A 57,142-nucleotide genomic window follows, 5' to 3' on the forward strand; every position below is an offset into this window, starting at 1 on the left:
GCGGGTGTCGGGTTTATCGCGTTGTCCGGGGTTGCGGTGTTGAACGGGTTGGTGATGATTGCGTTTATTCGTAATTTGCGTGAGGAGGGACGGTCGCTGTCCGATGCCATTAACGAAGGTGCGTTGACGCGTTTGCGGCCGGTGTTGATGACGGCGTTGGTGGCGTCGCTGGGGTTTATTCCGATGGCGCTTGCAACCGGCACCGGTGCGGAGGTGCAGCGACCACTGGCGACCGTGGTGATCGGCGGAATACTGTCCTCCACGATCCTCACACTGCTGATCTTGCCGGCGCTTTATCAACTCGCCCATCGCCGGGATGAGGACACTGTTCCATCTAAATAGGTAATCCCCTTGTGGGAGCGAGCTTGCTCGCGAAGGCGGTGTGTCATTCAACAAATCAGTCGACTGATCCGGCCTCTTCGCGAGCAAGCTCGCTCCCACAGGGGTTACGTGCACTGATCCGGCAGATAACGGATATGTAATGTCCCCGCCACCGTCACGATAGGTTCGGATTGTTACCTTGATCCCGTCAGTTACTTAAACGAGGAATCAAAGATGAAAATCGTACAGATGGGTGCTCTTGTTGTGGCGTTGGCGATCTCTTCCGTGGCTCTGGCCGAAGGCGGCGGCGACCGCACATTCGAGCGGATGATGACCAGCAACGACCGCTCCATGGAACTGTTCGTCGCCAAGGAACAAGCCGCCGGCAACCCGGTGGTCGTCACTGACAAGAAAGACGACAAAACCCGCGATCTGTAAGCCTGCTGCACCTGAACAAGCCCGTTATCGCGCATCGATGCCGGGCTTTTTTTACGCCCGGACGGGAAGGAAATGGTATGAAAGTACTCAAGTTGATCGCATTCGCGGCTGTCATGGCGATGTCGGTGAATGTGCTGGCTGAAGGTGGCGGTGACCGCACTTTCGAACGCGCGCTCAGCGCCAACAGCAAAGCCATGGAACAGTACGCCGCCAACCAGGGCAAAGCGCCGCCGGTGGTGAAGGATTACGAATATGGGATGAAGCTGGACGTGGTCAAAGTGGTGAGCGTGGTCAAGCCACAGCCTGCGTGCAAAGTGGTGCCCACCGCGATGACCTACGAGGACTCCAAAGGTCAGATCAATACCATCAAGTACAACGTGATGGGCGTGTGTCGCAACGGCGGGAGCTGAATCCTTTACGGCGAAACGCGGCCCGAGCCTTCGGCAGCTCCTACAGGGGCCGAATTGCAATATCACGCTGCGTATTTCAATTCGTGATGTTTAAAGGTTGTGTGTGAAGTGCAGAACCTTCCCACAATGTTTTCAGGTTGTCCGTCGGACGTCAGCTCTCTAGCCTGTGGGGGTCGCTGCCAATTCAGCGATCGGGATTGGAACCCCGCGGATCAACTGAAGCAAGACGCACTGTTCATGACGTATGCTTGCGCACTTTCATGTGTGCACTCCGTTATGGCGGCTGTGCGCGGGAGACTTCGAGTCTGTCGGGTTTGCTCAGTTGCCCGGGTTCCAACCTGCGTACAGCTGCCACCCTTTCGCGTGGAACCGAAAGGGCCAGCTCCACCTTCAAGCTGAGTAAAACATTATGAAAAAGCCAACCCCGAATCCCCCCGAAACAGACGCCATCCCCGACGCCAACTCAACATCGCCTTACGCCTCCGTCGACACCCGAAAACTCCACGAAGCCGCCGACCGCGCCCTCGATTTCTACCTCAAACCCTCAGCCGCCATCATGTCCGCGCCGTACATCCCCAACCAGATGTTCCTGGCCAATCCCAAAGCCGACACCGAATCATTACTGGCCAACGCCAGCGAATCCCTGGCCTCGGCCACGGTGATGCTCGGTGACTTCGCTGCGCTGCTGAACGGCACCCATCGCAAGACTCTGCTCGGCATCGCGCAGGTCGTCATGCTTGGTGAATTAGCGGTGAACAAAGCTCTGGATAACGTGGAGGTCACGACGTAGGCGAAGGTCCTTTGGCGAGGATCTTTTTCTCGCCAGGCCTAAATAAATGACCGTGTATCTGAAAGCTATACGCGTATATGCATTAGCTACACGGTCGGTATAGAATCGACTCCGAAGCCGCTCTCATGGCTTCGTACCTCAAACGTTAGATCTCACGTTAAGAGCATGGCCTAAACCTCTCCGGGCCACTCAAGGAGTCAGAAAATGAAAAGTAAGCAAAAGCTGATGTGCTAACGCCATAAGGAGGCTCCAGTTCCAACATCACCTACCCAGATGGGAAACAGAACAAATGTCCACAACTGAAAGCGTTGAAAAATCCAAACCCGTTCCAATCAACATGAGAGCGGACGAAAAGAAACGTAATCTGATCGATTTGGCAGCCGCCATGTCTGGTCGTGATCGCACAAGTTTTATCCTGGAAGCTGCCTGCCAAAAAGCTGAAGAGGTGATTCTGGATAAACGACTGTTCCTTCTCGACGACAGCGCATTTGACGCATTCGAACAAGCTATTGAAGCCAATCCGGCTCGAGGTAACGAATGCCTGCACCAACTGCTCGCACGTCCAAAACGTTGGAGTTGACCGCCCCCGAGAAGCTCAACGACCTACACGAACTCGATGCTTTCGATTCTGGTGAGGTGACCATTGACCATTACCTGCAGAGGAAGGCGCGAAAAGCCCAATCCACCAAGCAGGCTGTTGTGTACGTCAGTTGCCTCAAAGGCACGTCGAATGTGATGGCCTACTACACGCTCTCCAGCGGATCAGTCGCCCGTGCCAGCGTCATGCCGAAAAGCCGTCAACGCAATTCGCCCAGTGTCCATCCGGTCACTCTATTGGGGCGTATGGGGGTAACGCGCGAAGCTCAGGGCCAAGGTTTCGCTGTCGATTTACTGCAAGATGCGATTGAAAGAGCCCTCAACGCGTCTCAGTCGATCGGATCCAGCGCGATAATTGTTCATCCCTTGAATGATCGGCTGTCGAGCTTTTATATCAAGTACGCAGGTTTCATTCCGTGCCCCGGCATTTCCCCCATTACCCTGATGCTGCCTTTACGCTAAAGCTCGGCTTAATCAGCTACCCGCTAGGTTGTCTTGATAGCGGGTTGATTATGTCGCGACCGCAAAGCAAAAAAAGGCGCCCCGAAGGACGCCAAAAGATTCACCTCTTACCAAAGGAGCAAGGAGCTTCTAAAGGTGAATTTGCATCAGCCGCGCAATCAAAGAATCGCCAGCGGATACTCGACAATCACCCGCACTTCATCCAGATCCGACTCGAACGCCGTGGCGCGGGTTGTGGCTTGGCGCAAGCGCAGTGACAGATCTTTCATCGAACCGCTTTGCACCACGTATTTGACTTCGATATCACGCTCCCAACGTTTCTGATCGGTCAGCGGATTGCCCTCGGCATCGCGGCGCATATACACGGCGTTAGCGTTTGAATAATCAGCGTTGGTGCCGCGCGCGTAACGGGTCATGAACGACAGACCGGGTACGCCATAGGTGCTCATGTCGAGGTCATAGCGCACCATCCACGAACGCTCTTTCGGCGAGTTGAAGTCGCTGTACTGGATCGAGTTGTCGAGGAAGATCGAATCGGACTGGCGCAGGTAGTCGAAGTCGTCATTACCGTTGTTGCGCTGGTGGGAGAGGGCGACAGAGTGGGCACCAAGCTTGACGCCAACGCGGCCGCTCCAGATGTTGTTGTCGAACTCGCCGAGCAGTTGTTTGCCCTCGTCGACGGCCTTGTAATAGTTCAGGCCACCGAACAGCGATAGGTCATCCGAGAGCGGATAGGTCCAGGCGGTGCCGGCGTAGTACTGATTCCACGCATCCTTGAGACGGCTGGAATACAGACTGAAACTGAGATTTTTGTTCAGCGCATAATCGCCGCCACCATAAGCGATCCACGGCGAATTGACCGGACCTGCATAGAAGGTCGCGAAGTTCTCACGCATGTCGCTGGACGCCGGCTGGCTCATCGCATGCAACCGGCCACCCTGCACCGACAGACCTTCAATGCTGGTGTTGGTCGCCGTCACCCCGCGAAAGCTCTCCGGCAGCAAGCGCGAGTCACCGGCCGCGACCATCGGGTTGGCCGGGAACACATCCCCCACCCTGACCACCGTATCGAACGCCCGGATTTTCGCGGCGCCGCCGACCTTGGTGTATTCGTCCCGCGCCTCGCCGTCGCTGTTGACCGGCAACACATCAAACGAACTGCGCCCACCGTTGCGTCCGTCACCGGTATCGAGTTTCAGATCAATCATCGCAAATGCATCGACACCGACCCCGACGGTGCCTTGGGTGAAACCGGACTCGAACTTGCTGATCACCGCATGCGACCAGGCCTCGGAATAACCGTTGCCGGTGGGGCTGGACTGGCCGTTGCGATGATCACGATTGAAGTAGAAGTTGCGGTTGAGCACCGTCAGGCTGCTGCCTTCGACAAAACCTTCAGGCTTGTCTTCTGCAAACACCATGGACGGCCCGGCGCCGACCACCACCGCTAAAGCGGCCATCGATATTTTTGTAGGGTTAACCATCAAACACTCCTTGGGTTTGGCAGAACGGGAACGTGCTTCGGCGTGGGTTTTATTGTTCGACGGGGCAGGGCCCGCCGGCATTGGTCGCCGGGTCACATCGTTGCAAGCTGCGGATAACACCAAGGTGATGAGGGAATTACAATTTGGTCATGTGGCTGGAATTAAAACCTTGTGTCAGGTCAGGGCTGCGAGTTGTTCGATTGTCTGTGGAAAACGCTCGACCAGACGGATCAGGGTTGTGGCCTGAGCATTGGGCGTTGCTCGTCCTTGCTCCCAGTTTTCGAGCGTTCGCGTGTTGGTGCGTAGATACATCGCGAATACTGACCGGGAAAGATTAAGTTGCTGACGGATGGCTATCACTTCTTCAGCAGTGATCGGCATCAGTTTTGGCAGTTGAACTTTGTGGGTACGCAAGGTGATTTTGCCTTGGCGTTCATCGGCCAGTGCTTCCAGTCCATCCATCAGTTCGGAAAAAATGTCACGTTTCATAGTGGGTTCTCGCGTTGAGTTCTCTATCCAGCGTTTTTCTGAAAAGTTTTTTCTGGGCAGGCGTCAAATCGTCCTGCTCGTTTTTGTTGTAGACGGTAAAGAGCCAGAACTGATCGAAGCCTGACCACCAGTAATAAATCACTCGTAATCCGCTGCGCTTACCTTTCCCTCTTCGTTGGTCGCCAAAGCGAATTTTACGAAGCCCGCCTGTGTCCTCGATGAGATCGCCCGCTTCCGGATTTTTCAGCAACTCCAGTTGAAAGCTGCGAAACAGATCGTCATCCAGATAGTCGTCTCGGTGCTTCTGAAATACAGGCAATTCGATAAATAGAGCATCCATGTTCTGTACGCTACCTACGTATAGTGTTGTCTCGATAATCGAATCGGTCAAGGCCTCCTGGCCTTGCTTTTCGTCCCTTTTTCAACGGTAGACGCCGCTCGTAAAAACACCTGTAGGACGAATCGCCGCGTTTGGTGAGAACGTTCGATTGATCTATGAAGACGCTTCGCAGTTGCTGTGTCGGAACAGTCCCGCAAGCAGTGCCCAACGCCGAATGGTGATAGCGGTGGGGTGTCGGGCGAAGAAGAGGTTGAATGTGCCGACGCCTTCGCGAGCAGGCTCGCTCCCAAAGTGATCCAGGGTGGTTACAGACTTTGTGAACACCATCGAAACCTGTGGGAGCCGGGCTTGCCCGCGATGAGGCCAGCGCAAGCGCTCGAGATGTTAAATCCCACAAAAACAAAAACGGCACCCGAAGGTGCCGTTTTCATTTCTAGCCAGCCGAACTATCAGCCCGCCAGACCCGCCTGCTGAACCAGAGTCAGCAATGGCTGCGGGTACACACCCAGGAAGAACGCGACCAGGGCGATGGCCAGCAGCATCACGCCGCCTGCCTTCTGTTCCCAGTGCAGCTGGGCGTCGTGGCGACGCAGGTTTGGCTCGATCAGGTACAGGGTGACCATCACGCGCAGGTAGTAGAAGACGCCGATGGCGCTGCCCAGCACCAGCGAACCGACCAGCCACCATTGGTGCGACTCGACACCGGTAGCGATGATGTAGAACTTGCCGATGAAGCCAGCAGTCAGCGGGATGCCTGCCAGCGACAGCATCATCACGGTCAGAACAGCAGTCAGGTACGGACGGCGCCAGAACAGGCCGCGATACTCGTACAGGGCATCCGCGTCACGGCCGTTGTACGGCGAGGACATCAGGGTGATTACGCCGAACGCGCCGAGGCTGGTGATCACGTAGGTGACCAGGTACACGCCGATGGCTTCCACCGCCAGACCCTTGCTTGCCACCAGTGCGATCAGCAGGTAGCCGAAGTGCGCGATGGACGAGTAACCGAGCAGACGCTTGAGGTTGCTCTGGGTCAGGGCCAGCAGGTTACCGAACAGGATCGAGGCGATCGCGATGACGGTCAGCACGTCGCTCAGTACGCCACTGCTGGCAGCAGGGGAGATCTGGAATAGACGCACCATCACCGCAAACACCGCAACCTTCGACGCAGTCGCGAGGAACGCGGCGACCGGTGCCGGAGCACCTTCGTAGACGTCCGGCGTCCACAGGTGGAACGGCACCAGCGACAGCTTGAACGCCAGGCCGATCAGCATCATGCCCAGGCCTAGTTGTGCCAGCGAGCTAGGCAGGCCAGTCGCAGCCAGAGCCTGACCGATACCGACGAAGCTCAGCGAACCCGAGTCTGCGTACAGCAGCGCCATACCGAACAAGAGGAACGCGGAACCGGCAGCCGACAGCACCATGTATTTGATGCCGGCTTCCAGCGAACGCTTGTTGAAGAAGGCGTAGGCCACCAGACCGTAAACCGGTACCGACAACAGTTCCAGACCGATGAACAAACCGGCCAGGTGCTGCGCGCTGACCAGAACCAGACCACCGGCGGCGGCCATCAGGATCAGCAGGTACAGTTCTTCACGGTTGCCCGGGTAACCCGAACCGCCATCACCCAAGTAGGCGTGGGCGAGGGTCACACAGGCGAGGGTGGCGACCAGGATCAGCGCCATGTACAGGCAAGCGAAGGTGTCGATTTGCAGCAATGGGGTCACGGCCAGAGGCGCGACTTTCAGGGCTGGCAGAATCGACAGCAAGGCCAGGTTCAGACCGGCGACCGAGATCAGGAAGGTCTGCGAGTGGTTGCGGCGCCAGGCGATTGCCAGCATCACCACGATAATGGTGAGGCTGGTGATCAACAGTGGCGCAAGCGCAATAAAGTGTTGAATCGTGAATTCCATAGCGCTCTTACCGGGCCGAAGCGAGTTGAGTGAAGGCGGTGCCGAGCCACTGCTGCACGCCATGCATCGTGGCGGCAGAGGTGTCGAGGAACGGTTGCGGGTAGACGCCGAGGTAAACCAGCAGCACCGCAAGGCCCAGCACCATGATCAGTTCGCGAGCGTCCATACCGTGCAGGATCGAATCCGATTTCGACGGACCGAAGTAGGCACGGTGGATCATGATCAGCGAGTAGACCGAACCGAACACCAGACCGGAGGTGGCAATTGCAGTGATCCACGGCCAGCTTGCGAAGGAGCCGATCAGGATCAGGAACTCACCGACAAAGTTACCGGTACCCGGCAAGCCCAGGGATGCGGCTGCGAAGAACAGGCTGATCGCCGGCAGGTAAGCGATACGCGACCACAGACCGCCCATCTCACGCATGTCACGAGTGTGCAGACGCTCGTACAACTGACCGCTGAGGATAAACAGTGCCGCCGCCGACACACCGTGCGCGAGCATCTGGATCACTGCACCTTGCAGGGCCAGTTGGCTGCCGGAGTAGATGCCGATCAACACGAAGCCCATGTGGGAAACGGACGAGAAGGCAATCAGACGCTTGATGTCGGTTTGTGCGAAAGCGAGGAACGCACCGTAGAAGATCCCGATCAGACCGAGGGTCATGGCGATCGGCGCAAACTCGGCCGAAGCATTCGGGAACAGCGGCAGGGCGAAACGCAGCAGACCGTAGGCAGCGGTTTTCAGCAAGATACCGGCGAGGTCGACGGAACCGGCAGTCGGCGCCTGGGCGTGGGCATCAGGCAACCACGAGTGGAACGGTACGACCGGCAGCTTGACCGCGAAGGCGATGAAGAAGCCGAGCATCAGGATGTACTCGGTGGTCATCGACATCTTGGTTTTCAACAGGTCGGCGTAGTTGAAAGTAATCACGCCGGTGTTGTTGAAGTTGACCAGCACCAGACCGAGGATCGCCACCAGCATGATCAGGCCGGACGCCTGAGTGAAGATGAAGAACTTGGTCGCTGCGTAGATCCGGGTTTTCTTGCCGTCCGAAGAGCTGTGACCCCAGAGCGCGATGAGGAAGTACATCGGCACCAGCATCATTTCCCAGAAGAAGAAGAACATGAACAGGTCGAGGGCGAGGAACACGCCGACAACGCCGCCCAGGATCCACATCAGGTTCAGGTGGAAGAAGCCAACGTGACGTTGAATCTCTTTCCACGAGCAGAGTACCGAGAGGATACCCAGCAGACCGGTCAGCAGGATCATCAACAGCGACAGGCCGTCGAGGGCCAGGTGCACGTTGATGCCGAAACGCTGGATCCAGACATGCTTGAACTCAAGCGCCCAGGTCGGATCGGCGCCAGGCGCCGGCGCAAATGAATAGTCACCGTGGGCCCACAGCCAGAGGCCGAGGGCGAGTTCCAGGGTCATGGTCAACAGCGCAATCCAGCGGGGCAGGGTAGCGCCGAAGCGCTCACCCATCCAGCACAGCAGGCCGCCGATGAAGGGGATCAGGATTAGCCAAGGCAGAATCATGACGGGCTCGTTTCCTTTCGCAAATTCGCAAGGTTCATATCAGACCGCTACCAGCACGATGGCGCCAATCACCAGCACGGCACCAGCAGCCATCGAAGCAGCGTACCAACGCAGTTGACCGGTCTCGGTGCGGCTCAGGGCAGTGTGACCACCCTTGGCCATACGCGGGATCAGACCGATGGTCTGGTCGAGCGGGTCTTTGCGCAGTACGTGGCTGATCGCCAGGTAAGGCTTGACGAACAGTTTGTCGTAGATCCAGTCGAAGCCCCAGGCAGCGAACCACCAGGCCGAAAGGAAACGGCCGATGCCGCTATTGGCGATGGCCGTGACGAAGCGACGCTTGCCGAGGAACAGCAGCGCTGCCAGCAGGATACCGGCCAGGGCAATGGCGCCCGAAGCGATTTCCAGACTGTGCTTGGCTTCGCCACCGGCATGGCCAACGCTTTCCGGCAGTACGCCGTGCAGCGGTGGCACGATCATGGCGCCGACGAAAGTCGACAGCACGATCAGCACCGACAGTGGCAGCCAGTGCGAGATGCCGTGACCGGCGTGGGCTTCGGTCTTGGCTTCACCGTGGAACGTGATGAAGATCAGGCGGAAGGTGTACAGCGACGTCATGAACGCGCCGACCAGACCTGCGTAAAGCAGACCGTGGTTGCCGCTGGCGAACGCTTCCCAAAGGATTTCGTCCTTGGAGTAGAAGCCTGCGGTAACCAGTGGCAGAGCGGCCAGGGCGGCACCACCAACGATGAAGCTGGCGTAGGCCAGTGGCAGTTTCTTCCACAGACCGCCCATTTTGAAGATGTTCTGCTCGTGGTGGCAGGCAACGATCACCGCACCGGAAGCAAGGAACAGCAGGGCCTTGAAGAAGGCGTGGGTCATCAGGTGGAAAATCGCGCCATCCCATGCACCAACGCCCAGCGCCAGGAACATGTAGCCGATCTGGCTCATGGTCGAGTAGGCGAGGATACGTTTGATGTCGGTCTGTACCAGTGCGGCGAAACCGGCCAGAACCAGGGTCACGCCACCAACGATGCCGACCAGGTGGAGGATTTCCGGCGCCAGGGTGAACAGACCGTGGGTACGGGCGATCAGGTAGACACCGGCGGTCACCATGGTCGCGGCGTGGATCAGTGCCGAAACCGGAGTAGGACCGGCCATTGCGTCCGCGAGCCAGGTTTGCAACGGCAGTTGTGCCGATTTACCGACCGCGCCACCCAGCAGCATCAGGGTCGCCAGGGTGATCCAGAAGTCGCCGACCTGGAATTTCTGCGGTGCCAGCACCAGCAGTTCCTGGATGTTCAGCGTGCCCACTTGCTGGAACAGGATGAACAGGCCGATGGCCATGAACACGTCGCCGATCCGGGTCACGATGAACGCCTTGAGTGCGGCGTTACCGTTGTTGCGGTTGCTGTAGTAGAAACCGATCAACAGGTACGAGCACAGGCCCACGCCTTCCCAGCCGAAGTACAGGAACAACAGGTTATCGCCGAGTACCAGGAACAGCATGCTGGCGATAAACAGGTTGGTGTACGAGAAGAAGCGCGAGTAACCCGCTTCACCGCGCATGTACCAGGATGCGAACAGGTGGATCAGGAAACCTACACCGACAACCACGCCGAGCATGGTGATCGACAGGCCGTCGACGTAGAGGGCGAAGTCAGGCTTGAAGCCTTCGACCGCCATCCACTTCCACAGTACCAGCGTGTAGTGACCGCCTTCGGGTGGTGCGACGTTGAATTGCCAGATGACGTAGGCGGCGACAATCGCCGACAAGCCAATGGAACCCACGCCGATCAGCGCCGAGAGGTTTTCCGACCAGCGTCCACGGGAGAACGACAGCAGCAGGAAACCGATCAGAGGGAATACGAAAGTCAGAAAGATAAGATTCATCCGCGCATCTCACTGGCAGCGTCGATATCGAGCGTGTGGAAGCGGCGATACAGTTGCAGCAGGATCGCCAGACCAATACTGGCCTCGGCGGCTGCAAGGCTGATCACCAGGATGAACATGATCTGTCCATCCGGCTGGCCCCAACGGGCGCCTGCAACGATGAACGCCAGTGCAGAGGCGTTCATCATTACTTCCAGACTCATCAACACGAACAAAATGTTGCGGCGGACCATCAGGCCGACCAGACCAAGGCAGAACAGGATGCCGGCAACTGCCAGACCATGTTCGAGAGGGATAGCAGGCATGTCTTACTCCTTCGCCTCGTTACGGCCCAAATGGAACGCCGTGACGGCTGCGGCAAGCAGCAGCATCGAGGCGAGTTCGACCACCAGCAGGTACGGGCCGAACAGGCTGATGCCCACGGCTTTCGCGTCTACGGTGGTGTGGCCGATGGCCTGGCCGCTCTGGTGAGCGAACAGCACATACAGCAGTTCGGCCAGCAGCAAGGCGGCGAGAATCACCGGACCGGCCCAGATGCCGGGCTTGAGCCAGACGCGTTCTTGCTGAACCGAGGCCGGGCCGAGGTTCAGCATCATCACCACGAACACGAACAGCACCATGATGGCGCCGGCGTAGGCGATCACTTCCAGCACGCCGGCGAACGGTGCGCCGAGTGCGAAGAAGGTCATGGCCACGGCGATCAACGAGATGATCAGGTAGAGCAGGGCGTGCACAGGGTTGGTGTTGGTGACTACGCGAAGCGTGGACACAACAGCGATACCCGATGCGAAATAGAAAGCGAATTCCATCGTTCTTCCTTAAGGCAGCAAGCTCTTCACGTTGATCGGTTCGGCTTCGTTCTGCGCGGAGCCTTTCGGCTTGCCAGCGATTGCCATACCTGCAACACGATAGAAGTTGTAATCAGGGTTTTTGCCGGGGCCGGAGATCAACAGATCTTCTTTCTCGTACACCAGGTCCTGACGTTTGAACTCGGCCATCTCGAAATCCGGCGTCAGCTGGATCGCGGTGGTCGGACAGGCTTCCTCGCAGAGACCGCAGAAAATGCAGCGCGAGAAGTTGATACGGAAGAAGTCCGGGTACCAGCGACCGTCTTCGGTTTCCGCTTTCTGCAGCGAGATGCAACCCACCGGGCAAGCCACAGCGCAGAGGTTGCAGGCAACGCAACGCTCTTCGCCATCGGGGTCGCGGGTCAGGACGATGCGACCACGGTAGCGTGGTGGCAGGTAGACCGCTTCTTCCGGGTATTGCAGGGTGTCGCGTTTGCGAAAGCCATGGCCGAAGACCATGACCAGGCTGCGCAACTGGGTACCAGTACCCTTAACGATGTCGCCAATATATTTGAACATGGGTCAAATCCTCACTGAACCGCGACTGCAGGCGTGTTCCACAACACGACCGCAGCGGTCACCAGCAAATTGATCAGGGTCAGTGGCAGGCAGAATTTCCAGCTGAAATCCATCACCTGGTCATAACGCGGACGCGGAATGGAAGCGCGCAGCAGGATGAACAGCATGATGAAGAACGCGGTCTTCAGTGCGAACCAGACGAACGCCAGTTGCGGCAAGATGCCGAACGGACCGTGCCAGCCACCGAAGAACAGGGTGACCAGCAGCGCCGAGATCAGGATGATGCCGATGTATTCACCGACGAAGAACATGCCCCATTTCATACCGGCGTATTCAATGTGGTAACCGTCGGCCAGTTCCTGTTCCGCTTCCGGCTGGTCGAACGGGTGACGGTGAGTCACGGCGACGCCAGCGATGAAGAAGGTACAGAAGCCGAAGAACTGCGGAATGATGAACCACAGGTTCTGCGCCTGGTACTCGACGATGTCGCGCATGTTGAACGAGCCGACCTGGACCACGATGCCCATCAGGGCCAGGCCCATGAACACTTCGTAGGACACGGTCTGCGCCGATGCACGCAAGCTGCCGAGCAGGGCGAACTTGTTGTTACTCGACCAGCCGGCGAACAACACCGCGTAGACCGACAGACCGGCCATGGCGAAGAAGAACAGCAGGCCGATGTTCAGATCCGCGACGCCCCAGGTCGGGGTGATCGGGATGATCGCGAAGGCGATCAGCAGGGCCGACATGGCCACCACCGGTGCCAGGGTGAAAATCACCTTGTCGGCAAACGGCGGGGTCCAGTCTTCCTTGAAGAACATCTTCAGCATGTCGGCGGCGATCTGGAACATACCGAAGGGGCCAACGCGGTTCGGACCGTAACGGTCCTGCCACCAGCCCAACAGGCGACGTTCGACAAAGCTGAGCAACGCGCCTGCGACCACCACGGCCAGCAGAATCACGATGGCTTTGACGACCGAGAGGATCACATCGATCACTTCAGGGGTGAACCAGGTCATTGCGCTGCCTCCTGCAGACCGTCGACGGATACGCCGGCGAATGCCGGTGGAATGCCGGCGATACCCGCAGGCAATGCCACCAGACCGGCGCCCAGTTCTTCATTGATGCGCAGCGGCAGACGCAGGGTCTGGCCGGCCACGTTCAGGCTCAGCAGCGCACCGTCGTTGACGCCCAGACGATCCGCTTCCGACTTGGCCAGAGCAACGTACGGAGCCGGAATGCGCTCTTGCACCGGGGCGGCTTTCGAAGAGTTCTCTTCGCTGCCGAACAGGTGGAAGAACGGCACGGCTTGCCAGGTGCCCGGAGCCGGGTTGAACGCACGTGGCGCTGCAGCGAACCAGTTCAGCGAATCACCGGTGCTTTCGATCAGGCGAGTGCCCGGGTCACCAGCGCGGATATGACCACCGACTTCGTCCTGGAACTTGTTCCACGCTTGTGGCGAGTTCCAGCCCGGCGACCAGGCAAACGGCACCTGCTGACGCGGTTCGGCAGAGCCCGAGTAACCTTCCATGGAGAAGGCAAACGCGGTGTCTTTGTCTTGCGGGGTGCGCGGTTCGTGAACGCTGATGTCGGCGCGCATCGCGGTGCGACCGGAGTAACGCAGCGGCTCACGCGCCAGTTTCAGACCCTTGATGCGGAACGCGGCGGACGGTGCAGCGTCGACGATACGCGCCAGTTGCTCGGTGCTTGAAGCAACGGCAGCGGTGACGTGGTCGAGTTGCGTCCAGTCGATCGGCTGGTTCAGCAGGGTCGCGCGCAGGGCGTGCAGCCAGCGCCAGCCTTCGTGAACCAGGATGCTCGCGTCCATGTATTGCGGGTCGAAAACCTGGAAGAAGCGCTGGGCGCGACCTTCCTGGCTGACCAAAGTACCGTCGCCTTCAGCGAAGCTTGCGGCTGGCAGAACCAGGTGCGCGCGGTCGCTGGTAGCCGTTTTCTGATGGTCAGCAACGATCACCACTTGCGCAGCGTTCAGTGCAGCATCGACTTTTTCTTTGGCAGTGCGGGTGTATAGATCGTTTTCCAGCACAACGATCGCGTCAGCCTTACCGTCGATGACGGCTTGCAGCGCCGCGTCGACCGATTCGCCACCGAGCATGGCCAGACCGAGGCTGTTGGCTTCCGGGACGATCAGGCTGATCGAACCGTTTTTCTCACGCAGCTTCAGGGCCTTGGCGATGTTCGCGGCGGCTTCGATCAAGGCTTTGGAGCCCAGCGAAGTACCGGCGATGATCAGCGGACGTTTTGCAGCGAGCAGGGCGTCGGCGATGCGCTTGGCCAGTTCCAGTGCTTCGGCGTCCAGACCTTCAACGGCCGGGGCGCTGGCATCCAGAGCATGAGCAACGGCGAAGCCGATGCGTGCCAGATCATCCGGAGCGGCGTGTACGCATTCTTCAGCAACGTCGTCGAGCTTGGTTTCCGCCAGGCTGGCGATGAACAGCGGGTTCAGCGCGTGCTGACCGATGTTCTTCACCGCCGCGTCGAGCCAAGGCTGAACGCGCATGGCTTCGGCCATGTCTTCAGCTTTGCCTTTGACCGATTGACGCAGCGACAACGCCACACGGGCGGCGGTCTGGGTCAGGTCTTCACCGAGCACGAAAATGGCGTCGTGGTCTTCGATGTCACGCATGTTCGGCACAGGCAGCGGGCTGTCTTTCAGCACTTGCAGGACCAGACGGATGCGCTCCAGTTCGGACGCTTCGATACCCGAGTAGAAGTGCTCGGCGCCGACCAGTTCGCGCAACGCATAGTTGCTTTCAAGGCTGGCACGCGGCGAACCGATACCGACGATGTTGCGTCCGCGCAGCAGGTCAGCGGCTTTATCCAGTGCAGCATCCAGACCGAGCTTGGTGCCGTCGGCCAGCAGTGGCTGACGTGGACGGTCGGTGCGGTTGACGTAGCCATAACCGAAACGGCCACGGTCGCACAGGAAGTACTGGTTCACCGAACCGTTGAAACGGTTTTCGATGCGACGCAGTTCGCCGTAACGCTCGCCCGGGGAGATGTTGCAACCGCTCGAGCAGCCATGGCAGATGCTCGGTGCGAACTGCATGTCCCACTTACGGTTGTAGCGCTCGGAGTGAGTCTTGTCGGTGAACACACCGGTCGGGCAGACCTCGGTGAGGTTGCCGGAGAACTCGCTTTCGAGGGTGCCGTCTTCAACGCGACCGAAGTACACGTTGTCATGGGCGCCGAACACACCGAGGTCGGTGCCGCCAGCGTAATCCTTGTAGAAACGCACGCAGCGGTAGCAAGCGATGCAGCGGTTCATTTCGTGGGAAATGAACGGGCCCAGTTGCTGGTTCTGGTGGGTGCGTTTGGTGAAGCGATAACGGCGCTCGTTGTGGCCGGTCATCACTGTCATGTCTTGCAGGTGGCAATGACCGCCTTCTTCGCACACAGGGCAGTCGTGCGGGTGGTTGGTCATCAGCCATTCGACAACACTGGCGCGGAACGCCTTGGATTCTTCATCTTCGATGGAGATCCAGGTGTTGTCGGTGGCCGGGGTCATGCAGGACATGACGATGCGACCACGGGTGTCGTTCTCGTCGGTGTACTGCTTGACCGCGCACTGGCGGCAGGCCCCGACGCTACCAAGCGCGGGGTGCCAGCAGAAATAAGGGATGTCGAGGCCCAGCGACAGACATGCCTGTAACAGGTTGTCTGCCCCGTCGACTTCGAGCGCTTTGCCGTCTACGTGGATAGTGGCCATGGTTCAAAGGTCTTCGTTGGCCCGGTGTCAGCGGGCGTGGCTAATGGAATCTTGTTATTCGTCCGAATCCAGTCAGCCCCGAAAGGCGTCATCGGACGAAAGGCGAAGGGCACGGACCCTTCGCCTTTTTAAGCGTTTACGCGCCGATTACGATCGGCCTTGCCAGAGGCGGGACGGCGGCGCTGACTGGCGCGATACCGGCTTCGAACTCTGGACGGAAGTATTTGATGGCACTGCCCAACGGTTCCACGGCACCCGGTGCGTGAGCACAGAAGGTCTTGCCCGGGCCGAGGAAGTTGACCAGACCCAGCAGGGTCTCGATGTCGCCTGGCTGACCACGACCTTGTTCGATGGCCATCAAGAGCTTGACGCTCCATGGCAGACCATCGCGGCACGGGGTGCAGAAACCGCACGACTCGCGAGCGAAGAACTGCTCCATGTTGCGCAGCAAAGAGACCATGTTGACGCTGTCGTCCACCGCCATGGCCAGGCCGGTACCCATACGGGTGCCCACTTTGGCGATGCCGCCGGCGTACATCTGTGCGTCGAGGTGTTCTGGCAGGAGGAAACCGGTACCGGCGCCACCTGGCTGCCAGGCCTTGAGCTTGAAGCCGTCGCGCATGCCGCCGGCGTAGTCTTCGAACAACTCGCGACCGGTGACGCCGAATGGCAGCTCCCACAGGCCCGGGTTTTTCACTTTGCCGGAGAAGCCCATGAGCTTGGTGCCCATGTCTTCGCTGCCTTCGCGCGCCAACGATTTGTACCAGTCAACGCCGTCGGCAATGATCGCCGGCACGTTGCACAGGGTTTCGACGTTGTTCACGCAAGTCGGCTTGCCCCACACGCCGACGGCGGCAGGGAAGGGCGGCTTGGAGCGCGGGTTGGCGCGGCGGCCTTCGAGGGAGTTGATCAGTGCGGTTTCTTCACCGCAGATGTAACGCCCGGCGCCGGTGTGGACGAACAGCTCGAAATCGAAGCCGCTGCCGAGAATGTTTTTACCCAGCAGGCCCGCAGCCTTGGCTTCTTCCACGGCACGGTTGAGGTGCTTGGCGGCGGTGGTGTATTCGCCGCGCAGGAAGATGTAGCCACGGTAGGTTTTCAGTGCGCGGGCACTGATCAGCATGCCTTCGATCAGCAGATGGGGCAGTTGCTCCATCAGCATGCGGTCTTTCCAGGTGTTCGGCTCCATTTCATCCGCGTTGCACAGCAGGTAGCGGATGTTGATGGATTCGTCTTTGGGCATCAGGCCCCACTTCACGCCCGTGGGGAAGCCTGCACCGCCGCGACCTTTGAGGCCGGCGTCTTTCACGGTCTGGACAATGGCGTCCTGATCCATGTCGGCGAAGGCTTTGCGCGCCGCGGCGTAACCGTTCTTGGCCTGGTATTCGTCGAGCCACACGGCTTCGCCGTCGTCACGCAGACGCCAGGTCAGCGGGTGAGTCTCGGCCGAACGCTGAATGCGGTTGGCAGGACCGAAAGATGTCAGGGTCATACGTAGCCCTCGAGCAGTTTGGCGACGCCAGCAGGCTGCACATCACCAAAGGTGTCGTCGTCGATCATCAGCGCCGGTGCCTTGTCGCAGTTGCCGAGGCAGCAGACAGGCAGCAGGGTGAAACGACCGTCGGTGGTGGTCTGACCCAGGCCGATGCCCAGATTGTTCTGGATTTCGCTGACCACCGACTCGTGGCCACCGATGTAGCAGACCATGCTGTCGCAGACGCGAATGATGTGACGGCCAACCGGCTGACGGAAAATCTGGCTATAGAACGTCGCCACACCCTCAACGTCGCTGGCCGGGATGCCGAGGATCTCGCCGATCGCGTACAAGGCGCCATCCGGCACCCAGCCGCGTTCTTTCTGAACGATCTTCAGGGCTTCGATCGACGCCGCGCGCGGGTCTTCGTAGTGATGCAGCTCGTGCTCGATGGCCGAGCGCTCGGTTTCACTGAGGGTGAAACGGTCTGTCTGGATAAGCGTGCTGTTCATGCTTAGCGGTCCACGTCGGCCATAACGAAATCGATACTACCCAGGTACGCAATCATGTCCGCGACCATGCTGCCTTTGATCACCGAAGGGATCTGTTGCAGATGCGGGAAGCTTGGAGTGCGGATCCGGGTACGGTAGCTCATGGTGCCGCCGTCGCTCGTCAGGTAATAACTGTTGATGCCCTTGGTCGCTTCGATCATCTGGAAGGATTCGTTGGCCGGCATGACCGGGCCCCACGAAACTTGCAGGAAGTGCGTGATCAGGGTTTCGATGTGCTGCAGCGTGCGCTCTTTCGGCGGCGGCGTGGTCAGCGGGTGATCCGCCTTGTACGGGCCTTCCGGCATGTTGCGCATGCACTGGTCGATGATCTTGATGCTCTGGCGCATTTCTTCAACGCGAACCATGCAGCGGTCGTAGGCATCGCCGTTGGCAGCCAGCGGTACTTCGAACTCGAAGTTCTCGTAGCCGGAGTACGGACGCGCCTTACGCAGGTCGAAATCGCAACCGGTCGAACGCAGGCCAGCACCGGTGACACCCCATTCCAGGGCTTCTTTGGTGTTGTACTGGGCGACGCCGATGGTACGACCCTTGAGGATGCTGTTCTGCAGGGCAGCCTTGGTGTATTCGTCGAGGCGTTTTGGCAGCCATTCAACGAAGTCTTTCACCAGTTTTTCCCAGCCGCGCGGCAGGTCGTGCGCGACGCCACCGATGCGGTACCAGGCCGGGTGCAGACGGAAACCGGTGATGGCTTCAATCACCGTGTACGCCTTCTGGCGGTCGGTAAAGGTGAAGAACACCGGAGTCATGGCGCCGACGTCCTGGATGTAAGTCCCGAGGAACAGCAGGTGGCTGGTGATCCGGAAGAACTCGGCCATCATGATGCGGATGACGTCGACCTTCTCAGGCACCTTGATGCCGGCCAGCTTCTCGACCGAGAGCACGTACGGCAGGTTGTTCATCACGCCGCCGAGGTAGTCGATACGGTCGGTGTACGGGATGAAACTGTGCCACGACTGACGCTCGGCCATCTTCTCGGCACCACGGTGGTGGTAACCGATGTCCGGCACGCAGTCGACGATCTCTTCACCGTCCAGTTGCAGAATGATGCGAAACGCACCGTGCGCAGAAGGGTGGTTCGGGCCGAGGTTGAGGAACATGTAGTCCTCGTTCGGGCCGGAACGCTTCATGCCCCAGTCTTCCGGACGGAAGCGCGCGGCTTCTTCCTCAAGCTGTTGCTTGGCGAGGTTGAGGCTGTACGGATCGAATTCGGTGGCGCGCGCCGGGAAGTCCTTGCGCAGCGGGTGACCTTCCCAGGTCGGCGGCATCATGATGCGCGACAGGTGCGGGTGACCTTTGAAGTCGATGCCGAACATGTCCCAGACTTCACGCTCGTACCAGTTGGCGTTCGGCCAGATGCTGGTGACGGTCGGCAAGCTGAGGTCGCTCTCGGACAAGGCAACCTTGATCATCACGTCACTATTACGCTCGAGCGACATGAGGTGATAGAACACGGTGAACTCGGCGTCCGATGGCAGCCCTTGACGCTTGGTGCGCAGACGCTCGTCCACGCCGTGCAGGTCATAGAGCATGACGTACGGCTTGGGCAGGTTACGCAGGAAAGTCAGGACTTCGACGAGTCTGGCACGCGCCACCCACAGCACCGGCATGCCGGTGCGGGTCGGCTGGGCGGTGAACGCCTCCGGGCCAAAACGGTTGTTCAATTCGACGACCACATCCTGGTCGTCTGCCTTATAAGGCGGGATGTACAGAGCGCTGCCTGTAGTCATGGTTATTTTTTCGCTTTCGGTCAACGTAAAGAATGAAGCCAGCTTCTCGTTTCTATTTCAGAACAGATCTGGATCAGACTTCGTCAGGGCTGCGCAGGTTGGTGACTGCGATTCGCTGTTCGCGGCGCTGTTCCTTCTGCGAAGGCATGTCGGCGCGATACACGCCTTGATCACCAACGACCCAGGAAAGCGGACGACGCTCCTGTCCAATCGATTCCTGCAACAGCATCAAGCCTTGCAGAAATGCTTCCGGACGGGGCGGGCAGCCAGGTACGTAGACGTCCACGGGCAGGAACTTGTCCACCCCTTGAACCACAGAGTAGATGTCGTACATGCCGCCGGAGTTGGCGCACGAACCCATGGAGATAACCCACTTTGGTTCGAGCATTTGCTCGTAGAGACGCTGAATGATCGGCGCCATCTTGATGAAGCAGGTACCGGCGATAACCATGAAGTCGGCCTGACGCGGCGATGCCCGGATCACTTCGGCGCCAAAGCGCGCAATGTCGTGGGGCGCCGTGAAGGCGGTGGTCATTTCCACGTAGCAGCACGACAGGCCGAAGTTGTACGGCCACAGGGAGTTCTTACGTCCCCAGTTGACCGCGCCACTCAGCACGTCTTCCAGCTTGCCCATGAAAATGTTTTTGTGAACTTGATCTTCTAACGGATCGGAAACGGTTTCCCGTTCGCCAATCGGATATTGCTCGTTAGGAGCATCGGGGTCGATCCTGGTGAGATTGTATTGCATTGCCAAAGCCTCATTGTTTCAGCTTCGCCTGCCGCTTGCGACGAGCTTCCGGAGCCCAGTCAAGGGCGCCCACTCGGAACAGGTAGACAAGACCTGCCAACAGAATTGCTATGAAAACGAGAGCTTCGACGAATCCGGTCCAGCCGCTTTCGCGGACGGACACAGACCATGCAAAGAGAAAGAGGGCTTCGATATCGAAGATCACGAAGAGCATCGCGACCAGATAGAATTTGGCTGAGAGCCGCAAGCGGGCGCCACCGGTAGGTAGCATGCCCGACTCGAACGGTTCGTTTTTGCTGCGGCCCCAGGCTTTTGACCCGAGGAGGCTGGAGACGCCAAGCATGAAGGCACACAGGCCGACGACACCCAGAAGGAAAATGGCAAAGCCCCAGTTGTGGGCCATGAGTCCTGTCGCTTCGGGCATGCTGGTAATCCTTAACAGAGAGCAAAGGTCTCTGAGCTTGATAAAGAAATAGGCAGTGACGATATGTCGCAGCAATCAATCGCGCTGATTTTATGGCTAAACACCCTGCAAGTAAAATTCCTATAGCGAAATTATTTATTGGAATAAGGACATAGCGCATCTCCAATGCCCTGCAGCCCATGCGTTGCGGGCATTAGGCGGGTTTATGCAAATAATGTTTTGTAGGGAATGTAACGAACATAGCTGCGGCTAAATGATAATTGATATCGTTTGTGGGCGTTTTGTAACTGTTTAACGGGATGTCAGTTGGGAAGTTGTCTTACTTGCACGTTACTGCAATTAGCGACGGCGCCCGTTTTAGCGGATTTTTCTGACGGTTGTACCGCTCTGGATCAATGTTTTGATTCGCGGCTGACGCTTTTCCTGTGGGAGCGAGCTTGCTCGCGAATGCGGTTCATCATTCGACATGGATAGTGACTGACATGACGCCTTCGCGAGCAAGCTCGCTCCCACAGGGGGGTTGTGGCGTATGGGAGATTGTCTCGGGCAAAAAAACGCCCCGAACCAGTCGGGGCGTCAGTTTTGCGGCTCTGCGGTTAGCTTTCTATACGATCCGCAAAGGCCGTTTGCTCAGCGAAGCAGAATCAGTGGAACTGTTCTTCTTCGGTCGAACCGGTCAGTGCGGTTACCGAGGACGAGCCACCCTGGATCACAGTGGTCATGTCGTCGAAGTAGCCGGTGCCCACTTCCTGCTGGTGAGCCACGAAGGTGTAACCCTTGGCGGCGTCAGCGAATTCCTGCTCTTGCAGCTTCACGTAGGCAGTCATGTCGTTGCGGGCGTAGTCGTGCGCCAGGTTGAACATGCTGTGCCACATGTTGTGAATGCCGGCCAGGGTGATGAACTGGTGCTTGTAACCCATGGCGGACAGTTCGCGCTGGAACTTGGCGATGGTCGCGTCGTCGAGGTTTTTCTTCCAGTTGAAGGAAGGCGAGCAGTTGTACGACAGCAGTTGGTCCGGGTATTCCTTTTTGATCGCTTCGGCGAAGCGACGAGCTTCGTCCAGATCCGGCTTGGCGGTTTCGCACCAGATCAGGTCGGCGTACGGCGCGTAGGCCAGGCCGCGAGCGATGGCTTGATCGAGGCCGGCACGGACCTTGTAGAAACCTTCCTGAGTGCGCTCGCCAGTCACGAACGGCTGGTCGTACGGGTCGCAATCGGAAGTCAGCAGGTCAGCAGCGTTAGCGTCGGTACGGGCCAGAATGATGGTCGGGGTACCGGCAACGTCAGCAGCCAGACGAGCAGCGGTCAGCTTCTGTACGGCTTCTTGAGTTGGAACCAGTACTTTGCCGCCCATGTGGCCGCATTTTTTCACGGAAGCCAGTTGGTCTTCGAAGTGAACGCCGGCGGCGCCTGCTTCGATCATGCTCTTCATCAGCTCATAGGCGTTCAGTACGCCGCCGAAACCGGCTTCAGCGTCAGCCACGATCGGCGCGAAGTAGTCGATGTAGCCATCGTCGCCCGGGTTCTTGCCGGCTTTCCATTGGATCTGGTCAGCACGACGGAACGAGTTGTTGATGCGCTTGACCACGGTTGGCACCGAGTCCACCGGGTACAGCGACTGGTCCGGGTACATGGATTCTGCGGAGTTGTTGTCCGCAGCAACCTGCCAGCCCGACAGGTAGATCGCCTGGATGCCGGCTTTAACCTGCTGAACAGCCTGGCCGCCGGTCAGGGCGCCCATGCAGTTGACGAAATCTTTCTCAGGACGGAAGGAAGGCTTGGCACCCTGGGTGACCAGGTTCCACAGCTTCTCGGCGCCCATTTTTGCAAAGGTGTGCTCAGGTTGAACCGAGCCACGCAGACGGACGACGTCAGCAGCGGAGTAAGTGCGTGTCACGCCTTTCCAGCGCGGGTTTTCAGCCCAGTCTTTTTCGAGGGCTGCAATTTGCTGTTCGCGTGTCAGTGCCATGGAGATAAACCTCGTCGCGTCTTTATGAAAAGTTGTTCTGCGGTGGAAAATTCCTGCGCTCGCTGACCAGAAGCTTAGGTGGTCAAGTCGGATTCGGCGGGGTAGGCGACGGGATGAACGATAGGCTCGAGGGGAAGTGAGCAGGTAGTGGCGGACTGCGGGCGCATTCGGGCGTCGTGGGCCTTTATACGGTCTACAGTGTGAAGCCGGGTTACCTAATTACGCTTCCGTCCCTCGGGACAACTTCGTTCCAGTCGGCAACCTCGTCAAACACACCTTGTGGGCGGTACAGACACGAAGCGGTTCGCGGGGTAGGTGCGAACATCGCTTCGAAGGCCCTTGCCAGGGCCTCTGATTAGCGGGAGCGAGGCCATCATGCCTTCGCTTTTTTACCCCGTCAAACGTTTTGTAGTGCTTTTTTTCAAGCACTACATCTTTCGTCTAATACGACTAATCAGTCAGTTTTCGGTGCTTTAGTCCAGGGCGTCGACTTTGACCCGCAAGGTCATGTCATCCCGGCCTTGAGTCGAGTAGCTGCGGGTCAGGCCCTGTTTGTCGGCCTGAGTCTGGCGATTCACGCCGGCGAGGGTGATCCACTCACCAAGGCGCCCGCTGACCGTTGTGTCGGTGCTTTGCACGTTCACTACATCGGGACGTTCCTGGCTCATGCGGTCACGGTTGGTACTGATCGCCAGGTGAACGATGTCGCCAGTGACGCTGGCGGTGACATAGAAACCCTGGGTGACATTGCGGTATTGGGTCTGGCTGCTGTAATCGCCATAGGAATTGGTCTGGCTGCTGGTGATGGGCACACTTTGACCGACTTGAATCAGCGCCGGCATGCCGTCGGTGGCCTGCACCTGCTGCACGCCGCCGTCGCGACTGGCGGTGCTGCGGCTGATGATGCGGGTCTGGTTCGGCTGGGCGCCGTTGACCGAATAACCTTCGTCGCCACGGCCATTGTTTTCATTGGTGTCGACGGTGATCAGCAGACGCTTGGGCGCCGTGTCCAGTTGGGTGATCAGCGCCTTGAGCTCCTGGATCTTGTCCGGCTCAGCCTTGATGATCAGTTGGTTGCCATAGGCACTGACCTGACCGTCCTTGCCGAGGAAGTCTTGCGCCATCGGCAGCATGTCAGCGCTGGTGCGGTAATTGAGGGGCACGATTTCTGTGGCTGCCATCACCGAAAAACTGCAACCGAGCAGCAGGGTGGTGAGCAGGGTGCGTAGGGACATGTCCGTTATCTCCGCTTTCGAAAGGCTTGATATTGCCAGTTTGTCGGCCTTGGGTGGGGCAAGTTGAATCGTAGACAGCAAAACGCCCCGGCATCGGTTGATGTCGGGGCGTGATCGTTCCCACGCTCTGCGTGGGAATGCAGCCAGTGACGCTCTGCGTCACATGCCGCAAGGGACGCGGAGCGTCCCGAGAGGCATTCCCACGCAGAGCGTGGGAACGATCAGGGCAGAACTCAGGCCGAATGGCGAACCATGTCGACATGCGGAATCCCGGCTTCGAGGAATTCCTCGCTGATCAGGCTGAAGCCGAGGCGCTCATAGAACGCCGTGGCCTGCACCTGAGCGCTGAGCATTTGCTGCTTCAAGCCACGCGCTTCAGCTTCAGCGATGACTGCTTGCATCAGCGCATCACCCACCTTCATCCCGCGCCAGTCTTTCAGTACCGAAACGCGGCCAATGTGCCCGTCAGGCAGCAGGCGCGCAGTACCAATCGGAAAGTCGCCTTCAAACGCCAGAAAATGCACGGCGGTCGCATCGTCCGCGTCCCATTCCAGCTCAGGTGGCACCGATTGCTCGGCGATGAACACCGTTTCACGAATGCGCCGGATCTCGGCGATGTCCTTCTGCCAGTCTGCGACACGTACGCGAATCTTATTCATCGGCGAACCCCAGGCTCCCTTGCTTGACCAGCTGGCACAGCAGGCCGCAAGCGTCTTCGTCGTTCAGCCACTCACCGAGGTTGTCGGTGTGCAGGGCGTCGGCGGCGCAGATCAGCTTCAGCAGTTCGCGCAGCTTGCCCGGCAGGTAACGGCTCTGGCCGCTGGCAAACAGCAGCAGGTCGTCATCGACTTCCGACCAGGCCAGGCGTGCGCTCGGATTGCGGATCAGAATGGCGCCATCCTGCAGGGCAGCGAGGAAATCTTCTTCTTCGATTTCTTCCGGGCCGGCCACCAGTTCCGGGTAGCGCGGCTCGGTCATGTACTGGCCGAACCAGGTCAGCAGCAGGCGCTCGTCGCTCATGTGTTCGGCAAGCAGGGCTTTCAGGCGATCCAGTGCATCGTGCTGAATCTGGTGTGGATCGGCTGCAGGCTGTGCGTCGGCGTCGGTGTAGCGCTCTTCATCAGTCAGGAACTGGCTGAGGAAGTCGGTGAAGTGAGTCAGCACTTCGGAAGCGCTTGGTGCGCGGAAGCCGACCGAGTAGGTCATGCAGTTATCGACCGCGACACCGCAGTGCGCCAAGCGCGGCGGCAGGTAGAGCATGTCGCCCGGTTCCAGGACCCATTCTTCGGTCTCGTGGAATTCAGCGAGGATGCGCAGGTCCGCGTGTTGCAGCAGCGGGCTCTCGGAATCGCACATCTGGCCGATTTTCCAGTTGCGCTTGCCGTGGCCTTGCAGCAGGAACACGTCGTAGTTGTCGAAGTGCGGACCAACGCTGCCACCCGGAGCGGCGAAGCTGATCATCACGTCGTCCACGCGCCAGCTCGGCAGGAAACGGAAGTTTTCCAGCAGTTCGCTGACTTCCGGCACGAATTGGTCGACCGCTTGAACCAGCAGGGTCCACTCTTTTTCCGGCAGTTTGCTGAATTCGTCTTCTGCGAACGGGCCGCGACGCAGTTCCCATGGACGCTCGCCGTGCTCGATCACCAGGCGCGATTCGACTTCTTCTTCCAGGGCCAGGCCGGCCAGTTCGTCGGCGTCGATCGGGCTTTCGAAGTCAGGAATCGCCTGACGGATCAGCAGTGGCTTTTTCTGCCAGTAGTCGCGCAGGAATTCGCGTGCTGTGAGGCCGCCCAGAAGTTGAAGAGGAATATCGGAATTCATATGTAACCTATTGAAAAAAAGCACTTTTCAGACGGGAATAAAAACGCCCGGCGCGGCCGGGCGTCTCAAACGGATCAAGCGGTCGATCAGATGCGTTTGGCTTGCGCTACAGCGTTGCCGATGTAGTTGGCCGGGGTCAGTTGCTTGAGCTCGGCTTTCGCTTCGGCAGGCATGTCCAGGCCATCGATGAAAGTCTGCAACGCTTCAGGGCTGATGCCCTTGCCGCGGGTCAGTTCTTTCAGCTTCTCGTACGGGTTTTCGATGTTGTAGCGGCGCATCACGGTCTGGATCGGCTCAGCCAGCACTTCCCAGCAAGCGTCGAGGTCAGCGGCAATCTTCTGCTCGTTGAGCTCCAGTTTGCTGATGCCTTTGAGGCTGGCTTCGTACGCGATCACGCTGTGGGCGAAGCCGACACCGAGGTTACGCAGTACGGTGGAGTCGGTCAGGTCGCGCTGCCAGCGGGAGATCGGCAGTTTGCTCGCCAGGTGCTGGAACAGTGCGTTGGCGATGCCCAGGTTTCCTTCGGAGTTTTCGAAGTCGATCGGGTTGACCTTGTGCGGCATGGTCGACGAACCGATTTCGCCAGCGATGGTGCGCTGCTTGAAATAACCCAGGGAGATGTAGCCCCAGATGTCACGGTCGAAGTCGATCAGGATGGTGTTGAAGCGCGCGATCGCGTCGAACAGCTCGGCGATGTAGTCGTGCGGTTCGATCTGCGTGGTGTACGGGTTGAAGCCCAGGCCCAGCTCGTCTTCGATGAAGGCGCGGGCGTTGGCTTCCCAGTCGATCTGCGGGTAGGCCGACAGGTGTGCGTTGTAGTTACCGACAGCGCCGTTGATCTTGCCCAGCAGCGGCACGGCAGCGACTTGAGCGATCTGACGCTCGAGACGGTAAACCACGTTCGCCAGCTCTTTACCCAAAGTAGTCGGGGAGGCCGGTTGACCGTGGGTGCGCGACAGCATTGGCACGTCAGCGAAACGGATGGCCAGTTCGCGGATGGCGTTGGCGGTCTGGCGCATCAGCGGCAGCATCACGTCGTCACGGCCTTCGCGCAGCATCAGGGCGTGGGACAGGTTGTTGATGTCTTCACTGGTGCAGGCAAAGTGGATGAACTCGCTGACCTTGGCCAGCTCCGGCAGCTTGGCCGCCTGCTCTTTGAGCAGGTATTCGATCGCTTTGACGTCGTGGTTGGTGGTGCGCTCGATCTCTTTGACGCGCTCGGCGTGCTCCAGCGAGAAGTTTTCAGCCAGTTCATTGAGAACGGCGTTGGCCTCGGCGGAGAAGGCTGGCACTTCAGGGATACCAGCGTGGGCGGCCAGGCGCTGGAGCCAGCGCACTTCAACCAGAACACGGGCACGGATCAGGCCGTACTCGCTGAAAATCGGGCGCAGGGCCTGGGTTTTGCCGGCGTAGCGGCCGTCAACAGGGGAAACCGCAGTGAGCGAAGAAAGCTGCATGGGGTGTTCTCGGACAGTCGGGCAACGAAATGGGGCGCGTATCATACATGAAAAAATCCGCCGGTCCGTTGCCAACTGACCGGCGTATTACGCGTTACAGACTACAAAGCTTTTATTGCGCGGCGATTTACTCGCTGCGCATCAACGGATACAGCTCTTTGAGCAGCTTGCGCCGGCTGATCACCAACTGCCAGCGATGGCCGCCGAGCTGCCGCCACAGGCGCGCTGAACGAATGCCGGCGAGGAGCAGGGCGCGAATCTTCGAGGCGTTGCTTGGCTGCTGCAGATTGCGCATGTCGCCATGCACCTGAATGCGTTGGCGCAAGGTGCTCAGGGTGTCCTGGTACAGCGCGCCGCAAGCCGCGACCACGTTTTCGTGGGCCGGGCCGAAATGCTCGACTTGCGACTGGATCTGCGGCAAGCGCTTGCCGATGATGTCGAGCATGTCGTTGCGCTTGGCCAGTTGACGTTCCAGGCCGAGCATCGACAGGGCATAACGCAGCGGCTCGCGTTGCAGCGTGCTCGGGTCGCGTTCAAGGGCGCCAATCAGTGCACGGTAACCTTCGCGCAAATTGATGTCGTCGCCGCCGTACACGTCCAGCGTATCCTTCGGGTCGCGCACGAGCAGGCTGCCGAGCATGCAGCTCAGGCCGGCCTCGCTGGTCTGGCCGGTCTTGGCGATCCGGTCGACCAGCACGGCGGCGAGAAACACGCCGCCGAGCGCCGTCAGTTGCTCCTGAGTCGGGCTCATGCCTGGCCGCTCCACGGCTCGGCCACTTCGATCACGCCGCCACCGAGGCAGATTTCACCGTCGTAGAACACCACCGATTGGCCCGGCGTCACCGCGCGTTGCGGTTCATCGAACACGGCACGGTAGCCGTTGGCGGTTTTTTCCAAGGTGCAGGCTTGATCGCTCTGGCGATAACGCACTTTCGCGGTCAGGCGCAGCGGCTGGCTCAGGTCGATCGGGTTGACCCAATAGATTTCCGAAGCGAGCAGGGCGCTGGAAAACAGCCACGGATGGTTGTTGCCCTGGCCGACGATCAGCTCGTTGGTGTCGAGATCCTTGCGCAGCACGTACCAAGGCTCATCGCCGGCGTCTTTCAAACCGCCGATGCCCAGACCTTGGCGCTGACCGATGGTGTGGTACATCAAACCGTGGTGGCGGCCGATGACTTCGCCTTCGGTGGTTTTGATTTCGCCCGGTTGCGCCGGCAGGTATTGCTTGAGGAAGTCGCTGAAGCGCCGCTCGCCGATGAAGCAGATTCCGGTGGAGTCCTTTTTCTTGGCGGTGGCCAGCTCGTATTTCTCGGCAATGGCGCGCACTTCCGGCTTTTCCAGTTCGCCGACCGGGAACAGGGTCTTGGCGATCTGTTCGCCGCCAACGGCGTGCAGGAAGTAGCTCTGATCCTTGTTCGGATCGAGGCCTTTGAGCAGTTCGGTGCGGCCATCGATGTCGCGGCGGCGCACGTAGTGACCGGTGGCGATCAGGTCGGCGCCGAGCATCATGGCGTAGTCGAGAAACGCCTTGAACTTGATCTCGCGGTTGCAGAGGATGTCCGGGTTCGGCGTACGGCCGGCCTTGTATTCGGCGAGGAAATGCTCGAACACGTTGTCCCAGTACTCGGCGGCGAAGTTGGCAGTGTGCAGCTTGATGCCGATCTTGTCGCAGACAGCCTGAGCATCCGCCAGGTCGTCCATGGCGGTGCAGTATTCCGTTCCGTCGTCTTCTTCCCAGTTCTTCATGAACAGGCCTTCCACTTCAAAGCCCTGCTCGATCAGCAGGAGAGCGGAAACGGAAGAGTCCACGCCGCCGGACATGCCGACAATGACGCGCTTCTTGGATGTGTCAGAAGGGGCTGGATCACGCATAGGGATTCAATGAGTGTCTTGAAAAAGGACGCGATTCTAGCAGGCTCGCGGCCTCAAGGCTAAAGAGAAGGGCGGATCAGTTCGAGGCTGAAGTGATGGCCGGCCAGATAATCGTCGATGCAACGGATGATCAGCTCGCTGCGCCAGTTGTCGCGTTGAGCCATTAATTCGTCACGGGTCAGCCACTTGGCGCCGACGATGCCGTCATCGAGCTGGTAGTCGGGGTGGTGTTGCACGGCTTTGGCGCTGAAGCATACGCGCTGGTAAGTCACGCCGTTGCTCGGTGCGGTGTACAAGTAAATGCCGATCACGCCGGTAGGTTCGACGTCCCAGCCGGTTTCTTCGAGGGTCTCGCGCACGGCGGCGTCGATCAGGGTTTCGTCCGGGTCGAGATGGCCGGCGGGCTGGTTGAGCACGTTACGCCCAGCCTTGTGTTCCTCGACCATCAGGAAGCGGCCGTTGTCCTCGACGATGGTGGCGACGGTGATGTGGGGGAGCCATTCCATAAAACCTTCCTCAATCTATTGGTTGAAACCCATTCCCATTGTGGGAGCGAGCTTGCTCGCGAATGCGGTTTATCATTCAACATTTTCGTTGACTGACTCGCCGCCTTCGCGAGCAAGCTCGCTCCCACAGGGGAAGTGTCAACTCTGAAAGCACAAACCCCGGCACGAGGCCGGGGTTTGTGATGTTCCCTTTACAACCTTAAACCAGCGCAGCAATCGCCGTGTTGAGAGTTGCGCTTGGGCGCATGGCCTTGCTGATCAGCTCGGCATTGGCGTGGTAGTAACCGCCGATGTCGACTGGCTTGCCCTGAACGGCGTTGAGCTCGGCAACGATGGTTGCTTCGTTCTCGGTCAGAGTCTTGGCCAGAGTCGCGAACTGCGCTTGCAGTGCAGCGTCTTCAGTCTGGGCAGCCAGGGCCTGGGCCCAGTACATCGCCAGATAGAAGTGGCTGCCGCGGTTGTCGATGTTGCCGACTTTGCGCGATGGCGACTTGTTGTTGTCGAGGAACTGGCCGGTGGCCTGATCCAGGGTTTTCGACAGCACCAAGGCTTTCGGGTTGTTGTAGTTCACACCCAGGTGCTCAAGGGACGCTGCCAGTGCGAGGAACTCGCCCAGCGAATCCCAGCGCAGGAAGTTCTCTTCAACCAGTTGCTGCACGTGCTTCGGTGCCGAACCGCCGGCGCCGGTTTCGAACAGGCCACCGCCGTTCATCAGCGGCACGATCGACAGCATCTTGGCGCTGGTGCCCAGTTCCATGATCGGGAACAGGTCGGTCAGGTAGTCGCGCAGTACGTTGCCGGTCACCGAAATGGTGTCCTTGCCTTCGCGGGTGCGCTGCAGGGTGTACTTCATGGCGTCGACCGGCGCCATGATCTGGATGTCCAGACCGGTGGTGTCGTGATCCTTCAGGTAAGCCTGAACTTTCTCGATCACTACGCCATCGTGAGCGCGCATCGGGTCCAGCCAGAAGATCGCTGGCGTGCTGCTCGCGCGAGCACGGTTGACGGCCAGTTTGACCCAGTCCTGGATCGGCGCGTCTTTGGTCTGGCACATGCGGAAGATGTCGCCGGCTTCAACAGCCTGTTCCATCAGCAGGTTGCCCTTGCTGTCGGTGACGCGAACCACGCCGTCAGCCTTGATCTGGAAGGTCTTGTCGTGCGAGCCGTACTCTTCGGCTTTCTTCGCCATCAGGCCAACGTTTGGCACGCTGCCCATGGTGGTTGGGTCGAAGGCGCCATTGGCTTTGCAATCTTCGATCACAGCCTGGTAGATGGTCGCGTAGCAACGATCCGGGATCACCGCCTTGGTGTCGTGCAGTTGACCGTCGGTGCCCCACATTTTGCCGGAGTCACGGATCATTGCCGGCATTGAGGCGTCGACGATCACGTCGCTCGGCACGTGCAGGTTGGTGATGCCTTTGTCGGAGTTGACCATCGCCAGCGATGGACGAGCAGCGTAGACGGCGGCCATGTCAGCTTCGATCTGTGCTTGCTGCTCAGCCGGCAGGGCTTTGATGCGCGCGTACAGATCGCCGATGCCGTTGTTCAGGTTGAAGCCGATCTCGGCCAGCACGTCAGCGTGCTTGGTCAGGGCGTCTTTATAGAACTCGGCAACGATCTGGCCGAACATGATCGGGTCGGAGACCTTCATCATGGTTGCTTTCAAGTGAACCGAAAGCAGCACGCCTTGGGCCTTGGCGCTTTCGATTTCAGCAGCGATGAACGCGCGCAGGGCGTTTTTGCTCATCACGGCGCAGTCGAGGATCTCGCCAGCCTGAACGGTGGTTTTTTCTTTCAGAACGGTAGCGGTACCGTCCTTGGCGATCAGCTCGATCTTCACGGCGTCAGCGGCGTCGATCAGGGCAGCTTTTTCGCTGCCGTAGAAATCGCCGGTGCTCATGTGAGCGACGTGGGATTTGGAGTCTTTGGCCCAGGCGCCCATTTTGTGTGGGTGCTTGCGCGCGTAGTTCTTCACCGACAGCGGTGCACGACGGTCGGAGTTGCCTTCACGCAGAACCGGGTTCACGGCGCTGCCCTTGACCTTGTCGTAACGCGCCTTGGCATCTTTGTCGGCGTCGCTGGTCACGGTTTCCGGGTAGTCCGGCAGGTTGTAACCCTGAGCTTGCAGCTCTTTGATCGCGGCTTGCAGCTGTGGCACCGAAGCGCTGATGTTCGGCAGCTTGATGATGTTGGCTTCAGGCGTAACGGCCAGGTCGCCCAGTTCGGCGAGGTGGTCGGCTACGGCTTTGTCGCCCAGTTGCTCGGGGAAGCTGGCCAGAATACGTGCTGCAAGAGAGATATCGCGGGTTTCCACGGCGATATCGGCCGAGGCGGTGTAAGCCTCGATGATCGGCAGCAGGGAATAGGTGGCGAGGGCTGGAGCTTCGTCGGTGAAGGTATAGATGATCTTCGAGCGGGTGGGCATATTCGGATTAACTCTCTCTTCTTTGCTAAAGCGTGCGCAGAAACTCGAGGGGCGCCGGGTAAGCGCGTTCGTTCAAAGTCATCCATGAACCGAATGTCGAGATTCTTCGCGGTGATGTTGGGTGCATCAGTAGAGCGTCAAGCAGTCGGACTGCGGTAACAACCCGACCAATCAGGCGGAAAGTCTCGTGCTAGAGAGGCCAGCCGTCGTGACCCTGTGGTCAGCGGGCGGCATTATACATAGGTAGCTGGCAATCTGCCGATGGTTCATATGCAACGATTCTCGTCCATTGGTCTAAAGGTCGCAGGGCGGGGTCGGGCGTAGAGTCGTCGCGAATGCTTGAGTTTGGCGCTTTTCCCTTTGCTTTCAGGCTTGTACGAAACGAGATGTAGGCGCGCCACGAACAGAGGGTTTGCGTGTTGATTTAACTGGGTTACGCTCGGACCAAGCCAGATGTTCAATCCAAACAATGGAGTTCAGCATGGGTTACAAGAAGATTCAGGTTCCAGCCGTCGGCGACAAAATCACCGTCAATGCAGACCATTCTCTCAATGTTCCTGATAACCCGATCATCCCCTTCATCGAAGGTGACGGCATTGGTGTCGACATCAGCCCGGTGATGATCAAGGTTGTCGATGCTGCAGTTCAAAAGGCATACGGCGGTAAACGCAAGATTTCCTGGATGGAAGTCTACGCCGGGGAAAAAGCCACTCAGGTTTATGATCAGGACACCTGGTTGCCTCAGGAAACTCTCGATGCCGTCAAGGATTACGTGGTTTCCATCAAAGGCCCGCTGACCACCCCGGTCGGTGGCGGCATCCGCTCGCTGAACGTGGCCCTGCGTCAGCAACTCGACCTGTACGTCTGCCTGCGCCCGGTGCGCTGGTTCGAAGGCGTGCCAAGCCCGGTGAAAAAGCCCGGCGACGTCGACATGACCATTTTTCGCGAGAACTCCGAAGACATCTATGCGGGCATTGAGTGGAAGGCCGGTTCGCCGGAAGCCACCAAAGTCATCAAATTCCTTAAAGAAGAAATGGGCGTTACCAAGATCCGTTTCGACGAAAACTGCGGCATCGGCGTCAAGCCGGTTTCGCTGGAAGGCACCAAGCGTCTGGCGCGCAAGGCCCTGCAATATGTGGTCGATAACGACCGCGATTCGCTGACCATCGTGCACAAAGGCAACATCATGAAGTTCACCGAAGGTGCCTTCAAAGAGTGGGCCTACGAAGTGGCCGCTGAAGAATTCGGCGCGACTCTGCTCGACGGCGGTCCGTGGATGCAGTTCAAAAACCCGAAAACCGGCAAGAACGTTGTGGTCAAAGATGCCATCGCCGACGCCATGCTCCAGCAGATCCTGCTGCGCCCGGCCGAATACGATGTGATCGCGACCCTGAACCTGAACGGCGACTACCTCTCCGACGCCCTGGCGGCGGAAGTGGGCGGTATCGGCATCGCGCCGGGCGCCAACCTGTCCGACACCGTGGCGATGTTCGAGGCCACCCACGGTACTGCGCCGAAGTACGCCGGCAAGGATCAGGTCAACCCGGGTTCGCTGATTCTCTCTGCAGAGATGATGCTGCGCCACATGGGCTGGACCGAAGCGGCGGATCTGATCATCAAGGGCACCAACGGCGCTATTTCGGCCAAGACTGTGACCTATGACTTCGAGCGTCTGATGGACGGGGCCAAACTGGTTTCGTCTTCGGGCTTCGGCGATGCGCTGATTTCGCATATGTAAAACGCGGGCACATAAAAACCGCCTGATTCTTCATTGAGTCAGGCGGTTTTTTATTGCTTGGGGTATTCAGGTGAAGATCAGTCACCTCACGCTTTGGCAGTTGCGGCGGCGGCAGCAGCGGCAGCGCCAAAAGCAGCACTCTCAGCGGGGCTGGATGGTTCAATGACGACGTTTGTGATTTTTAGGGCATGCAGCCCCTTGGGGCCTTGAACAATCTCAAAACTCACCAGTTGTCCAGCCTTGAGGGTTCTATACCCGTCCATCTGAATGGCGGAGTAGTGCGCAAAGAAATCAATCTCTTTTCCGTCTTCATCGCGGCCTTCGCGGGCGTCGGTATTGATAAAGCCGAATCCCTTGGCATTGTTGAACCATTTCACCTTGCCGACAGCCATGCTCAAATCCCTCTGCAACAGACTCCATCGCTGGAGTATCATCCAATTCATCCGCAATCTTATTCGTTAAAAGAATTGACTCCGCGGATCTTTTTTACCCACTGTGGGTTCTATTGGTTGTAACACCGTTTTCCCGATAGTCAAGGTGACCGGGCAGTCGGAGTTGAAAACGTGGACAGCCGCCCCCACCACTGTATTTGCACAACTGACGAACCTTTCTTTCCATGCATGCAATCAGCCAGATTCGACTAACATTCAATCAGGATCGCCCGCTTCTCCAAAAGGATCTTCCAGAGGAGCACGACGACGATTCGGCAGGCGTTGCTGTTCAGGAAGCAAAGCCTGCGTTACAGGCGCCGCCGATGTACAAGGTGGTTTTGTTTAATGATGACTACACACCGATGGATTTCGTCGTCGAAGTGCTCGAGGTGTTTTTTAACCTGAATCGCGAGCTGGCGACCAAGGTCATGCTGGCCGTCCACACAGAAGGGCGGGCAGTATGTGGAGTGTTTACCCGCGACATCGCCGAGACAAAGGCCATGCAGGTCAACCAGTACGCCAGGGAAAGCCAGCATCCGCTACTCTGTGAAATCGAGAAGGACGGTTAATCGCCGACCACTTGGGTATGAGGTGAAGCTATGTTAAACCGCGAGCTCGAAGTCACCCTCAATCTAGCCTTCAAGGAGGCTCGTTCGAAACGTCATGAATTCATGACCGTCGAACACCTTTTGCTGGCCCTATTGGACAATGAGGCTGCCGCCACCGTTTTGCGTGCCTGTGGCGCAAACCTCGACAAACTCAAGCATGACCTGCAGGAGTTCATCGACTCCACCACGCCATTGATCCCCGTTCATGACGAAGATCGTGAAACCCAGCCAACCCTGGGCTTCCAGCGTGTACTGCAACGTGCTGTTTTCCACGTACAGAGCTCGGGCAAACGCGAAGTGACTGGCGCCAACGTGCTGGTCGCAATCTTCAGTGAGCAAGAGAGTCAGGCAGTGTTCCTGCTGAAACAGCAGAGCGTTGCGCGCATCGATGTCGTCAATTACATCGCTCATGGCATATCCAAAGTGCCGGGGCATGGCGATCACTCTGAAGGTGAACAAGATATGCAGGACGACGAGGGCGGTGAGTCTTCTTCTTCAGGCAATCCTCTGGATGCTTATGCCAGCAACCTCAACGAACTCGCGCGCCAGGGTCGTATCGATCCGCTGGTCGGCCGTGAGTCGGAAGTCGAGCGTGTCGCGCAGATTCTCGCGCGCCGGCGCAAAAACAATCCACTGCTGGTAGGCGAGGCGGGCGTGGGTAAAACCGCGATTGCCGAAGGCCTGGCCAAGCGCATTGTTGATAATCAGGTGCCGGACCTGCTGGCCAACAGCGTTGTTTACTCGCTCGACCTTGGCGCTCTGCTCGCGGGCACCAAGTATCGAGGTGATTTCGAGAAGCGCTTCAAGGCGCTGCTCAACGAACTGAAAAAACGTCCGCAGGCGATCCTGTTCATCGACGAAATCCACACCATCATCGGTGCCGGCGCTGCTTCCGGTGGCGTGATGGATGCTTCGAACCTGCTCAAGCCGCTGCTGTCGTCTGGCGACATTCGCTGCATCGGCTCGACCACGTTCCAGGAATTTCGTGGCATCTTCGAGAAGGACCGTGCCCTGGCGCGTCGCTTCCAGAAGGTCGATGTCGTCGAGCCGTCGGTGGAAGACACCATCGGTATCCTGCGCGGCCTGAAAGGGCGTTTCGAGCAGCACCACAACATCGAATACAGCGATGAGTCGTTGCGCGCCGCTGCTGAGCTGGCATCGCGCTACATCAATGACCGGCACATGCCGGACAAGGCCATCGACGTGATCGACGAGGCGGGCGCCTATCAGCGTCTGCAACCGGTCGAAAAACGCGTGAAGCGCATCGAAGTGCCACAGGTCGAAGACATCGTGGCGAAAATCGCACGGATTCCACCGAAGCACGTCACCAGTTCCGACAAGGAGCTGCTGCGTAACCTGGAGCGTGACCTGAAGCTGACGGTGTTTGGTCAGGACGCGGCGATCGATTCGCTGTCGACCGCGATCAAGCTGTCGCGTGCCGGGCTTAAATCACCCGACAAGCCAGTCGGTTCGTTCCTGTTCGCAGGCCCGACCGGTGTTGGTAAAACCGAGGCTGCGCGGCAATTGGCCAAGGCCTTGGGGATCGAGCTGGTTCGCTTCGACATGTCCGAATACATGGAGCGTCACACCGTATCGCGTCTGATCGGTGCGCCTCCTGGGTATGTTGGTTTCGATCAGGGCGGTCTGTTGACCGAGGCGATCACCAAGCAGCCGCATTGCGTATTGCTCCTTGATGAAATCGAGAAGGCGCATCCGGAAGTCTTCAACCTGCTGTTGCAAGTGATGGATCACGGTACGCTGACCGACAACAACGGGCGCAAGGCGGACTTCCGCAACGTGATTGTGATCATGACCACCAACGCTGGTGCCGAAACAGCGGCGCGTGCTTCGATCGGTTTCACCCATCAGGACCACTCGTCTGATGCGATGGAAGTGATCAAGAAGAGCTTTACGCCGGAGTTCCGTAACCGTCTGGACACCATTATCCAGTTTGGTCGCCTTAGTCATGAGGTCATCAAAAGTGTGGTGGACAAGTTCCTTACCGAGCTTCAGGCGCAGTTGGAAGACAAGCGTGTGTTGCTTGAGGTCACTGATGCTGCGCGTAGTTGGCTGGCGGCGGGTGGTTATGACTCGGCGATGGGTGCGCGTCCGATGGCTCGTCTGATCCAGGACAAGATCAAGCGTCCGTTGGCGGAGGAGATTCTGTTTGGCGAGCTGGCCGAGCATGGCGGTGTGGTGCACATCGACATCAAGGATGGTGAGTTGACGTTTGACTTCGAGACCACTGCAGAAATGGCCTGACGGCCTTGGATCAAGAGGGCGCCTTCGGGCGCCTTTTTGTTATTTGTCGTTTGGGGTTTTTGGGTGAATATCCGTTGCTGCGGTGATGGCTTATTACGGTTTCGCCCTTACGGCGACTCACTTTTTTACAAGCGCCTAAAAAAGTAAGCAAAAAACGCTTGCTCCTACGTGCGGCCCGCTCGCTGGGGCTCGGGGTTCCTTCGCTGCGGGATCGATCCGGGCGCAGCGCCTACGGTTTGCTTCGCTGCACCTCCTCTCGCTGTGTTTGGCTGCGCCAAACGGTCGCTGCGCTCCCACGCCCGGATCAATCCCTCCACTCAGCCTTCCGACGTCGCCTTACAGATCAAAAGCCGCAGCCGAGCTAACGCTCATCCTGTTGAGTGGTGAGGAGCAACAGCGTGTTCGGCTTTGGGTTGGTGTTGGATTCACCCCTCACCCCAGCCCTCTCCCGAGGGAGAGGGAGCCGATGGTGGGCCTCTCAAAATTTGCGTTCAACTCGGACTTTCACGTCGGCGTAACTCTCCCAAACACCTCGGTCAGTCCCCTCTCCCTCTGGGAGAGGGTTAGGGTGAGGGGCTTTTGATCTGTTCCAGAATCTGAGTTCGACTCGGTATTTCAAGTCGGCGTAGCTCTCCCAAACACCTCAATCAGTCCCCTCTCCCTACGGGCGGTCCGACGTTTCGGGAGGGCTAGGGTGAGGGGCTTTTGATCTGGCTTTTGATCTGGCTTTTGATCTTGCTTTGGCTTTTGATTTTTTGCCCCATCGGCAGGCCGAGCGTAGGTGTTCATCCGGGGGTTAGGCGCGCAGCGCCGTGCGGCGTAGCCGCATACATCGAGAGGAGGTGCAGCGAAGCAAACCGTAGGCGATGCCCCCGGATGGACACCGTAGCGAGGGAACACTGAGCCTCAGCGAAGTGCCGTACGCCGGGGCAAAGCCTTTTGGGTTACCTTTTCGGCGTTTGGAAAAGGTGACTCGCTGTAAGAGCGAAACCGCCAGAGGCCGCACCCAAAAAAACGGATATGCCCCCAAACCCCCAAACCCCCAAACCCAAAAACCCAAAACGCACATACAAAAACGCCCGGCATAAACCGGGCGTTCTGTATTGACTTGATTAACGAGCGCGGTAAGTGATGCGCCCTTTGCTCAAGTCATAGGGCGTCAGCTCGACGCGCACTTTGTCACCGGTAAGAATACGAATGTAGTTCTTGCGCATCTTGCCGGAAATATGCGCGGTTACGACGTGCCCATTTTCCAACTCCACACGAAACATGGTGTTGGGCAGGGTGTCGACGACAGTGCCTTCCATTTCGAAGCTGTCTTCTTTCGACATGCAGTAAAGCCCTCGGTATCCAATGAATGGCCCGGTGCAACTGCGCCAGGCAAAAGCGGCGTGCATTGTGCCCGAAAAATGGGGTTTACGCCAAGGGGTTTACGGCTTGGGTTTAGTTGAGGATCACCCAGCGCTGATTAATCAGCAATTCGATGGGGCGATATTGCGTCTTGTAGTTCATCTTTTTGCAGTTCTTGATCCAGTAACCGAGGTAGACCGCCTCAAGCCCGAGGCGCTGGCTCTCGGCGATTTGCCAGAGGATGGCAAATCGGCCAAGGCTGCGGCGTTCTTCGGCGGGTTCGTAGAAGGTGTACACGGCTGACAAACCGTTGGGCAGCAAATCGGTGACCGCCACGGCGAGCAACCGTCCGTCGAGTCGGAACTCGTAAAAGCGCGAGAACGGCAAGTCGCGGACCAGAAACGTCGCGAACTGATCACGGCTCGGCGGGTACATGTCGCCGTCTGCGTGGCGCTGTTCGATGTAACGCTGATAAAGATCGAAATATTCTTCGCTGAATTGCGGTTTGGCCGGGCGCACCTGCAAATCCGTATTGCGCTTGAGAATCCGCTTCTGCTGACGATTGGGCATGAACTGCGCCACGGGAATGCGCGCAGGCACGCACGCATTGCAGTTCTGGCAATGCGGACGGTACAGATGATCGCCGCTGCGACGAAAGCCCATTTCCGACAGGTCTGCGTAGACATGCACATCCATGGGCTGACTCGGATCGAGAAACAGGGTCGTGGCCTGCTCCTCGGGCAGATAACTGCAAGAGTGAGGCTGAGTGGCATAGAACTTCAATCGCGCCAACTCGGTCATGATCAACCCTCGGGATAAGCTGGTAAATTAAGTGTAAGCCACGCGCGCAAAAGTCGCTCAGCAAACCCAGGTGGCACGATTGGGTTGGTCCAGATGGCGGGCCAGATAGTCGGCGAATTCCTGGCGGGGAATGGCTCTGGCGCCGAGGCTGTGCAGATGATCGGTCGGCATCTGGCAATCGATTAGCACGAATCCCGAGTCTTTCAGATGCCGCACCAGGGTCGCAAAGCCGAATTTCGAGGCATTGTCGGCGCGGCTGAACATCGATTCACCAAAAAACAATTGGCCCATCGCCAGGCCGTACAGGCCACCGACCAGTTCGCCCTGATCCCAGACCTCCACCGAATGCGCGAAGCCGCGACGATGCAGTTCGACATAGGCGTCCTGCATCGCCTCGGTGATCCAGGTGCCATCGGCGTAATCCCGTGGTGCGGCACAGGCGCGGATCACGGCATCGAAATCCTGATCGAAGGTGACTTGATAGCGTTCCTGACGCAGCAGTTTGCCGAGGCTGCGCGAGACATGCAGTTCGTCGGGAAATAAGACGGTGCGCGGATCCGGCGACCACCAGAGAATCGGCTGACCCTCGGAAAACCATGGAAAGCAGCCATGGCGATAAGCTTGAATCAGCCGGTCGGCCGACAAATCGCCACCCGCAGCCAGCAATCCGTTGGGGTCGCGCATGGCCTTTTCCAGTGGCGGAAAAGTCAGGGAATTACGTTGTAACCAAGTCAGCATGGCATCCAGGCTTACAGAAGGGGAGGGCGGTGGGGCGTCTGGCCCGCGATAAAGTGTGCCGTTAAATGACAGGAATGTCGTCCAGATACTTCTCGGCATCCAGTGCGGCCATACACCCGGCACCGGCTGACGTTACCGCCTGGCGGTAAACGTGGTCAGCCACGTCACCGGCGGCAAATACCCCGGGAATCTCGGTGGCGGTGGCGTCGCCGTCGCTGCCGCCCTTGACCCGCAAGTAGCCGTCGCGCATCGGCAACTGGCCTTGGAACAGGTCGGTGTTGGGCTTGTGACCAATGGCAATGAATACGCCGGCCAACGCCAGTTCGCGGGTTTCGCCGGTATGACTGTCCCGCAGTCGCGCGCCGGTGACGCCGCTGGCATCGCCGAGCACTTCGTCGAGATTCTGGTTCCAGTGCAGGCGCACGTTGCCGTTCGCAGCTTTCTCGAACAGTTTGTCCTGAAGGATTTTCTCCGAACGCAGTTTGTCGCGACGATGGATCAGGTGCACCTCTCTGGCGATGTTCGACAGGTAAAGTGCCTCCTCAACCGCCGTATTGCCGCCGCCGACTACGGCGACCACCTGATTGCGATAGAAGAAGCCGTCACAGGTCGCACAGGCGGAAACGCCTTTGCCGGCGAAGGCTTCTTCCGAGGGCAAGCCCAGATACTGCGCCGAGGCGCCGGTGGCAATGATCAGTGCGTCGCAGGTGTAAGTGCCGCTGTCGCCGATAAGCTCGAACGGGCGCTGCTGCAACTTGGCGGTGTGGATGTGGTCGTAAACGATCTCTGTGGCAAAGCGTTCGGCGTGTTTCTGCATGCGCTCCATCAGCACCGGCCCGGTGAGGCCTTCGACGTCACCGGGCCAGTTGTCGACCTCGACGGTGGTGGTGAGCTGGCCACCGGCCTGCAGGCCGGTGATGACCACGGGTTTGAGGTTGGCGCGGGCGGCATACACGGCAGCGCTGTAACCGGCCGGGCCGGAGCCGAGGATGATCAGGCGTGAATGCTTCGCTACGTTCATCAAATAGACCTCATAAGCCTTTGTCACAAAAGGTAATGCATGCTCAAATTGAGTCTCGGCTTGTGTGTGCTTGACTATGCTCGATCCTGGGGCTTGAAGCATGGCATCGCACGCACAAACCCGTACAATGCCGGGCTGTTACAGAATGTTCGCCGTGCGCTGTATTTATAAAAGCGGCAGCACAGTGTTAAAAGTAGTCTCAGTTGCGCTCGTTCACTTTTTTACCTGCCTGGATTGGGCAGTTTTTATCGTCATTCAATAGATGGACGCGCCTTGGGCGCAGGAAAAGAAGCGTTTTGAAGAAATCCACCGAAGCACCAAAAACAGTCGTCCCGCTCTGGCGCCAACAGTTGCACTACCGGCTCAAGGAAGGTGCATTGATCGCCATCGGCGCCTTGTGCCTGTTCCTGATGATGGCTTTGCTGACCTACGGCAAGGACGATCCAGGCTGGAGCCACAACAGCAAGATCGATGACGTACAGAATTTCGGCGGCCCGGCGGGCTCCTACAGCGCCGACATCCTGTTCATGGTGCTGGGTTACTTCGCCTATATCTTCCCGTTGCTGCTGGCGATCAAGGCCTACCAGATCTTCCGCCAGCGCCACGAGCCGTGGCAGTGGAGCGGCTGGCTGTTTTCCTGGCGTCTGATCGGTCTGGTGTTTCTGGTGTTGTCTGGCGCTGCGCTGGCGCATCTGCACTTTCACGCGGCCTCGGGTCTGCCGGCGGGGGCTGGTGGCGCGTTGGGCGAAAGCCTCGGCAATCTGGCGAAGAATGCGCTGAATATTCAGGGCAGCACCCTGTTGTTTATTGCGTTGTTCCTGTTCGGTCTGACGGTGTTCACTGATCTGTCGTGGTTCAAGGTGATGGATATCACCGGCAAGATCACCCTTGATCTGTTCGAACTGTTTCAAGGCGCGCTCAATCGCTGGTGGTCGGCCCGTACCGAGCGCAAGCAGTTGGTTGCGCAATTGCGTGAAGTCGACGATCGCGTGCATGACGTGGTCGCGCCGACGGTCACTGACAAGCGCGAACAAGCCAAAGTCAAAGAACGCCTGATCGAACGTGAGCAAGCCCTGAGCAAACACATGTCCGACCGCGAGAAACAAGTGCCGCCGGTTATCGCCCCGGCCCCGGCCAAGGCGCCCGAGCCAAGCAAGCGCGTGCAGAAAGAGAAGCAGGTGCCGTTGTTCGTCGACAGCGCCGTGGAAGGCACCTTGCCGCCGATCTCGATTCTTGATCCTGCGGAAAAGAAACAACTCAATTACTCACCGGAATCCCTGGCGGCCGTCGGCCATTTGCTGGAGATCAAGCTCAAGGAGTTCGGTGTTGAGGTCACGGTGGATTCGATTCACCCGGGCCCGGTGATTACCCGTTACGAAATCCAGCCTGCCGCCGGTGTCAAAGTCAGCCGCATCGCCAACCTGGCCAAAGACCTTGCACGTTCCCTGGCCGTGACCAGTGTGCGGGTGGTCGAGGTGATTCCGGGCAAGACCACCGTCGGTATCGAGATTCCCAACGAAGACCGGCAGATCGTGCGCTTCTCCGAAGTGCTGTCGACGCCTGAATACGACAATTTCAAATCGCCGGTCACCCTGGCGCTGGGTCACGACATCGGCGGTAAGCCGGTCATTACTGACCTGGCGAAGATGCCGCACCTGCTGGTGGCCGGTACGACCGGTTCCGGTAAGTCGGTGGGTGTGAACGCGATGATCCTGTCGATCCTGTTCAAGTCCGGCCCGGAAGACGCCAAGCTGATCATGATCGACCCGAAAATGTTGGAACTGTCGATCTACGAAGGCATTCCGCATCTGCTTTGCCCGGTCGTGACCGACATGAAGGACGCCGCCAACGCCTTGCGCTGGAGCGTTGCCGAGATGGAGCGCCGCTACAAGCTGATGGCGAAAATGGGCGTGCGCAACCTGTCCGGCTTCAACGCCAAGGTCAAGGAAGCCCAGGACGCGGGCGAACCGTTGAGCGATCCGCTGTACAAGCGTGAAAGCATTCACGACGAAGCGCCGCTGCTGCAGAAACTGCCGACCATCGTCGTGGTGGTCGACGAATTCGCCGACATGATGATGATCGTCGGCAAGAAGGTTGAAGAACTGATCGCCCGTATCGCCCAGAAGGCCCGTGCTGCCGGTATTCACTTGATCCTCGCGACCCAGCGGCCGTCGGTGGACGTGATCACCGGTCTGATCAAGGCCAACATTCCGACGCGTATGGCGTTCCAGGTGTCGAGCAAGATCGACTCCCGCACCATCATCGACCAGGGTGGCGCCGAACAACTGCTCGGTCACGGTGACATGCTCTACATGCCGCCGGGCACCAGCCTGCCGATTCGGGTTCACGGTGCATTCGTATCCGACGATGAGGTACACCGTGTGGTCGAAGCGTGGAAACTGCGCGGCGCACCGGAATACAACGATGACATCCTCAACGGTGTCGAAGAAGCTGGCAGCGGTTTTGAAGGCAGCAGCGGTGGCGGCGACGGCGATGATCCGGAAGCCGACGCGCTGTATGACGAAGCCGTACAGTTCGTTCTCGAAAGCCGTCGTGCCTCGATTTCCGCTGTACAGCGCAAGCTGAAGATCGGCTACAACCGCGCCGCTCGGATGATCGAAGCCATGGAAATGGCCGGGGTCGTCACCTCGATGAACACCAACGGTTCCCGTGAAGTCCTGGCCCCGGGCCCGGTACGCGACTGATTGCAAACGCAAGAGGCGGGACAATGATGTGCCGCCGCTCTCCCAACGAGTATTCAAGAGGACTCCCATGCGTCTTATCCGCATGCTGCTGCCAGTACTGGCGCTGACCACTCTCACGGCCCACGCCGATGACAAGGACGTGGCGCGTCTGACCCAATTGCTGGAAACATCCAAGACCCTGAGCGCGAACTTCTCGCAGCTGACCCTCGACGGCAGCGGCACGCAGTTGCAGGAAACCACCGGCAACATGACCCTGCAGCGTCCGGGCCTGTTCTACTGGCACACCAATGCGCCAAACGAACAGACCATGGTTTCCGATGGCAAGAAAGTCACCCTGTGGGACCCGGATCTGGAACAGGCGACCATCAAGAAGCTCGACGAGCGTCTGACCCAAACCCCGGCGCTGCTGCTGTCCGGTGATGTGTCGAAGATCAGCCAGAGCTTTGATATCAGCGCGAAAGAGGCGGGCGGCGTGATCGACTTCACCCTCAAGCCGAAAACCAAAGACACTCTGTTCGATAACCTGCGTCTGTCGTTCCGCAACGGTCTGCTCAACGATATGCAACTGATCGACAGCGTCGGCCAGCGCACCAACATCCTGTTTACCGGCGTCAAGGCCAACGAGCCGGTATCGGCATCGAAGTTCAAGTTCGACATCCCCAAGGGTGCCGACGTGATCCAGGAATAAACACGTAAACCCTGTGGGAGCGAGCCTGCTCGCGAAAGCGATATTTCATCCAGCATTAATAGTGGCTGATACACCGCTTTCGCGAGCAGGCTCACTCCCACAAGGGCAAATGATCGACCTGATCAAATAGAGGTTTCAACGCTACGTGATGGATCTGTTTCGCAGTGCACCGATTGCCCAGCCACTGGCCGCGCGTTTGCGTGCGACCAATCTGGATGAGTACGTCGGTCAGGAGCACGTGCTCGCTCGCGGCAAGCCTCTGCGTGAGGCGCTGGAGCAGGGTGCCCTGCATTCGATGATCTTCTGGGGCCCGCCCGGAGTGGGTAAAACCACCCTGGCGCGGTTGCTCGCGGAAGTCTCCGATGCGCACTTCGAAACGGTCTCGGCGGTGCTCGCCGGGGTCAAAGAGATCCGTCAGGCCGTTGAAATTGCCAAGCAGCAGGCCGGCCAGTACGGCAAGCGCACCATTTTGTTCGTCGATGAAGTGCACCGCTTCAACAAATCCCAGCAGGATGCGTTTCTGCCTTACGTTGAAGACGGCACGCTGATCTTCATCGGCGCCACCACCGAAAACCCTTCGTTCGAACTCAACAACGCCTTGTTGTCGCGTGCTCGCGTCTACGTGCTGAAAAGCCTCGACGAAGCGGCGCTGCGCAAACTGGTGCACCGCGCGCTTACCGAAGAGCGCGGTCTGGGCAAGCGCAACCTGACGCTGAACGATGAAGGCTTCCAGATGCTGCTGTCCGCCGCCGATGGCGATGGCCGGCGTCTGCTCAACCTGCTGGAAAACGCCTCGGACCTGGCTGAAGACAACAGCGAAATCGGCACCGAGCTGCTGCAGAGCCTGCTCGGCGACACCCGCCGGCGTTTCGACAAGGGCGGCGAAGCGTTCTACGACCAGATATCGGCGCTGCACAAGTCCGTGCGCGGCTCCAACCCCGACGGTGCACTGTACTGGTTTGCGCGAATGATCGACGGCGGTTGCGATCCGCTGTACCTGGCCCGGCGCGTAGTGCGCATGGCCAGCGAAGACATCGGCAATGCCGACCCGCGCGCCCTCAGCCTGTGCCTGGCGGCGTGGGAAGTGCAGGAGCGTCTCGGCAGCCCGGAAGGCGAGTTGGCCGTGGCCCAAGCCATCACCTATCTGGCCTGTGCGCCAAAAAGCAACGCGGTGTACATGGGCTTCAAAACCGCTTTGCGCGCCGCCGCTGAAAACGGCTCGCTGGAAGTGCCACTGCACCTGCGCAACGCACCGACCAAACTGATGAAACAATTGGGCTACGGTGACGAATACCGCTACGCCCACGACGAGCCGGACGCTTATGCCGCCGGCGAAGACTATTTCCCGGAAGAGCTTGATCCCATCCCGTTCTACCAACCGGTGCCGCGCGGCTTGGAGTTGAAGATCGGCGAGAAGCTCAACCACCTCGCCCAACTCGATCGTTTAAGCCCTCGGCAGCGGAGAAAATAGTGCTTCCATTGATCATTGCGGTCTCCGCCGGCGGGGTTGCCGGCACCTTGTTGCGCTTCGCCACCGGTAATTGGGTCAACGCCAATTGGCCGCGGCACTTCTATACCGCGACGCTGGCCGTTAATATCGTGGGCTGTCTGCTGATTGGCGTGTTGTACGGCCTGTTTTTGATACGCCCGGAAGTGCCGATCGAGGTACGCGCCGGGTTGATGGTCGGCTTCCTTGGGGGGCTGACGACATTTTCATCCTTTTCACTGGATACGGTGCGCCTGCTGGAAAGCGGGCAAGTGCCGCTGGCTCTGGGCTATGCGGCACTCAGCGTATTCGGCGGGCTGCTCGCCACGTGGGCCGGCCTGTCTTTGACCAAACTTTGATAACGAGAAACCGACATGCTCGATTCCAAACTGTTACGTAGCAACCTTCAGGACGTAGCGGACCGCCTGGCTTCCCGTGGCTTTGCCCTGGATACCGCGCGCATCGAAGCGCTGGAAGAACAGCGCAAGACCGTCCAGACCCGCACCGAAGCACTGCAGGCTGAGCGTAACGCGCGTTCCAAATCCATCGGTCAGGCCAAGCAGCGCGGCGAAGACATCGCGCCGTTGATGGCGGACGTCGAGCGCATGGCGGGCGAACTGAGTGCCGGTAAAGTCGAGCTGGACGCGATCCAGACCGAACTGGATTCGATCCTGCTCGGTATCCCCAACCTGCCGCACGAATCCGTGCCGGTCGGCAAAGACGAAGACGACAACGTTGAAGTGCGCCGCTGGGGCACGCCGACCGCGTTCGACTTCGAAGTGAAAGACCACGTTGCCCTGGGCGAAAAGTTCGGCTGGCTGGATTTCGAAACCGCCGCCAAGCTGTCCGGCGCGCGTTTCGCCCTGCTGCGTGGCCCGATCGCACGTCTGCACCGTGCGCTCGCACAGTTCATGATCAACCTGCACGTCAACGAGCACGGCTACGAAGAGGCTTACACGCCTTATCTGGTTCAGGCGCCGGCGCTGCAAGGCACCGGTCAACTGCCGAAGTTCGAAGAAGACCTGTTCAAGATCGCTCGCGAAGGCGAAGCCGATCTCTACCTGATCCCGACCGCTGAAGTGTCGCTGACCAACATCGTTGCGGGCGAAATCGTCGATTCGAAACTGCTGCCGATCAAGTTCGTCGCGCACACTCCGTGCTTCCGCAGTGAAGCCGGTGCATCGGGCCGTGACACCCGCGGCATGATCCGTCAGCACCAGTTCGACAAAGTCGAAATGGTCCAGATCGTTGAGCCATCGACTTCGATGGAAGCGCTGGAAGGCCTGACCGCCAACGCCGAAAAAGTCCTGCAACTGCTCGGTCTGCCTTACCGCACCCTGGCGCTGTGCACCGGCGACATGGGTTTCAGCGCGGTCAAGACCTACGATCTGGAAGTGTGGATCCCGAGCCAGGACAAGTACCGCGAAATCTCCTCGTGCTCGAACTGCGGCGACTTCCAGGCCCGTCGTATGCAAGCGCGTTTCCGCAACCCGGAAACCGGCAAGCCTGAACTGGTGCACACCTTGAACGGTTCCGGTCTGGCCGTAGGCCGTACGCTGGTGGCCGTGCTGGAAAACTACCAGCAGGCCGACGGCTCGATCCGTGTGCCGGACGTACTCAAGCCGTACATGGGTGGCCTTGAGGTCATCGGCTAAATGAAATATCTGCCGCTGTTTCACAACCTGCGCGGCAGTCGTGTGTTGGTCGTCGGTGGGGGGGAAATTGCCTTGCGCAAATCCCGCCTGCTGGCCGATGCCGGTGCGCTGCTGCGGGTGGTCGCACCTGAAATCGAAACGCAACTGCGTGAACTGGTCGTCGCCTCTGGCGGTGAATGCCTGTTGCGCGGTTACGTCGAGGCGGATCTCGACGGTTGCGGGCTGATTATTGCCGCCACCGACGATGAGACGCTGAACGCCCAAGTCTCCACGGATGCGCACAAGCGCTGCGTGCCGGTCAACGTGGTCGACGCGCCTGCCTTGTGCAGTGTGATCTTCCCGGCGATCGTCGACCGTTCGCCGCTGATCATTGCCGTGTCCAGCGGCGGCGATGCGCCGGTGCTGGCGCGTTTGATCCGCGCCAAGATCGAAACCTGGATTCCATCGACCTACGGCCAATTGGCCGGGCTCGCCGCGCGTTTCCGCAATCAGGTGAAAAGCCTGTTTCCGGATGTGCAGCAGCGTCGTGGTTTCTGGGAAGACGTGTTTCAGGGGCCGATTGCCGACCGGCAACTGGCCGGGCAGGGCGCGGAAGCCGAGCGTCTGCTGCAAGCCAAGATCTATGGCGAAGCCATGGTCACGACCGGCGAGGTGTATCTGGTCGGCGCGGGCCCGGGCGATCCAGACCTGCTGACCTTCAAGGCGTTGCGTCTGATGCAGCAAGCCGACGTGGTGCTGTACGACCGCTTGGTGGCGCCAGCGATTCTTGAGCTGTGCCGTCGTGATGCCGAGCGCGTCTACGTCGGCAAGCGTCGGTCTGATCACGCTGTGCCACAGGATCAGATCAACCAGCAACTGGTCGACCTGGCCAAGGCCGGCAAGCGTGTGGTGCGGTTGAAGGGCGGTGATCCGTTTATCTTCGGCCGTGGCGGCGAAGAGATCGAAGAGCTGGCCGCTCACGGCATTCCGTTTCAGGTGGTGCCGGGTATCACTGCGGCCAGTGGTTGCGCGGCATATGCCGGGATTCCGCTGACGCATCGTGATCATGCGCAGTCGGTGCGCTTTGTTACCGGCCATCTGAAGGACGGCTCCACCGATCTGCCTTGGGCCGACCTTGTCGCGCCGGCGCAGACGCTGGTGTTCTACATGGGCCTGGTCGGGTTGCCGGTCATCTGCGAACAACTGATCAAACATGGTCGTTCAGCCGATACCCCGGCGGCATTGATTCAGCAGGGCACCACGGTCAATCAGCGCGTCTTCACCGGCACGCTGGCTGACCTGCCGCGACTGGTGGCGGAGCATGAAGTGCATGCGCCGACACTGGTCATCGTCGGTGAAGTGGTGCAACTGCGCGAGAAGCTGGCGTGGTTCGAAGGGGCTCAGGCACAGGTCTGAAAGACCGAGTTGACCCATTCGCGAGCAAGCTCGCTCCCACAGGGGATTTGTGAACGACACATATCCAGTGTGGGAGCGAGCTTGCTCGCGAAGAGGCCTTCCAAAACCCTATAACTCTCAACCTTTTCGCCAAACCCCTTTGCCGCTCAACCGCGCCCGATCATGGACGACGTTGAAATCTTGCTCCGGCCCCTTCGGCACAACTCCCGTCGGGTTAATGGTCTTGTGACTGCCGTAGTAATGATTCTTGATGTGCTGGAAATCCACCGTCTCAGCAATCCCCGGCAACTGATAAACCTCACGCAGCCAGTTTGACAGATTCGGGTAATCGGCAATCCGTCGCAGGTTGCACTTGAAGTGGCCGTGGTAGACCGCGTCAAAACGAATCATCGTGGTGAACAAACGGATGTCCGCTTCCGTCAGGTACTCTCCCGACAAGTAGCGATTGGCACCCAGCACCCGCTCCAGATGATCCAACTCGGCAAACACCTCATCGAACGCTTCTTCATAAGCCTGTTGCGACGTCGCAAAACCTGCGCGATACACGCCGTTGTTCACCGCCGGATAAATCCGCTCGTTCAGCGCATCGATCTCGCCGCGTAATGGCGCCGGGTAGAAATCCAGATCATTGCCGGTCAAACCATCGAACGCGCTGTTGAACATGCGGATGATTTCCGCCGATTCATTGCTGACGATGCGCTTGAGCTTTTTGTCCCACAGCACCGGCACGGTGACGCGGCCGGTGTAATCGGCAGTGTCGGCGGTATAGCGCTGATGCATGAATTCAAATCCATCGAGTTTGTCGCCGGTTGAGCCGAGCGCCGTGTCGAAGGTCCAGCCATTTTCCAGCATCAACCAACTGACCACCGAGACATCGATGAGACTTTCCAGGCCTTTGAGTTTGCGCAGGATTAGCGTGCGATGCGCCCACGGACAGGCGAGCGAAACATAGAGGTGATAGCGCCCGGCCTCCGCGGCAAAACCGCCTTCACCGCTGGGGCCGGGTTCGCCGTTGGCGGTTACCCAGTTGCGGCGCTTGGCCTGTTCGCGCTGGAAGGCGCCGTCCTTGCTGCTTTCGTACCACTTGTCCTGCCAGTGGCCATCGACGAGTAAACCCATGATCAAGACTCCGTAAACCAATAATCGTTGGAGTCGAGTCTATTCCGATGAGTTCGAACAAAAAGCGCAAAGATCAGGCGCGAATGATCGGTTAAATCGATTTGTTCCGCGCGGCCCAGTAGTGCTCGGCGGTTGCGAAGGCTTGCTCACGGCTTTGATCGAGACCGCGCAAGGCCAGCGCCATGGTCGCAATCAACGCCATTTGCGGGTAACTGTCGACCACCTCGCCACGCCATACGGCTTTCAGGTGTTCGACGTCCAGGGTCGCCGGTTTGACGTGGCGCTGCGCCGACAATTGCGGCCATTCCTCGTCCCAGCTCTCGCCGGCGGTGGTGCCGTAGAGGTGGCTGTCGGCATCCGGGTTGATCTCGATTTCGCCGCCATCGCCTTTGACCACAATCGCCGTGTCGCCAAGCAAACCACTGGCATCGCGATGCACGGCTTGATACCCAGGATGGAAAATGCTTTGCAGGCCGCAACGCGCGCCCAGTGGATTGAGAATCCGCGCCAGGGAATGAATCGGTGAGCGTAGGCCCAAGGTGTTGCGCAAATCGATCATCTTTTGCAGTTGCGGCGCCCAGTCCACCAGCGGCATGAAGGCCAGTCCGCCGTTGTCCAGCGCCGTGCCGACCTGTTGCCAGGTGCGGCACAACGGAATGTTCAATTCCCCAAGCAATTGCTCGCTGTACAGCCGCCCGGCGGTGTGTGCGCCGCCGCCGTGCATGAAAATGCGCACGCCGTTCTGTGCCAGACACTTGGCCGCCAGCAGATACCACGGCAGATGACGCTTCTTGCCAGCGTAAGTCGGCCAGTCCAGATCGACGTTCAGCGCCGGCGCCTGCAGGCGCTCGCGCAGCGCTTCGGTGAAGCCGGCCATTTCCTCGGCGCTTTCTTCCTTGTGTCGCAGCAACATTAGAAAAGCGCCGAGCTGGGTGTCTTCAACCTTGTCGTCAAGCACCATGCCCATGGCTTCGCGGGCCTCTTCGCGGGTCAGGTCGCGAGCGCCACGTTTGCCTTTGCCAAGAATACGCACGAATTGGGCGAACGGGTGTTCGGCAGGCGTTTCGAGGGTCAGCGCTGGAAAGTCGGTCACGGTTTCCGGAACCTTGCTAACTGTTACATGTGGTTTATCTTCCATAAATCAGTCACTTACCTAATCTAACTGTTTTCAAGTTTTTTACGCATGGAGCGAGTGAGTGACTGCCAATCTGCCTCATTGCAATTCGTTGGCAGCCCGTTCCTTTGTGCGTTCGTCTGAAGTGGAGGTTCGGCCATGACGGCCAATCATGTTTGTAGGTGGGATCCTATATCCTTAAGGAGAACGAAGTCTGGAACTGGCGCTATGCAGTGCGGACAGAACATAAAGATACGACGATAAAGGCGTCGACACAGTCGTTGCTCTGTAGCTCCATCGGGAACTCTTCACCCCCCCCCCAACCACGCCACTTAATCGTCGTGTCTGATAATTTCCTGGATGACTTTGGCTAGCTTGCGTAAGCGTTCATCCCTGATCAGGTGACCGGTGGTCACAGGCGGTGTGAGAGTAACGAAGATCTCTAAGACGAGCAAAAGACTTCAGAGCACCGGGACAGGCTAATGCCGGGTGGTGCAGGTTTGTGTATTAGTTGAACATCCCCTCATCCAGACGCTATGGTCGGGCTCACTGCTCGCTATCACGCGTTGGCAATGCCGAGTTTCTGCGCCCCTTTCAGGCAATGTCATGCACCCGGCTTTTGAAACCGTGACCCAGACAACGATCAGTTCAGCGTGTTGTTAATTGTGGCGTTAGGGATACTCTTATGGTCAGTTCTGCTTCATCTCAATCGATGCACAACTTCAGTCAAAATCTTCGCCTTCTGTGCGGGTTTTATAAGTCGGTAGCGAAGGTGTGCCGCTCCCTTGATATTAACCGCCAGCAATTCAACAAATACTTGGGGGCGCAAGCGACTCCTTCGTCGTTTACCTTGCGCAAGATCTGCACTTTTTTTGGGGTGGATGAGGGGGAAATATTCTCCGAGCATGAGTCCTTCCGCGCTCTGCTTAACAGCCAGCGCGTGACTCGAGAGCAAGACAGTGCGGTGCCCGCTGATTTTTTTCCAAGTTCCGCGCAGGAACTATCGAAGTACCAAGGCTTTTATTTTGTCTATTTGATGTCACCCGCAGCGCCTGGCGAAGTGATCAAGTCGATCACTCGCCTGAGCCGCTCCGGCGAGAAAATTTTGAGTAAAACCTACGAGAGGATGAGGCTGGGCGATGATCAGCAGAAGAGTTTCGGCATCAACAAATATCGTGGTTTTTGTTTCGCCTCCTCAGACCTGATTTACATCGTTGAGCGGGAATACCTCTCGTCTCGTGGTTACATATGGTCCGCAATATATCCTTCCTACCGTAGTCGCTTTCGTTTCCTCAATGGTTTGGTCATCGGCGTTTCAGGTGACAATTTCCGCCGTCCTTTTGGTGCTCATATCGTCTTTGAGTATCTGGGCGAGTCGATCGATCTGCGTAACGCTCTCACCAGCTGCAGCTGTTTTCCGATTGATGCTCCGGAAATCCCGGTCGAAGTAAAAGCGCGACTGCTGGTACATCCGTCTGAAGGTGAGTTCAATCTCGTCCCTCCGCTGTTTTAATTTTGATGTGACGCCAAGTGACGCCTTCGAGCGTCACTTGGCGTTTTTTTTTGCGAAATCGCGAAATTGAGCTGGTTGTTTGGCAGATCAATAATGCAACCCACCATCCAGTAATCAGTCGTCAGAGGCCAGATCTACTATTCACTCCAGTTGACTTCGTGCCTGCTCCCTAGCGATTTGCTGCGCCCACCATAAAAATAAGAGGAACACCGATGAAACTCAAAAAGACCTTGATGGCAGGGTTGATGGCGCTTTCCGTCACTGCATCATTGACCAGTGGTTGGGTATACGCGGCAAACAATACCCTGGTGGTCGCTGATAGAGCCTCCTTCAAGGATTGGGATCCCGCTTCGGCTTTTTCCGAAGAGGTACGGGTGCTGGGAAATATTTACGAGACACTTGTCGTCTATAACGCGCCAGGCAGTGCTGGAGAGTTTGCTCCTGGACTTGCCACCGCTTGGGACAGCAGCGACAACGGAAAAACCTGGACCTTCAAGTTAAGGCATGGCGTTAAATTTCATGACGGTTCGGCCTTTAATGCTGCGGCGGTGAAAAAATCCATCGATTACGTCAAGGAGCTCAAGCAGGGCGCTGCGTTTGTATGGAAGGATTTGGATGCCGTCGAGGCCCTCGCTGACGACACGGTAGTACTCAGGTTCAAGAATCCTACTCCTGCCAATTTGATCGCAGCTGGGCAGTATGCCGCCTACATCATCGCTCCGGCGGCGGTGAATAAAGGGCATGACTGGATGATGGCTCCCCACGCTATTGGAACCGGCCCATATAAACTTGGACAGGTCGAGCAGGGCCAGCAAGTGGTGCTTGAGCGTTTCGATGACTACTGGGGAGGATGGAAAGAGGGACAGTTTGATCGAGTCATCGTGAAGGTCGTATCCGAAGCATCCACACGCACCCAGATGATCAAAAACGGCGAGGCTGGCGTCGCCTGGGATGTGCCTCTTGATCAACTCAAGGTTTTGGGTGAGAACCCCGCCATCAAGGTGAGCAGTGCGCCTTCCTGGAAAAATTTCCAGTTTCTGATCAATACGCAGAAATATCCTACGGATAACTTGGCATTTCGCCAGGCGCTGCAATATCTCTGGGATTATGAAAGTGTCACCACAGACATTCTGCATGGTTACGGCAGTGTGCCCAAGGGACCTTTGCCTACCAATATCTGGGGCCACGCCAGCGTGCCGATGCCTTCTTACGATCTTGATAAAGCTCGACAATTGCTGGAAGCCTCCGGGGTACCGAAAAAGGACTGGAAGGTCTCGATGCAATACATCGGTGGTGTTTATGCCAACGCAGCTGAGCTCTTCCAGGCGACCGCCTCTCAAGTTGGCCTGGAAGTGGAGCTGCGGCCCGGCGAGTGGGGGGTGATCTGGGACCGGGCGAAGAAGCTTGATACCGCACCTAACTTGCAATCCATGGCTTGGTGGCCGACGTATCCGACACCCAGCGATTGGCTTTTCGGTGAGTTCCATACAGAGAAGACCACGCTATTCAATCTGTCTCACTACAGCAATCCGGATTTTGATCACTTGATCGAAGAAGCGGCGGCACTAGAAGGCAGTGATCGGGCCCAGTCATCTGAAAAGTATGTACAGGCCCAGCAACTATTGGCCAAAGACGCTCCTGCGATCTGGTATGCAGACGTGCAGCAAATACGCGTTTCTCGTAAAGACATCAAAGGCATGGAAAAGAGCCTGAACCCTGCTTATGAGGCAATTCTTTACTACAACTTGAGTCGCTGAGTGACGAATCGTTCTTGGTGTTGAAGTAGAAATACCTGATTCCGCATACATATCGACCGTCGGAAATTAGTTATTTTCCACGCAACCCCTCTAGATTGAATGCGACTAGGGGGATGTATGTTGGAAGCAAGAGATCAGGTTCAAGTTTAAAGCCACAAAGGGTATTCCAAATGGCGAAGTATATAGTCCAGCGATTGATAGTGATGTTTTTCATTCTTCTGGGCGTATTGACCATCACCTTCATTCTAAGCCGGTCTCTACCGGGTTCCCCGGTCGAAATGATGCTAGGGAATCACCCCACAGCGGAGCAGATTGCTGTCGCACGCGAACAGCTGGGGTTGGACAAGCCTGTACTCGTTCAGTACTTAAATTACCTCAGCCATCTTTTCAGCGGCGATTTTGGCACCAGTCTGCGCACTGGCCGACCCGTGGTTGAGGAAGTAGTCAGGCGGGTAGGTGCGACGTTTGAACTGACATTCCTTGCAATGTTCTGGGTTGTGGTGCTGGGCGTGCCAATCGGTGTTATCTCAGCGGCAAGGCAGAACTCAGCGGTCGACAATCTGGCACGAGCGGGTTCCATTGCCGGGACTGCGTTTCCGGTCTTTATCCTAGCCATGGGCTTGCAATTGCTGTTCTACGGCAAGCTCAACTGGTTGCCGCTGCAAGGGCGTATCGATGCTTCCATTCTTCTCGATAGTCCTTTTGAACGTGTCACTGGCTTTTACCTGATCGACACCCTTTTGGCCGGCAATTTTGCAGCACTGTGGAGCGCTATCAAACACCTGACGCTACCCGTATTCACGCTGGTCATTGTGACTTTGGCCACTGTCACCCGGATAACCCGCAACATGATGGTGGAGGTGTTATCCGAGGAGTACATCCGTACGGCCATTTCTTACGGTGTACCCCAGTGGCGTATCCATTACACCTACGCATTGAAGGCGACAATGATTCCACTTCTGACAGTGGTGGGTCTTACCTTCGGGTATCTACTTGGTGGTGCGGTAGTTGTTGAGTTTGTTTTCGATTGGCCGGGCCTTGGTGGGTTCGTGGTGTTTTCGATTGCCCAAAATGATTTTCCCGCTGTAATGGGCGCCACCTTGGTGCTGGCCACAGCGTATTTATCGATCAACCTGATCGTTGATCTCTTGTATCACCTTGTTGATCCGAGGCTGCGAGTCCAATGAGTATTCAAGACGTATGCATGTCCATGTCCTCGCGAGCTCCGTCATGGCGTATCAAGGCTTTGGCATTTACCAACGATAACAAGCTGTTTGTATTCGGCGCGCTGTTATTGCTCTTGATTATCTTGGCGGCGGTCTTCGCGCCCTGGCTCGCGCCTTATGAGCCGAACAAAATTGTATTTTCCGAGAAGTTGTTGGCTCCCGACTGGGCACACTGGATGGGCACCGATGAGTTCGGGCGTGACATCTTTTCACGGGTGCTTTATGGCGCACGTACCTCGCTGATCATCGGAGTGACAGTAACTCTGCTGGCAATGCTGATTGGGATTCCGCTAGGGCTTGTTTCCGGTTACTTCGGTGGTCGAGTGGATACGTTTTTGATGCGGTTCTCTGATGTGTTTTTGGCCTTTCCGCCGCTATTGCTGCCGATTGCCATTACCGCTGCGCTTGGATCGGGGCTCGTCAATGCCATGTTGGCACTCGCTGTTTCATGGTCTCCCTGGTACGCGAGAATAATGCGTGGCGCTGTGGTCAGGGTTCGTTCAGAAACCTATATCCAGGCCGCCCGCTCCATGGGAGTCAGTCATGGTCGTATCTTGCTTCGCCATGTACTGCCCAATTCCACCACGCCTGTGATAGTGCAGGGCTCCATGGACTTTGGTTACACCATTCTCGCCGCTGCCTCGCTGAGCTTCATCGGACTTGGGGCCAAGCCGCCCATGGTCGAATGGGGGCTTATGGCCGCGGCATCGCGCTCGCAGTTGCTCGAGAATCCTTGGACGGTGTTGTTTCCCGGAGTGGCAATTTTCGTCTTGGTATTAGCGGTCAACTTGGTGGGCGACGGGATGCGCGATGTGCTCGATCCAAAAAAGGGGAAGCGCTGATGATAAACAATTCCTTTAAAGCTTCTGATACCGAGCGTGTCGTCACCTCGAAACCCGATACAGCTCAAGACCTGGTGCTGGAGGTGGAGGGGCTGACGGTATCCTTTCCGGGCTTGTTCAAAACCGTAAAAGCCGTTCGCGGTATCGATCTTAAAGTCAGGCGCGGTGAAGTCCTCGGGCTGGTGGGGGAGTCGGGCTCGGGAAAATCAATGACCGCCATGTCCTGCCTTGGATTGATGCCTGATACCGCTCGGCTTGGAGGCAGTGTCAGGGTTGCTGGACAGCAGGTTAACGGCGCATCGGCATCTCAGTTGGCTGAATTGCGTGGCGGTGGCGCAGCCATGATTTTCCAAAATCCGATGAAGGCGCTTAATCCGTTTTTCACTGTCGGGCGGCAGATGTTCGATGTGATCGGATGTCATCGGAAACTGAAGAAAGCGGAAATCCGCGCCGAGGCCATGAGCGCGCTGGAGGCGGTGAGCATGCCCGACCCCGATCTGGCGCTAGGCAAGTATCCGCACCAGATGTCCGGCGGGCAATTGCAGCGAGTAGTGATAGCGATGGCGCTGGCTTGCCGGCCAAAACTGCTGATCGCCGATGAGCCAACCACAGCGCTGGACGTCACAGTGCAGGCTCAGATCATCGCGTTACTGCGCAAGTTGGCACAGGAACAGGATCTGGCGATTTT

The 57,142-nt window shown here is 58.2% G+C and carries 52 protein-coding genes and 1 pseudogene (2 of these 53 cut by a window edge); 20 read left to right on the forward strand and 33 right to left on the reverse strand.

The features are described from left to right. The 6 genes from BMY54_RS15505 to BMY54_RS15530 all read left to right on the forward strand — a co-directional run. Positions 1-342: the final stretch of a CusA/CzcA family heavy metal efflux RND transporter gene (locus tag BMY54_RS15505; protein WP_093434250.1), read on the forward strand. The gene continues 2,808 nt to the left of window position 1, outside the view; 342 of the gene's 3,150 nt are visible here — the last part of the coding sequence; its start codon lies off the left edge, out of view; it ends in the stop codon at positions 340-342. Positions 343-555: 213 nt separating this feature from the next. Next, on the forward strand, positions 556-759 hold the full coding sequence (locus BMY54_RS15510) for a co-regulatory protein PtrA N-terminal domain-containing protein (RefSeq protein ID WP_093434253.1): 204 nt from the start codon (positions 556-558) through the stop codon (positions 757-759). Positions 760-836: 77 nt separating this feature from the next. Beyond that, positions 837-1,169 carry a DUF2790 domain-containing protein gene (locus BMY54_RS15515; protein WP_093434256.1) on the forward strand — a complete coding sequence of 111 codons (333 nt, stop codon included), beginning with the start codon at positions 837-839 and terminating at the stop codon, positions 1,167-1,169. A gap of 409 nt (positions 1,170-1,578) precedes the next feature. After that, positions 1,579-1,959, forward strand: a complete 381-nt coding sequence (locus BMY54_RS15520) for a DUF6124 family protein (protein WP_093434259.1) — start codon at positions 1,579-1,581, stop codon at positions 1,957-1,959. Positions 1,960-2,248: 289 nt separating this feature from the next. After that, positions 2,249-2,539 (forward strand): type II toxin-antitoxin system TacA family antitoxin, encoded by a 291-nt coding sequence (locus BMY54_RS15525; RefSeq protein WP_041073246.1) that lies wholly within the window; start codon positions 2,249-2,251, stop codon positions 2,537-2,539. Next, positions 2,497-3,018, forward strand: coding sequence for a hypothetical protein (locus BMY54_RS15530; RefSeq protein ID WP_093434262.1), 522 nt, complete (start codon positions 2,497-2,499; stop codon positions 3,016-3,018). Before BMY54_RS15525 ends, BMY54_RS15530 begins: the two co-directional genes overlap by 43 nt. A 158-nt stretch (positions 3,019-3,176) precedes the next feature. Here BMY54_RS15530 and BMY54_RS15535 read toward each other — a convergent pair whose 3' ends face one another. The 26 genes and pseudogenes from BMY54_RS15535 to BMY54_RS15660 form a co-directional block, all read right to left on the reverse strand. Then, a complete protein-coding gene (locus BMY54_RS15535) occupies positions 3,177-4,502 on the reverse strand; it encodes an OprD family porin (RefSeq protein WP_093434265.1) in 1,326 nt (441 codons plus the stop codon). Positions 4,503-4,676: 174 nt separating this feature from the next. Beyond that, positions 4,677-4,991 carry a helix-turn-helix domain-containing protein gene (locus BMY54_RS15540; RefSeq protein WP_027614657.1) on the reverse strand — a complete coding sequence of 105 codons (315 nt, stop codon included), beginning with the start codon at positions 4,989-4,991 and terminating at the stop codon, positions 4,677-4,679. Beyond that, positions 4,981-5,331 (reverse strand): type II toxin-antitoxin system RelE/ParE family toxin, encoded by a 351-nt coding sequence (locus BMY54_RS15545; protein WP_093434372.1) that lies wholly within the window; start codon positions 5,329-5,331, stop codon positions 4,981-4,983. The genes BMY54_RS15540 and BMY54_RS15545 overlap by 11 nt, the downstream gene beginning before the upstream one ends. A 449-nt stretch (positions 5,332-5,780) precedes the next feature. Next, positions 5,781-7,244, reverse strand: coding sequence for an NADH-quinone oxidoreductase subunit NuoN (gene nuoN, locus BMY54_RS15550; protein WP_007920173.1), 1,464 nt, complete (start codon positions 7,242-7,244; stop codon positions 5,781-5,783). Between the two features lie 7 nt (positions 7,245-7,251). Then, positions 7,252-8,784, reverse strand: coding sequence for an NADH-quinone oxidoreductase subunit M (gene nuoM, locus BMY54_RS15555; protein WP_016986254.1), 1,533 nt, complete (start codon positions 8,782-8,784; stop codon positions 7,252-7,254). 39 nt (positions 8,785-8,823) lie between these two features. Continuing rightward, positions 8,824-10,677, reverse strand: a complete 1,854-nt coding sequence (nuoL, locus tag BMY54_RS15560; protein ID WP_007920175.1) for an NADH-quinone oxidoreductase subunit L — start codon at positions 10,675-10,677, stop codon at positions 8,824-8,826. After that, on the reverse strand, positions 10,674-10,982 hold the full coding sequence (gene nuoK / locus BMY54_RS15565) for an NADH-quinone oxidoreductase subunit NuoK (RefSeq protein ID WP_003223790.1): 309 nt from the start codon (positions 10,980-10,982) through the stop codon (positions 10,674-10,676). Before nuoK ends, nuoL begins: the two co-directional genes overlap by 4 nt. 3 nt (positions 10,983-10,985) lie before the next feature. After that, positions 10,986-11,486 (reverse strand): NADH-quinone oxidoreductase subunit J, encoded by a 501-nt coding sequence (nuoJ, locus tag BMY54_RS15570; RefSeq protein ID WP_007920176.1) that lies wholly within the window; start codon positions 11,484-11,486, stop codon positions 10,986-10,988. Positions 11,487-11,495: 9 nt separating this feature from the next. Then, positions 11,496-12,044: an NADH-quinone oxidoreductase subunit NuoI gene (gene nuoI / locus BMY54_RS15575; RefSeq protein ID WP_007920177.1), complete on the reverse strand. Its 549-nt coding sequence runs from the start codon at positions 12,042-12,044 to the stop codon at positions 11,496-11,498. A gap of 11 nt (positions 12,045-12,055) precedes the next feature. Beyond that, complete coding sequence (gene nuoH / locus BMY54_RS15580) at positions 12,056-13,063, reverse strand: NADH-quinone oxidoreductase subunit NuoH (RefSeq protein WP_007920179.1); 1,008 nt, start codon at positions 13,061-13,063, stop codon at positions 12,056-12,058. After that, a complete protein-coding gene (gene nuoG / locus BMY54_RS15585; protein ID WP_093434267.1) occupies positions 13,060-15,774 on the reverse strand; it encodes an NADH-quinone oxidoreductase subunit NuoG in 2,715 nt (904 codons plus the stop codon). Before nuoG ends, nuoH begins: the two co-directional genes overlap by 4 nt. A gap of 136 nt (positions 15,775-15,910) precedes the next feature. Beyond that, positions 15,911-17,266 (reverse strand): NADH-quinone oxidoreductase subunit NuoF, encoded by a 1,356-nt coding sequence (gene nuoF / locus BMY54_RS15590; protein ID WP_007920184.1) that lies wholly within the window; start codon positions 17,264-17,266, stop codon positions 15,911-15,913. Then, positions 17,263-17,760, reverse strand: a complete 498-nt coding sequence (gene nuoE, locus BMY54_RS15595) for an NADH-quinone oxidoreductase subunit NuoE (RefSeq protein WP_007920186.1) — start codon at positions 17,758-17,760, stop codon at positions 17,263-17,265. The genes nuoF and nuoE overlap by 4 nt, the downstream gene beginning before the upstream one ends. Before the next feature lie 2 nt (positions 17,761-17,762). After that, complete coding sequence (gene nuoC / locus BMY54_RS15600) at positions 17,763-19,547, reverse strand: NADH-quinone oxidoreductase subunit C/D (RefSeq protein ID WP_093434270.1); 1,785 nt, start codon at positions 19,545-19,547, stop codon at positions 17,763-17,765. A 73-nt stretch (positions 19,548-19,620) separates the two neighbouring features. Further along, entirely contained in the window at positions 19,621-20,295 is a 675-nt protein-coding gene (locus BMY54_RS15605; RefSeq protein WP_003223809.1) for a NuoB/complex I 20 kDa subunit family protein, read from the reverse strand. 10 nt (positions 20,296-20,305) lie between these two features. Further along, positions 20,306-20,719 carry an NADH-quinone oxidoreductase subunit A gene (locus tag BMY54_RS15610; RefSeq protein WP_003223812.1) on the reverse strand — a complete coding sequence of 138 codons (414 nt, stop codon included), beginning with the start codon at positions 20,717-20,719 and terminating at the stop codon, positions 20,306-20,308. Between the two features lie 644 nt (positions 20,720-21,363). After that, positions 21,364-22,689, reverse strand: a complete 1,326-nt coding sequence (aceA, locus tag BMY54_RS15615; protein WP_093434273.1) for an isocitrate lyase — start codon at positions 22,687-22,689, stop codon at positions 21,364-21,366. A 473-nt stretch (positions 22,690-23,162) separates the two neighbouring features. After that, positions 23,163-23,924 (reverse strand): secretin N-terminal domain-containing protein, encoded by a 762-nt coding sequence (locus BMY54_RS15620; RefSeq protein WP_093434276.1) that lies wholly within the window; start codon positions 23,922-23,924, stop codon positions 23,163-23,165. A gap of 233 nt (positions 23,925-24,157) precedes the next feature. Then, positions 24,158-24,583, reverse strand: coding sequence for a GNAT family N-acetyltransferase (locus BMY54_RS15625; RefSeq protein ID WP_093434279.1), 426 nt, complete (start codon positions 24,581-24,583; stop codon positions 24,158-24,160). Then, on the reverse strand, positions 24,576-25,745 hold the full coding sequence (locus BMY54_RS15630) for a ribosomal protein uL16 3-hydroxylase (RefSeq protein ID WP_007920198.1): 1,170 nt from the start codon (positions 25,743-25,745) through the stop codon (positions 24,576-24,578). Before BMY54_RS15630 ends, BMY54_RS15625 begins: the two co-directional genes overlap by 8 nt. Before the next feature lie 86 nt (positions 25,746-25,831). Continuing rightward, on the reverse strand, positions 25,832-27,202 hold the full coding sequence (gene purB / locus BMY54_RS15635) for an adenylosuccinate lyase (protein ID WP_003223822.1): 1,371 nt from the start codon (positions 27,200-27,202) through the stop codon (positions 25,832-25,834). 127 nt (positions 27,203-27,329) lie between these two features. Further along, positions 27,330-27,953, reverse strand: coding sequence for a high frequency lysogenization protein HflD (gene hflD / locus BMY54_RS15640; protein WP_016987411.1), 624 nt, complete (start codon positions 27,951-27,953; stop codon positions 27,330-27,332). Beyond that, complete coding sequence (gene mnmA, locus BMY54_RS15645; protein ID WP_093434282.1) at positions 27,950-29,074, reverse strand: tRNA 2-thiouridine(34) synthase MnmA; 1,125 nt, start codon at positions 29,072-29,074, stop codon at positions 27,950-27,952. The genes hflD and mnmA overlap by 4 nt, the downstream gene beginning before the upstream one ends. Positions 29,075-29,133: 59 nt before the next feature. Then, entirely contained in the window at positions 29,134-29,580 is a 447-nt protein-coding gene (locus BMY54_RS15650; protein WP_093434285.1) for an NUDIX hydrolase, read from the reverse strand. Between the two features lie 38 nt (positions 29,581-29,618). Further along, positions 29,619-29,708, reverse strand: a pseudogene (locus tag BMY54_RS30925) (metal ABC transporter ATP-binding protein); the annotation flags it as partial. A gap of 71 nt (positions 29,709-29,779) precedes the next feature. Then, complete coding sequence (locus BMY54_RS15660; RefSeq protein WP_093434291.1) at positions 29,780-32,005, reverse strand: NADP-dependent isocitrate dehydrogenase; 2,226 nt, start codon at positions 32,003-32,005, stop codon at positions 29,780-29,782. Between the two features lie 481 nt (positions 32,006-32,486). Between BMY54_RS15660 and icd the strand changes: the two genes are divergently transcribed. After that, positions 32,487-33,743: an NADP-dependent isocitrate dehydrogenase gene (icd, locus tag BMY54_RS15670; RefSeq protein ID WP_007920207.1), complete on the forward strand. Its 1,257-nt coding sequence runs from the start codon at positions 32,487-32,489 to the stop codon at positions 33,741-33,743. A gap of 86 nt (positions 33,744-33,829) precedes the next feature. On the opposite strand, the gene BMY54_RS15675 is transcribed toward icd, so the two are convergent. Then, positions 33,830-34,135: a cold shock domain-containing protein gene (locus BMY54_RS15675; RefSeq protein WP_093434375.1), complete on the reverse strand. Its 306-nt coding sequence runs from the start codon at positions 34,133-34,135 to the stop codon at positions 33,830-33,832. 224 nt (positions 34,136-34,359) lie between these two features. Between BMY54_RS15675 and clpS the strand changes: the two genes are divergently transcribed. Together clpS and clpA are read left to right on the forward strand one after the other, a co-directional pair. After that, on the forward strand, positions 34,360-34,743 hold the full coding sequence (clpS, locus tag BMY54_RS15680) for an ATP-dependent Clp protease adapter ClpS (protein ID WP_016987405.1): 384 nt from the start codon (positions 34,360-34,362) through the stop codon (positions 34,741-34,743). 30 nt (positions 34,744-34,773) lie between these two features. Then, on the forward strand, positions 34,774-37,044 hold the full coding sequence (clpA, locus tag BMY54_RS15685) for an ATP-dependent Clp protease ATP-binding subunit ClpA (RefSeq protein WP_016987404.1): 2,271 nt from the start codon (positions 34,774-34,776) through the stop codon (positions 37,042-37,044). A gap of 1,112 nt (positions 37,045-38,156) precedes the next feature. Here the strand turns inward: clpA and infA are convergent. The 4 genes from infA to trxB form a co-directional block, all read right to left on the reverse strand. Next, on the reverse strand, positions 38,157-38,375 hold the full coding sequence (infA, locus tag BMY54_RS15690; protein ID WP_002553999.1) for a translation initiation factor IF-1: 219 nt from the start codon (positions 38,373-38,375) through the stop codon (positions 38,157-38,159). 112 nt (positions 38,376-38,487) lie between these two features. Continuing rightward, positions 38,488-39,195: an arginyltransferase gene (locus BMY54_RS15695; protein WP_093434294.1), complete on the reverse strand. Its 708-nt coding sequence runs from the start codon at positions 39,193-39,195 to the stop codon at positions 38,488-38,490. A 57-nt stretch (positions 39,196-39,252) separates the two neighbouring features. Next, positions 39,253-39,933, reverse strand: coding sequence for a leucyl/phenylalanyl-tRNA--protein transferase (gene aat, locus BMY54_RS15700; RefSeq protein WP_093434297.1), 681 nt, complete (start codon positions 39,931-39,933; stop codon positions 39,253-39,255). A gap of 61 nt (positions 39,934-39,994) precedes the next feature. After that, entirely contained in the window at positions 39,995-40,954 is a 960-nt protein-coding gene (gene trxB, locus BMY54_RS15705) for a thioredoxin-disulfide reductase (protein ID WP_093434300.1), read from the reverse strand. A gap of 296 nt (positions 40,955-41,250) precedes the next feature. Here trxB and BMY54_RS15710 point away from each other — a divergent pair, with 296 nt between their 5' ends. The 6 genes from BMY54_RS15710 to cysG all read left to right on the forward strand — a co-directional run bounded on the left by BMY54_RS15710 (position 41,251) and on the right by cysG (position 48,883). Continuing rightward, on the forward strand, positions 41,251-43,659 hold the full coding sequence (locus BMY54_RS15710; protein ID WP_034155142.1) for a DNA translocase FtsK: 2,409 nt from the start codon (positions 41,251-41,253) through the stop codon (positions 43,657-43,659). Between the two features lie 67 nt (positions 43,660-43,726). Next, complete coding sequence (lolA, locus tag BMY54_RS15715; protein WP_093434303.1) at positions 43,727-44,347, forward strand: outer membrane lipoprotein periplasmic chaperone LolA; 621 nt, start codon at positions 43,727-43,729, stop codon at positions 44,345-44,347. A gap of 148 nt (positions 44,348-44,495) precedes the next feature. Then, positions 44,496-45,818 (forward strand): replication-associated recombination protein A, encoded by a 1,323-nt coding sequence (locus tag BMY54_RS15720; protein ID WP_034155144.1) that lies wholly within the window; start codon positions 44,496-44,498, stop codon positions 45,816-45,818. Next, positions 45,818-46,192, forward strand: a complete 375-nt coding sequence (gene crcB, locus BMY54_RS15725) for a fluoride efflux transporter CrcB (RefSeq protein WP_007908079.1) — start codon at positions 45,818-45,820, stop codon at positions 46,190-46,192. Before BMY54_RS15720 ends, crcB begins: the two co-directional genes overlap by 1 nt. Positions 46,193-46,207: 15 nt before the next feature. After that, positions 46,208-47,488, forward strand: a complete 1,281-nt coding sequence (gene serS, locus BMY54_RS15730) for a serine--tRNA ligase (protein WP_007908080.1) — start codon at positions 46,208-46,210, stop codon at positions 47,486-47,488. Further along, the gene (cysG, locus tag BMY54_RS15735) at positions 47,489-48,883 is read left to right on the forward strand and encodes a siroheme synthase CysG (RefSeq protein ID WP_093434306.1); all 1,395 of its coding nucleotides are present in this window, start codon (positions 47,489-47,491) and stop codon (positions 48,881-48,883) included. Between the two features lie 117 nt (positions 48,884-49,000). On the opposite strand, the gene BMY54_RS15740 is transcribed toward cysG, so the two are convergent. Both BMY54_RS15740 and BMY54_RS15745 read right to left on the reverse strand, forming a co-directional pair. After that, positions 49,001-50,002, reverse strand: coding sequence for a glutathione S-transferase family protein (locus BMY54_RS15740; protein ID WP_093434309.1), 1,002 nt, complete (start codon positions 50,000-50,002; stop codon positions 49,001-49,003). A gap of 91 nt (positions 50,003-50,093) precedes the next feature. After that, positions 50,094-51,095 carry a glycosyl transferase family protein gene (locus tag BMY54_RS15745; RefSeq protein ID WP_093434378.1) on the reverse strand — a complete coding sequence of 334 codons (1,002 nt, stop codon included), beginning with the start codon at positions 51,093-51,095 and terminating at the stop codon, positions 50,094-50,096. A gap of 706 nt (positions 51,096-51,801) precedes the next feature. Between BMY54_RS15745 and BMY54_RS15750 the strand changes: the two genes are divergently transcribed. The 5 genes from BMY54_RS15750 to BMY54_RS15770 all read left to right on the forward strand — a co-directional run. Continuing rightward, the gene (locus BMY54_RS15750) at positions 51,802-52,629 is read left to right on the forward strand and encodes a helix-turn-helix domain-containing protein (RefSeq protein ID WP_093434312.1); all 828 of its coding nucleotides are present in this window, start codon (positions 51,802-51,804) and stop codon (positions 52,627-52,629) included. A 212-nt stretch (positions 52,630-52,841) separates the two neighbouring features. Next, a complete protein-coding gene (locus BMY54_RS15755) occupies positions 52,842-54,386 on the forward strand; it encodes an ABC transporter substrate-binding protein (RefSeq protein ID WP_093434315.1) in 1,545 nt (514 codons plus the stop codon). Between the two features lie 170 nt (positions 54,387-54,556). Next, positions 54,557-55,573, forward strand: coding sequence for an ABC transporter permease (locus tag BMY54_RS15760; RefSeq protein ID WP_093434318.1), 1,017 nt, complete (start codon positions 54,557-54,559; stop codon positions 55,571-55,573). Between the two features lie 17 nt (positions 55,574-55,590). Next, a complete protein-coding gene (locus BMY54_RS15765) occupies positions 55,591-56,454 on the forward strand; it encodes an ABC transporter permease (RefSeq protein WP_256573909.1) in 864 nt (287 codons plus the stop codon). Beyond that, positions 56,454-57,142: the 5' portion of an ABC transporter ATP-binding protein gene (locus BMY54_RS15770; RefSeq protein ID WP_256573910.1), read on the forward strand. The gene runs 343 nt beyond the window's last position; only the first 689 of its 1,032 coding nucleotides appear in the window; its start codon is at positions 56,454-56,456; the stop codon falls past the right edge of the window. The genes BMY54_RS15765 and BMY54_RS15770 overlap by 1 nt, the downstream gene beginning before the upstream one ends.

Origin of the sequence: Pseudomonas sp. ok266, from assembly GCF_900110195.1 — a bacterium.
In the GTDB taxonomy this organism is placed as follows: Bacteria; Pseudomonadota; Gammaproteobacteria; order Pseudomonadales; family Pseudomonadaceae; genus Aquipseudomonas; species Aquipseudomonas neuropathica.

Bases quoted from the DNA above. Each gene is read 5' to 3' on its own strand.
- BMY54_RS15720 (WP_034155144.1), top strand. From the start codon at position 44,496: ATGGATCTGTTTCGCAGTGCACCGATTGCCCAGCCACTGGCCGCGCGT.
- BMY54_RS15765 (WP_256573909.1), top strand. From the start codon at position 55,591: ATGTCCATGTCCTCGCGAGCTCCGTCATGGCGTATCAAGGCTTTGGCA.
- trxB (WP_093434300.1), bottom strand. From the start codon at position 40,954: ATGAACGTAGCGAAGCATTCACGCCTGATCATCCTCGGCTCCGGCCCG.
- infA (WP_002553999.1), bottom strand. From the start codon at position 38,375: ATGTCGAAAGAAGACAGCTTCGAAATGGAAGGCACTGTCGTCGACACC.
- BMY54_RS15520 (WP_093434259.1), top strand. From the start codon at position 1,579: ATGAAAAAGCCAACCCCGAATCCCCCCGAAACAGACGCCATCCCCGAC.
- hflD (WP_016987411.1), bottom strand. From the start codon at position 27,953: ATGAGCCCGACTCAGGAGCAACTGACGGCGCTCGGCGGCGTGTTTCTC.
- BMY54_RS15625 (WP_093434279.1), bottom strand. From the start codon at position 24,583: ATGAATAAGATTCGCGTACGTGTCGCAGACTGGCAGAAGGACATCGCC.
- BMY54_RS15515 (WP_093434256.1), top strand. From the start codon at position 837: ATGAAAGTACTCAAGTTGATCGCATTCGCGGCTGTCATGGCGATGTCG.
- nuoI (WP_007920177.1), bottom strand. From the start codon at position 12,044: ATGTTCAAATATATTGGCGACATCGTTAAGGGTACTGGTACCCAGTTG.
- BMY54_RS15660 (WP_093434291.1), bottom strand. From the start codon at position 32,005: ATGCCCACCCGCTCGAAGATCATCTATACCTTCACCGACGAAGCTCCA.
- BMY54_RS15650 (WP_093434285.1), bottom strand. From the start codon at position 29,580: ATGGAATGGCTCCCCCACATCACCGTCGCCACCATCGTCGAGGACAAC.
- BMY54_RS15755 (WP_093434315.1), top strand. From the start codon at position 52,842: ATGAAACTCAAAAAGACCTTGATGGCAGGGTTGATGGCGCTTTCCGTC.
- BMY54_RS15545 (WP_093434372.1), bottom strand. From the start codon at position 5,331: ATGGATGCTCTATTTATCGAATTGCCTGTATTTCAGAAGCACCGAGAC.
- nuoM (WP_016986254.1), bottom strand. From the start codon at position 8,784: ATGATTCTGCCTTGGCTAATCCTGATCCCCTTCATCGGCGGCCTGCTG.
- nuoL (WP_007920175.1), bottom strand. From the start codon at position 10,677: ATGAATCTTATCTTTCTGACTTTCGTATTCCCTCTGATCGGTTTCCTG.
- BMY54_RS15510 (WP_093434253.1), top strand. From the start codon at position 556: ATGAAAATCGTACAGATGGGTGCTCTTGTTGTGGCGTTGGCGATCTCT.
- BMY54_RS15530 (WP_093434262.1), top strand. From the start codon at position 2,497: ATGCCTGCACCAACTGCTCGCACGTCCAAAACGTTGGAGTTGACCGCC.
- clpA (WP_016987404.1), top strand. From the start codon at position 34,774: ATGTTAAACCGCGAGCTCGAAGTCACCCTCAATCTAGCCTTCAAGGAG.
- BMY54_RS15630 (WP_007920198.1), bottom strand. From the start codon at position 25,745: ATGAATTCCGATATTCCTCTTCAACTTCTGGGCGGCCTCACAGCACGC.
- purB (WP_003223822.1), bottom strand. From the start codon at position 27,202: ATGCAGCTTTCTTCGCTCACTGCGGTTTCCCCTGTTGACGGCCGCTAC.
- BMY54_RS15540 (WP_027614657.1), bottom strand. From the start codon at position 4,991: ATGAAACGTGACATTTTTTCCGAACTGATGGATGGACTGGAAGCACTG.
- BMY54_RS15695 (WP_093434294.1), bottom strand. From the start codon at position 39,195: ATGACCGAGTTGGCGCGATTGAAGTTCTATGCCACTCAGCCTCACTCT.
- BMY54_RS15740 (WP_093434309.1), bottom strand. From the start codon at position 50,002: ATGGGTTTACTCGTCGATGGCCACTGGCAGGACAAGTGGTACGAAAGC.
- icd (WP_007920207.1), top strand. From the start codon at position 32,487: ATGGGTTACAAGAAGATTCAGGTTCCAGCCGTCGGCGACAAAATCACC.
- nuoJ (WP_007920176.1), bottom strand. From the start codon at position 11,486: ATGGAATTCGCTTTCTATTTCGCATCGGGTATCGCTGTTGTGTCCACG.
- nuoH (WP_007920179.1), bottom strand. From the start codon at position 13,063: ATGACCTGGTTCACCCCTGAAGTGATCGATGTGATCCTCTCGGTCGTC.
- lolA (WP_093434303.1), top strand. From the start codon at position 43,727: ATGCGTCTTATCCGCATGCTGCTGCCAGTACTGGCGCTGACCACTCTC.
- aat (WP_093434297.1), bottom strand. From the start codon at position 39,933: ATGCTGACTTGGTTACAACGTAATTCCCTGACTTTTCCGCCACTGGAA.
- nuoN (WP_007920173.1), bottom strand. From the start codon at position 7,244: ATGGAATTCACGATTCAACACTTTATTGCGCTTGCGCCACTGTTGATC.
- BMY54_RS15610 (WP_003223812.1), bottom strand. From the start codon at position 20,719: ATGCCCGAAGCGACAGGACTCATGGCCCACAACTGGGGCTTTGCCATT.
- BMY54_RS15620 (WP_093434276.1), bottom strand. From the start codon at position 23,924: ATGTCCCTACGCACCCTGCTCACCACCCTGCTGCTCGGTTGCAGTTTT.
- mnmA (WP_093434282.1), bottom strand. From the start codon at position 29,074: ATGCGTGATCCAGCCCCTTCTGACACATCCAAGAAGCGCGTCATTGTC.
- aceA (WP_093434273.1), bottom strand. From the start codon at position 22,689: ATGGCACTGACACGCGAACAGCAAATTGCAGCCCTCGAAAAAGACTGG.
- BMY54_RS15525 (WP_041073246.1), top strand. From the start codon at position 2,249: ATGTCCACAACTGAAAGCGTTGAAAAATCCAAACCCGTTCCAATCAAC.
- nuoK (WP_003223790.1), bottom strand. From the start codon at position 10,982: ATGCCTGCTATCCCTCTCGAACATGGTCTGGCAGTTGCCGGCATCCTG.
- BMY54_RS15750 (WP_093434312.1), top strand. From the start codon at position 51,802: ATGGTCAGTTCTGCTTCATCTCAATCGATGCACAACTTCAGTCAAAAT.
- BMY54_RS15535 (WP_093434265.1), bottom strand. From the start codon at position 4,502: ATGGTTAACCCTACAAAAATATCGATGGCCGCTTTAGCGGTGGTGGTC.
- nuoG (WP_093434267.1), bottom strand. From the start codon at position 15,774: ATGGCCACTATCCACGTAGACGGCAAAGCGCTCGAAGTCGACGGGGCA.
- clpS (WP_016987405.1), top strand. From the start codon at position 34,360: ATGCATGCAATCAGCCAGATTCGACTAACATTCAATCAGGATCGCCCG.
- serS (WP_007908080.1), top strand. From the start codon at position 46,208: ATGCTCGATTCCAAACTGTTACGTAGCAACCTTCAGGACGTAGCGGAC.
- BMY54_RS15675 (WP_093434375.1), bottom strand. From the start codon at position 34,135: ATGGCTGTCGGCAAGGTGAAATGGTTCAACAATGCCAAGGGATTCGGC.
- nuoF (WP_007920184.1), bottom strand. From the start codon at position 17,266: ATGACCCTGACATCTTTCGGTCCTGCCAACCGCATTCAGCGTTCGGCC.
- nuoE (WP_007920186.1), bottom strand. From the start codon at position 17,760: ATGAACAGCACGCTTATCCAGACAGACCGTTTCACCCTCAGTGAAACC.
- nuoC (WP_093434270.1), bottom strand. From the start codon at position 19,547: ATGACTACAGGCAGCGCTCTGTACATCCCGCCTTATAAGGCAGACGAC.
- BMY54_RS15760 (WP_093434318.1), top strand. From the start codon at position 54,557: ATGGCGAAGTATATAGTCCAGCGATTGATAGTGATGTTTTTCATTCTT.
- cysG (WP_093434306.1), top strand. From the start codon at position 47,489: ATGAAATATCTGCCGCTGTTTCACAACCTGCGCGGCAGTCGTGTGTTG.
- BMY54_RS15605 (WP_003223809.1), bottom strand. From the start codon at position 20,295: ATGCAATACAATCTCACCAGGATCGACCCCGATGCTCCTAACGAGCAA.